General features: G+C 44.2%; 43 protein-coding genes, 14 pseudogenes and 1 riboswitch (2 of these 58 running past the window's edge). Of the genes and pseudogenes, 39 read left to right on the forward strand and 18 right to left on the reverse strand.

All coding sequences use genetic code 11. From position 1 onward, the window contains the following. The 3 genes and pseudogenes from AC0L66_RS08685 to AC0L66_RS08695 form a co-directional block, all read right to left on the reverse strand. Positions 1-899, reverse strand: a pseudogene (locus AC0L66_RS08685) (tripartite tricarboxylate transporter permease); it reaches 629 nt to the left of the window's first position. Positions 900-907: 8 nt separating this feature from the next. Further along, positions 908-1,405, reverse strand: coding sequence for a tripartite tricarboxylate transporter TctB family protein (locus AC0L66_RS08690; protein ID WP_265672993.1), 498 nt, complete (start codon positions 1,403-1,405; stop codon positions 908-910). A gap of 310 nt (positions 1,406-1,715) precedes the next feature. Further along, the gene (locus AC0L66_RS08695; RefSeq protein WP_265672992.1) at positions 1,716-2,690 is read right to left on the reverse strand and encodes a tripartite tricarboxylate transporter substrate binding protein; all 975 of its coding nucleotides are present in this window, start codon (positions 2,688-2,690) and stop codon (positions 1,716-1,718) included. Between the two features lie 291 nt (positions 2,691-2,981). Between AC0L66_RS08695 and AC0L66_RS08700 the strand changes: the two genes are divergently transcribed. The 6 genes and pseudogenes from AC0L66_RS08700 to AC0L66_RS08725 all read left to right on the forward strand — a co-directional run bounded on the left by AC0L66_RS08700 (position 2,982) and on the right by AC0L66_RS08725 (position 11,590). Continuing rightward, the gene (locus AC0L66_RS08700; RefSeq protein ID WP_473569151.1) at positions 2,982-3,668 is read left to right on the forward strand and encodes a GntR family transcriptional regulator; all 687 of its coding nucleotides are present in this window, start codon (positions 2,982-2,984) and stop codon (positions 3,666-3,668) included. Between the two features lie 66 nt (positions 3,669-3,734). Next, the gene (prpB, locus tag AC0L66_RS08705; protein WP_473569152.1) at positions 3,735-4,631 is read left to right on the forward strand and encodes a methylisocitrate lyase; all 897 of its coding nucleotides are present in this window, start codon (positions 3,735-3,737) and stop codon (positions 4,629-4,631) included. 103 nt (positions 4,632-4,734) lie between these two features. Then, positions 4,735-5,865, forward strand: a complete 1,131-nt coding sequence (gene prpC, locus AC0L66_RS08710; protein WP_265672989.1) for a bifunctional 2-methylcitrate synthase/citrate synthase — start codon at positions 4,735-4,737, stop codon at positions 5,863-5,865. A gap of 25 nt (positions 5,866-5,890) precedes the next feature. After that, positions 5,891-8,503, forward strand: a pseudogene (gene acnD, locus AC0L66_RS08715) (Fe/S-dependent 2-methylisocitrate dehydratase AcnD). 9 nt (positions 8,504-8,512) lie between these two features. Then, positions 8,513-9,688 (forward strand): 2-methylaconitate cis-trans isomerase PrpF, encoded by a 1,176-nt coding sequence (gene prpF / locus AC0L66_RS08720; RefSeq protein WP_473566959.1) that lies wholly within the window; start codon positions 8,513-8,515, stop codon positions 9,686-9,688. A 19-nt stretch (positions 9,689-9,707) separates the two neighbouring features. After that, positions 9,708-11,590: pseudogene (locus tag AC0L66_RS08725) on the forward strand (propionyl-CoA synthetase). A gap of 25 nt (positions 11,591-11,615) precedes the next feature. Here AC0L66_RS08725 and AC0L66_RS08730 read toward each other — a convergent pair. Then, on the reverse strand, positions 11,616-11,960 hold the full coding sequence (locus AC0L66_RS08730; RefSeq protein WP_473566961.1) for a hypothetical protein: 345 nt from the start codon (positions 11,958-11,960) through the stop codon (positions 11,616-11,618). Positions 11,961-12,133: 173 nt separating this feature from the next. Here AC0L66_RS08730 and AC0L66_RS08735 point away from each other — a divergent pair, with 173 nt between their 5' ends. Both AC0L66_RS08735 and AC0L66_RS08740 read left to right on the forward strand, forming a co-directional pair. Beyond that, positions 12,134-12,631 (forward strand): GNAT family N-acetyltransferase, encoded by a 498-nt coding sequence (locus AC0L66_RS08735; RefSeq protein ID WP_265672984.1) that lies wholly within the window; start codon positions 12,134-12,136, stop codon positions 12,629-12,631. Positions 12,632-12,644: 13 nt separating this feature from the next. Then, on the forward strand, positions 12,645-14,147 hold the full coding sequence (locus AC0L66_RS08740; RefSeq protein ID WP_473566962.1) for a bifunctional NUDIX hydrolase/phosphatase PAP2 family protein: 1,503 nt from the start codon (positions 12,645-12,647) through the stop codon (positions 14,145-14,147). Positions 14,148-14,524: 377 nt separating this feature from the next. Here AC0L66_RS08740 and AC0L66_RS08745 read toward each other — a convergent pair. Continuing rightward, a pseudogene (locus tag AC0L66_RS08745) lies at positions 14,525-15,895 on the reverse strand (alanine/glycine:cation symporter family protein). Between the two features lie 127 nt (positions 15,896-16,022). Continuing rightward, a riboswitch (glycine riboswitch) is annotated at positions 16,023-16,136 on the reverse strand. A gap of 387 nt (positions 16,137-16,523) precedes the next feature. On the opposite strand from AC0L66_RS08745, the gene AC0L66_RS08750 reads away from it, so the two are divergent. The 4 genes and pseudogenes from AC0L66_RS08750 (at position 16,524) to AC0L66_RS08765 (ending at position 19,080) form a co-directional block, all read left to right on the forward strand. Then, the gene (locus AC0L66_RS08750; RefSeq protein ID WP_265672981.1) at positions 16,524-16,682 is read left to right on the forward strand and encodes a hypothetical protein; all 159 of its coding nucleotides are present in this window, start codon (positions 16,524-16,526) and stop codon (positions 16,680-16,682) included. Positions 16,683-16,780: 98 nt separating this feature from the next. After that, positions 16,781-17,524: a chromosome partitioning protein ParA gene (locus AC0L66_RS08755; RefSeq protein ID WP_473566964.1), complete on the forward strand. Its 744-nt coding sequence runs from the start codon at positions 16,781-16,783 to the stop codon at positions 17,522-17,524. A gap of 326 nt (positions 17,525-17,850) precedes the next feature. Continuing rightward, positions 17,851-18,612 (forward strand): DNA ligase, encoded by a 762-nt coding sequence (locus AC0L66_RS08760; RefSeq protein ID WP_473566966.1) that lies wholly within the window; start codon positions 17,851-17,853, stop codon positions 18,610-18,612. 110 nt (positions 18,613-18,722) lie between these two features. After that, positions 18,723-19,080 (forward strand): annotated as a pseudogene (locus tag AC0L66_RS08765) (VOC family protein). An 87-nt stretch (positions 19,081-19,167) separates the two neighbouring features. On the opposite strand, the pseudogene ppsA reads toward AC0L66_RS08765, so the two are convergent. Next, positions 19,168-21,544: pseudogene (gene ppsA / locus AC0L66_RS08770) on the reverse strand (phosphoenolpyruvate synthase). A 175-nt stretch (positions 21,545-21,719) separates the two neighbouring features. Here ppsA and ppsR point away from each other — a divergent pair. Both ppsR and AC0L66_RS08780 read left to right on the forward strand, forming a co-directional pair. After that, positions 21,720-22,553, forward strand: a complete 834-nt coding sequence (gene ppsR, locus AC0L66_RS08775) for a posphoenolpyruvate synthetase regulatory kinase/phosphorylase PpsR (protein WP_265672977.1) — start codon at positions 21,720-21,722, stop codon at positions 22,551-22,553. 139 nt (positions 22,554-22,692) lie between these two features. After that, positions 22,693-23,337, forward strand: coding sequence for a TPR domain-containing protein (locus AC0L66_RS08780; protein WP_473566968.1), 645 nt, complete (start codon positions 22,693-22,695; stop codon positions 23,335-23,337). A gap of 317 nt (positions 23,338-23,654) precedes the next feature. On the opposite strand, the gene AC0L66_RS08785 is transcribed toward AC0L66_RS08780, so the two are convergent. Both AC0L66_RS08785 and AC0L66_RS08790 read right to left on the reverse strand, forming a co-directional pair. Further along, on the reverse strand, positions 23,655-24,710 hold the full coding sequence (locus AC0L66_RS08785) for a 3-oxoacyl-ACP synthase III family protein (protein ID WP_473566969.1): 1,056 nt from the start codon (positions 24,708-24,710) through the stop codon (positions 23,655-23,657). Then, positions 24,707-25,396 carry a hypothetical protein gene (locus AC0L66_RS08790; RefSeq protein ID WP_473566971.1) on the reverse strand — a complete coding sequence of 230 codons (690 nt, stop codon included), beginning with the start codon at positions 25,394-25,396 and terminating at the stop codon, positions 24,707-24,709. Before AC0L66_RS08790 ends, AC0L66_RS08785 begins: the two co-directional genes overlap by 4 nt. Before the next feature lie 173 nt (positions 25,397-25,569). Here AC0L66_RS08790 and AC0L66_RS08795 point away from each other — a divergent pair, with 173 nt between their 5' ends. After that, positions 25,570-26,343, forward strand: coding sequence for a ferredoxin--NADP reductase (locus AC0L66_RS08795; RefSeq protein WP_473569208.1), 774 nt, complete (start codon positions 25,570-25,572; stop codon positions 26,341-26,343). Positions 26,344-26,405: 62 nt separating this feature from the next. Here AC0L66_RS08795 and AC0L66_RS08800 read toward each other — a convergent pair whose 3' ends face one another. Together AC0L66_RS08800 and nrfA are read right to left on the reverse strand one after the other, a co-directional pair. Then, positions 26,406-26,837, reverse strand: coding sequence for a hypothetical protein (locus tag AC0L66_RS08800; protein ID WP_473566973.1), 432 nt, complete (start codon positions 26,835-26,837; stop codon positions 26,406-26,408). A 213-nt stretch (positions 26,838-27,050) separates the two neighbouring features. Beyond that, positions 27,051-28,466, reverse strand: a complete 1,416-nt coding sequence (gene nrfA / locus AC0L66_RS08805; RefSeq protein WP_265672971.1) for an ammonia-forming nitrite reductase cytochrome c552 subunit — start codon at positions 28,464-28,466, stop codon at positions 27,051-27,053. 494 nt (positions 28,467-28,960) lie between these two features. Between nrfA and nrfB the strand changes: the two genes are divergently transcribed. The 8 genes and pseudogenes from nrfB to AC0L66_RS08845 all read left to right on the forward strand — a co-directional run bounded on the left by nrfB (position 28,961) and on the right by AC0L66_RS08845 (position 35,585). Further along, the gene (gene nrfB, locus AC0L66_RS08810; RefSeq protein ID WP_473566975.1) at positions 28,961-29,557 is read left to right on the forward strand and encodes a cytochrome c nitrite reductase pentaheme subunit; all 597 of its coding nucleotides are present in this window, start codon (positions 28,961-28,963) and stop codon (positions 29,555-29,557) included. Between the two features lies 1 nt (position 29,558). Beyond that, a pseudogene (nrfC, locus tag AC0L66_RS08815) lies at positions 29,559-30,249 on the forward strand (cytochrome c nitrite reductase Fe-S protein). Between the two features lies 1 nt (position 30,250). Next, positions 30,251-31,207, forward strand: a complete 957-nt coding sequence (gene nrfD / locus AC0L66_RS08820; RefSeq protein WP_473566977.1) for a cytochrome c nitrite reductase subunit NrfD — start codon at positions 30,251-30,253, stop codon at positions 31,205-31,207. A 149-nt stretch (positions 31,208-31,356) separates the two neighbouring features. Then, positions 31,357-33,383: pseudogene (locus AC0L66_RS08825) on the forward strand (heme lyase CcmF/NrfE family subunit). A gap of 43 nt (positions 33,384-33,426) precedes the next feature. Beyond that, positions 33,427-33,831, forward strand: a complete 405-nt coding sequence (locus tag AC0L66_RS08830; protein WP_265673245.1) for a cytochrome c-type biogenesis protein — start codon at positions 33,427-33,429, stop codon at positions 33,829-33,831. Between the two features lie 157 nt (positions 33,832-33,988). After that, positions 33,989-34,462 (forward strand): ASCH domain-containing protein, encoded by a 474-nt coding sequence (locus AC0L66_RS08835; RefSeq protein ID WP_473566978.1) that lies wholly within the window; start codon positions 33,989-33,991, stop codon positions 34,460-34,462. Between the two features lie 65 nt (positions 34,463-34,527). After that, the gene (locus AC0L66_RS08840) at positions 34,528-35,037 is read left to right on the forward strand and encodes a GNAT family N-acetyltransferase (RefSeq protein WP_473566980.1); all 510 of its coding nucleotides are present in this window, start codon (positions 34,528-34,530) and stop codon (positions 35,035-35,037) included. Between the two features lie 131 nt (positions 35,038-35,168). Then, a complete protein-coding gene (locus AC0L66_RS08845) occupies positions 35,169-35,585 on the forward strand; it encodes a GNAT family N-acetyltransferase (protein WP_265673243.1) in 417 nt (138 codons plus the stop codon). A gap of 137 nt (positions 35,586-35,722) precedes the next feature. Here AC0L66_RS08845 and AC0L66_RS08850 read toward each other — a convergent pair whose 3' ends face one another. Then, on the reverse strand, positions 35,723-35,974 hold the full coding sequence (locus tag AC0L66_RS08850) for a GlsB/YeaQ/YmgE family stress response membrane protein (RefSeq protein WP_265672964.1): 252 nt from the start codon (positions 35,972-35,974) through the stop codon (positions 35,723-35,725). A gap of 293 nt (positions 35,975-36,267) precedes the next feature. Here AC0L66_RS08850 and AC0L66_RS08855 point away from each other — a divergent pair. The 6 genes and pseudogenes from AC0L66_RS08855 (at position 36,268) to AC0L66_RS08880 (ending at position 41,158) form a co-directional block, all read left to right on the forward strand. Continuing rightward, positions 36,268-37,934: pseudogene (locus AC0L66_RS08855) on the forward strand (mechanosensitive ion channel family protein). Between the two features lie 909 nt (positions 37,935-38,843). Further along, entirely contained in the window at positions 38,844-39,059 is a 216-nt protein-coding gene (locus tag AC0L66_RS08860) for a VF530 family protein (protein ID WP_265672961.1), read from the forward strand. Positions 39,060-39,175: 116 nt separating this feature from the next. Further along, positions 39,176-39,588 (forward strand): annotated as a pseudogene (gene arfB / locus AC0L66_RS08865) (alternative ribosome rescue aminoacyl-tRNA hydrolase ArfB). A gap of 83 nt (positions 39,589-39,671) precedes the next feature. After that, positions 39,672-40,127 carry a GNAT family N-acetyltransferase gene (locus AC0L66_RS08870; RefSeq protein WP_265672959.1) on the forward strand — a complete coding sequence of 152 codons (456 nt, stop codon included), beginning with the start codon at positions 39,672-39,674 and terminating at the stop codon, positions 40,125-40,127. A gap of 52 nt (positions 40,128-40,179) precedes the next feature. Beyond that, positions 40,180-40,371 (forward strand): CPXCG motif-containing cysteine-rich protein, encoded by a 192-nt coding sequence (locus tag AC0L66_RS08875; protein ID WP_265672958.1) that lies wholly within the window; start codon positions 40,180-40,182, stop codon positions 40,369-40,371. 170 nt (positions 40,372-40,541) lie between these two features. Beyond that, positions 40,542-41,158 (forward strand): annotated as a pseudogene (locus AC0L66_RS08880) (LysE/ArgO family amino acid transporter). A gap of 112 nt (positions 41,159-41,270) precedes the next feature. Here the strand turns inward: AC0L66_RS08880 and AC0L66_RS08885 are convergent. Together AC0L66_RS08885 and AC0L66_RS08890 are read right to left on the reverse strand one after the other, a co-directional pair. Continuing rightward, on the reverse strand, positions 41,271-42,137 hold the full coding sequence (locus AC0L66_RS08885) for a fructosamine kinase family protein (protein WP_473566982.1): 867 nt from the start codon (positions 42,135-42,137) through the stop codon (positions 41,271-41,273). Between the two features lie 297 nt (positions 42,138-42,434). Then, positions 42,435-43,705, reverse strand: a pseudogene (locus AC0L66_RS08890) (O-acetylhomoserine aminocarboxypropyltransferase/cysteine synthase family protein). Between the two features lie 258 nt (positions 43,706-43,963). Between AC0L66_RS08890 and AC0L66_RS08895 the strand changes: the two are divergent. Then, positions 43,964-44,973: pseudogene (locus AC0L66_RS08895) on the forward strand (homocysteine S-methyltransferase family protein). A 113-nt stretch (positions 44,974-45,086) separates the two neighbouring features. On the opposite strand, the gene AC0L66_RS08900 reads toward AC0L66_RS08895, so the two are convergent. After that, on the reverse strand, positions 45,087-46,691 hold the full coding sequence (locus tag AC0L66_RS08900; protein WP_265672953.1) for an ABC-F family ATPase: 1,605 nt from the start codon (positions 46,689-46,691) through the stop codon (positions 45,087-45,089). 307 nt (positions 46,692-46,998) lie between these two features. Here AC0L66_RS08900 and AC0L66_RS08905 point away from each other — a divergent pair, with 307 nt between their 5' ends. Then, entirely contained in the window at positions 46,999-47,544 is a 546-nt protein-coding gene (locus AC0L66_RS08905) for a YceB family lipoprotein (protein ID WP_473566984.1), read from the forward strand. 174 nt (positions 47,545-47,718) lie between these two features. Further along, the gene (locus tag AC0L66_RS08910) at positions 47,719-48,063 is read left to right on the forward strand and encodes a DUF3802 family protein (RefSeq protein WP_265672950.1); all 345 of its coding nucleotides are present in this window, start codon (positions 47,719-47,721) and stop codon (positions 48,061-48,063) included. Positions 48,064-48,148: 85 nt separating this feature from the next. Here the strand turns inward: AC0L66_RS08910 and AC0L66_RS08915 are convergent, their stop codons facing one another. After that, on the reverse strand, positions 48,149-48,619 hold the full coding sequence (locus AC0L66_RS08915; protein ID WP_265672949.1) for an NlpC/P60 family protein: 471 nt from the start codon (positions 48,617-48,619) through the stop codon (positions 48,149-48,151). A 148-nt stretch (positions 48,620-48,767) separates the two neighbouring features. Here AC0L66_RS08915 and AC0L66_RS08920 point away from each other — a divergent pair, with 148 nt between their 5' ends. Further along, on the forward strand, positions 48,768-50,813 hold the full coding sequence (locus tag AC0L66_RS08920; protein WP_473566986.1) for a methyl-accepting chemotaxis protein: 2,046 nt from the start codon (positions 48,768-48,770) through the stop codon (positions 50,811-50,813). Positions 50,814-50,847: 34 nt separating this feature from the next. Here AC0L66_RS08920 and AC0L66_RS08925 read toward each other — a convergent pair whose 3' ends face one another. Beyond that, on the reverse strand, positions 50,848-51,660 hold the full coding sequence (locus AC0L66_RS08925) for a sterol desaturase family protein (protein ID WP_473566987.1): 813 nt from the start codon (positions 51,658-51,660) through the stop codon (positions 50,848-50,850). Positions 51,661-51,730: 70 nt separating this feature from the next. Between AC0L66_RS08925 and AC0L66_RS08930 the strand changes: the two genes are divergently transcribed. Together AC0L66_RS08930 and nagK are read left to right on the forward strand one after the other, a co-directional pair. Beyond that, positions 51,731-52,483 carry a tRNA-uridine aminocarboxypropyltransferase gene (locus tag AC0L66_RS08930; RefSeq protein ID WP_265672946.1) on the forward strand — a complete coding sequence of 251 codons (753 nt, stop codon included), beginning with the start codon at positions 51,731-51,733 and terminating at the stop codon, positions 52,481-52,483. A gap of 151 nt (positions 52,484-52,634) precedes the next feature. Further along, positions 52,635-53,545: pseudogene (gene nagK, locus AC0L66_RS08935) on the forward strand (N-acetylglucosamine kinase). Positions 53,546-53,671: 126 nt separating this feature from the next. Here the strand turns inward: nagK and AC0L66_RS08940 are convergent. Then, positions 53,672-54,496, reverse strand: a complete 825-nt coding sequence (locus tag AC0L66_RS08940) for a transglycosylase SLT domain-containing protein (protein WP_473566988.1) — start codon at positions 54,494-54,496, stop codon at positions 53,672-53,674. Positions 54,497-54,630: 134 nt separating this feature from the next. Further along, entirely contained in the window at positions 54,631-55,494 is an 864-nt protein-coding gene (locus AC0L66_RS08945; RefSeq protein WP_473566990.1) for a LysR family transcriptional regulator, read from the reverse strand. A gap of 328 nt (positions 55,495-55,822) precedes the next feature. Between AC0L66_RS08945 and AC0L66_RS08950 the strand changes: the two genes are divergently transcribed. The 4 genes from AC0L66_RS08950 to AC0L66_RS08965 form a co-directional block, all read left to right on the forward strand. Continuing rightward, on the forward strand, positions 55,823-56,032 hold the full coding sequence (locus AC0L66_RS08950; RefSeq protein WP_265672942.1) for a Flp family type IVb pilin: 210 nt from the start codon (positions 55,823-55,825) through the stop codon (positions 56,030-56,032). Positions 56,033-56,052: 20 nt separating this feature from the next. Continuing rightward, positions 56,053-56,505: an A24 family peptidase gene (locus tag AC0L66_RS08955; protein ID WP_473566991.1), complete on the forward strand. Its 453-nt coding sequence runs from the start codon at positions 56,053-56,055 to the stop codon at positions 56,503-56,505. 4 nt (positions 56,506-56,509) lie between these two features. Further along, complete coding sequence (locus tag AC0L66_RS08960) at positions 56,510-57,118, forward strand: CpaB family protein (protein WP_473566992.1); 609 nt, start codon at positions 56,510-56,512, stop codon at positions 57,116-57,118. A 233-nt stretch (positions 57,119-57,351) separates the two neighbouring features. Continuing rightward, on the forward strand, positions 57,352-57,671 hold the beginning of the coding sequence (locus AC0L66_RS08965; RefSeq protein ID WP_265672939.1) for a type II and III secretion system protein family protein. It continues 1,042 nt past the right edge of the window; only the first 320 of its 1,362 coding nucleotides appear in the window; the start codon lies at positions 57,352-57,354; the stop codon falls past the right edge of the window.

The following is a 57,671-nucleotide window of genomic DNA, read 5'->3' on the forward strand; positions in this document are numbered from 1 at the left end:
TGCCAAATTCATCGCGCTTTTCTTTCGGAGCTAAGTTTCGTTCCATACCATATGACAAGAAGGCGGCAATAGTAGCACCAGCGCCCGGCAATACTCCGGTGAAGAAACCAAGAATCGAAGATCGAATGGAGACAGGAGCCACCTCTTTAAACTCTTCTTTGGTGACTTTCATGCTACCGATGTCACTCATGAGATTTTGTTCTTCACTTCTGGTGTCTTGTTCGGGCTTTAAAATACCCATTAACGTTTCACCTAGTGCAAAGGTTGCCATAGCCAGCAAAAGAAAGCTAAAACCATCCATGAGATCAGTTAAGCCAAAGGTAAAGCGCTCAACACCCACCCCTTTATCAATGCCAACGGTAGAAATCATTAGCCCTAAGATAGTCATCATCCAAGCCTTGATGACTTGTCCTTTACCAGCAAATGCAGCGACAGCAGAAAGACCTAGCAGCATGAGAGCAAAATAGTCCGAAGATTGGAAACTAAGAGAGACTTGGGCTAATGCAGGCGCTGCGATCAAAAGCATAATGGCAGAAAGTGTTCCGTGCGTATAAAGAGGAATAAGCTGCGAGCGCTAGCGCTTTGCCTGCTTGACCTTTTTGCGCCATTGGATAGCCGTCAAACGCCGTAACCACGGTGGATGAACACCCCGGAGCATTAATTAAAATGGAGGAGGTTGAACCGCCAAAAACCGCCCCGTAATAAACACCAGCCATAAGAATGAGCCCAGAAGATGGATCGAGTCCGTAGGTGATTGGGATCATTAGGGCAATCGCAGAGATAGGACCTAATCCCGGTAACATACCGATAAAAGTCCCCACAAAACACCCAACGATCACCATCATGATGTTCATTGGCATGATGGCCGTAGATAAGCCTTGTAAAATTCCGTCTAACATAATGGATCCTACCAAAGAGTAAATATAATGCCAGGCTCAAGGTAAATATCTAGGCCTTGAGTCAACATGAGATAGAAAGCGATCACAAATGGAAATGAAGCGCCGAACAGGACTTTTTTGCGTCGTTCACCCAGTAAATAGAAGCCGAACATCAGAAAAAAGCCGGTAGCAAGGACAAAGCCCAAATAAGTCAGTCCTAACCCGTATAGCGCCATTAGGACAATGAACCCTCCAAGCAGGAGCCAATTCATATTAGTGTCAGATTCACTTTTTTCGTCGGGTTGTCCGGTGACAAGCAGTAGCAGAGATAAACCGATACCAATAAAGGTGAGTATGGTAGGTAAGGTGCGAGCGGTGAAAGGTTCGTATTCATCTCCGGGAAACATAGGAATAAGCGATGCTTGGTATCCATACCCAAGGCATAACACGAGAAAAATCATCGCACCTATACGATCACGACAGAGTAAATTCTGCTTAGTAAACGTCTTTGAGGTGAAATTTGACATAACTGGCTCCAGTGAATAATCAAATAAACTGCAAAAATGAAGCAAAGAAAAAAGCCATCCATAAGGGGTCGATGGGCATTCGACCGAAGAGGGTAGTTAACAAAGACTTCGCTAAGGACTCATAACGAGAGACTCTGTCAGCGATACCCAATAAACAAAGGAGTACAGCTAGTCACGCTAACGAATTGAAGGATTCGTTGTTGTGTCTTATGGACGGCAAAAATAAAGGTTAGAAGAGGTCTACTCAACTAAATTAATACCCGGTAGACCGGAGAGCGATTTACCAGGACATAGGATCTAAGAGTCATGACTATTTATTAAGGAAACCAAGTTCTGTCATCAGTGTACCCATTTGTTTTTCTTGATCTTCTAGGAATTTATAGAAGTCTTGGTCAGGTTTGTAGTTGTCGATCCAACCATTACGGTCACGAACCACTGCCCATTCATCGGTGGTGTACATTTTCGACAACGCATCTGTCCACTCTTTTACTTTTTCTTCGCTAGCTCCAGGGGCTGCAAAGAATCCACGCCAGTTAGCAAAGACGGTTTCGTTACCGTATTCGGTGAGTGTTGGGATATCAGGTGCGGCTTCTAAACGCTTTGGTGCTGTCACGGCAATCACTTTCACTTGGCCTGATTTAGACATTTCCAATACTTCGCCTAAGCCAGTAGAAAGTAGCTGAGTTTCACCAGATAACAGTGCTGCCATCGCTTTACCGCCAGCATCGTAGGCGATGTAACGTACTTTCTTAGGGTCAAAACCTTCGCCTTTAAATGCTGCTGCTACGACGAGGTGGTCCATACTGCCACGCGCTGAACCGCCAGCAATTTTCACTTTTCTAGGATTTTCTTTGAAGTCTGCGACCACGTCTTCCCACGTGTTATATGGCGAGTCTGCAGGGGCGACAATCGCGCCGTAATCGGCAATAGTTGCCGCGACAGGCGTTAAATCGCGGAAAGATTGTGGAAAGACACCAGTTAACGAGCGAACCACGATAGGGGTGGAATTCACCATCAGCGTATCTTCTTGGCGTTCAGCGGTTTCGATTAAGTGAGCAATGGCTTTGCCGCCACCGCCGCCGGATAGGTTTTGAAAAGAAACATTGTCGACAATATCCGCTTTTACCAATACGTCACCAGTTCCACGAGCCGTCATATCCCAACCGCCACCTGCACCACCAGGGATGATGAAATGTATTTTTTCAAGATCAGCTGCATAGCTACTAAATGACAGTGTTGCGGCCACGATTGACGCTGCGAGTGTTGGTTTTAATGCCTTAAACATGTTCACGTTCCTTATGTTGACTTTTGTCTGCCAGTATTTGCTCACCTGACGGGACCTCTTTGGGTTAGTTAAAGGTTATGCATTTGTTACAAACTCATCAATAAAGCGTCGATATTGAGAATAAAGAGCATAGGGTGAATATTGTTCATAAAGTTCGCGGAGTAGGTGAATGTTAGACATTAGTCTACATTGTCGACAGTGTGATTGATTTTTGCTCGGTATGTTGCTTAAATAGCCAGAAGTTCAGCGAGATTGTTAACAGTTTGGCTTTTGTAATAGGTGATAGCGTAGATGAATGTAGATCTAGTAATGAGCGATGAAGTCTCTTCCAAAGAAGCAACCAAGTCAGAGAATTTAACAGAGTGTCTTATAGAAGATATCGTTCTGGGTAGAATTGCATCCGGGAGCAAAATATCTGAACCCGAATTGGCAAAGCGTTTTGAAGTGAGTCGTGGTCCCTTGCGTGAGGCCATCATGCGACTAGAAGGACTTGGACTTATTGAACGTATTCCGCATGTCGGTGCTAGGGTCATCTCATTGTCTCAAGATAAGTTAATAGAGCTTTACTCCGTGCGTGAAGCTTTAGAAGGGATGGCTGCAAGGTTGGCTGCACAGCATATTAGTGATGAAGAAGTGATTGAGTTGGAAGGGTTATTGGCAAGGCACTCAGAGCATATCGATGAAGTCGACGGAGCATCGTACTTTCATCAACATGGTGATTTTGATTTTCATTATCGGATAATTAAAGCGAGTCAAAATAGCCAGTTAGTGAACTTATTATGCAATGAGCTATATCACCTACTCAGGATGTACCGCTACCAATCACCAAGAACTCAGTCTCGTCCAGAAGCCGCCTTGAAAGAGCACTTATTTATTTTGGATGCCATTAAAAATAGGGACCAAGAATTAGCAGAGCTTCTTATGAGACGCCACATATCAAGAAGCAAAGCCTTAATAGAGAAAAATCTAAATAGTTAATCAACATTAATCGCGGTGCTCATGATTGTAGACAATTAGAGCAGGACCCTCGACAAGGAGAGGAAAATGTCAGTATCCCCAGGTCAATTATTTCGTGACGCTGTCACAAGTGCTAATCCATTGCAAGTGGTCGGCACGGTAAACCCTTATTGCGCCATGATGGCAAAAAATGTCGGGCACCAAGCCATCTATCTCTCTGGCGGCGGAATTGCCAATGCGTCGTATGGTTTGCCAGATCTTGGTATTACCACCCTTAACGATGTCTTAGTCGATGTAGAACGTATAACCAACGCCTGTGATTTACCGTTGCTTGTTGATATTGATACTGGATTTGGCGGTGCTTTTAATATCGCGCGTACGATTAAAGCACTAGAAAAAGCGGGCGCGGCTGCCGTTCATATTGAGGATCAAGTCGCACAAAAACGCTGTGGACATCGTCCTAACAAAGCGGTGGTAAGCCAACAAGAAATGGTTGATCGCATTAAAGCAGCGGTGGACGCCAAAGTGAACGATAGCTTTGTCATCATGGCGAGAACCGATGCACTAGCAGTCGAAGGGATGGATAAAGCGATAGAGCGTGCCATTGCTTATGTCGAAGCGGGCGCTGACATGATTTTCCCCGAAGCGATGACGTCATTAGCGCACTACCAGCAATTTAAGTCGGCGTTAAACAAGGCAACGGGGAAAGAGGTACCTATCCTTGCCAATATTACTGAATTTGGTCAAACCCCTCTGTTTGGTTGTGATGAGCTTGCCAGTGTTGGTGTTGATATGGTGCTTTATCCTCTTTCAGCATTCAGAGCGATGAACAAAGCGGCGGAAAACGTATACCAGCACTTACTAGATGTTGGTAATCAAGAGGCGTTGACGGGGGAGATGCAAACGCGAGCCCAGTTGTACGAACACCTGAATTATCACAGTTACGAAGACAAGCTAGATCAGTTGTTTGCTGATCAGAAATGATACGTGAAATAACGAACGGTAAGAAAAACAATTAACTAATCCAATAACATGATGCCGTGATAATAGATCCTATAAAGGACAAGAGCGGGAAAAGGAGTTCAATATGCCTAATTCAACACTAGGTGGAGCAGGTCTTAGAGGCCAGAGCGCGGGTACCACATCTTTATGTACAGTCGGTCAGTCGGGAACGGGGTTAACGTATCGAGGCTATGATATTACCGATCTTGCTAACAATGCACAATTTGAAGAAGTGGCGCACCTGTTACTTCGAGGTCACTTGCCGAATCAAAAAGAGCTGGATGAATATAAAACAATATTAGTCGGATTGCGCGGGTTGCCAGAACCTCTGAAGCATGCGCTAGAGTTGATTCCCGCCGACGCTCATCCAATGGATGTAATGAGAACGGGTTGCTCTATGCTAGGCAACTTGGAGCAGGAATTAGACTTTTCACAGCAAGAATCTGCGACAGAAAGAATGTTAGCGTTATTTCCTGCGATTATTTGTTATTGGTATCGTTATAGCCATGACGGGGTGCGAATTGACACCCAAGACTATACGGAAGATTGTATTGGTGGGTACTTTCTTAAAATGCTCACTGACAAAGCACCCTCAGAGCTGCATAAGAAAGTCATGCATTGCTCTTTGATCCTATATGCTGAGCATGAATTTAATGCGTCCACGTTTGCCGCCAGAGTCTGTGCGTCAACGCTTTCAGATATTCATTCATGCGTCACAGCTGCAATTGGCACCTTACGTGGTCCACTGCACGGTGGGGCAAATGAAGCGGCAATGGATATGATCCAAGATTGGCGTAGCGCTGAAGAAGCGGAAGCCAACATCATGCAAATGTTGGTTAATAAAGACAAAATTATGGGCTTTGGTCACGCCATTTATCGAGAGAGTGACCCAAGAAATGCATTGATCAAACGTTGGTCAGAATCGTTATCTGAAGCGGTTGGGGATACATACCTTTATGACGTTTCAGTTCGGGTTGAATCGGTAATGAAACGTGAGAAAGGTTTGTTCTGTAACGCTGACTTCTTCCATGCTTCTGCTTATCACTTCATGGATATTCCCACTAAATTGTTTACACCAATTTTCGTTATGAGTCGATTAACTGGTTGGGCTGCGCACGTCTACGAGCAGCGAGCTAATAATCGCATTATTAGACCAAGTGCGGATTATGAAGGACCTGATGCAAGAGAATGGGTCGCTATTGACGAGCGTGATTAATCGAGTAAGGCAAAGGATGTGGAATATGTCTAATCAAACAAGTGACTCTAACCCAACCGTTAACTATCAATATCGCAAGTCGTTCCCCAATTCGCAGCTGGATTATTATGACGCGCGTTCGGCGGTCAATGATATTGAAGCGGGCGCGTACGAGCAGCTCCCGTATACGTCACGGGTATTAGCCGAAAATCTGGTGCGTCGTTGTGACCCATCTGAGTTAGAAGTTTGTCTGTCCCAGCTTATTTATCGACGTCGAGATAAAGACTTTCCCTGGTATCCGGCGCGTGTCGTTTGTCACGACATTCTTGGACAAACTGCGCTGGTTGATTTAGCGGGCCTACGTGATGCCATTGCTAAGCAAGGTGGCGATCCTGCTAGTGTCAATCCAGTGGTAGAAACCCAGCTTATTGTCGACCACTCGTTAGCGGTGGAGCATGCGGGCTTTGAAGCGGACGCTTTTGAAAAAAACCGTGCTATCGAAGAGCGTAGAAACGAAGACCGTTTCCATTTTATAGAGTGGTGTAAAACCGCATTTGAGAACGTCAGTGTCGTGCCTGCTGGTAACGGTATTATGCACCAAATCAATCTAGAGAAGCTTTCCCCTGTTGTACAAGTTAAGCAGGGTGTTGTATTCCCCGATACGTGTGTGGGTACCGATAGCCATACTCCGCATGTCGATTCACTTGGCGTCATCGCTATTGGTGTTGGCGGACTTGAGGCTGAGACGGTTATGCTTGGCCGCCCTTCAATGATGCGATTACCCGATATTGTCGGCGTGCGTTTAATTGGTGAGCGTCAACCGGGGATCACCGCGACGGACATTGTTTTGGCACTGACGGAGTTTCTTCGTGCGCAACGAGTAGTGTCGAGCTATTTGGAATTTTTGGAGAAGGAACTAAAAATTTAACCATTGGCGATCGAGCAACCATATCGAATATGACGCCAGAATATGGGGCATCGGCCGGGATGTTCTATATTGATGAACAAACTATCAATTACCTTAAGCTCACCGGACGCGATGATGAACAAGTTAAGCTTGTTGAACAGTATGCGAAACACACAGGTTTATGGGCGAAAACACTAGAAAATGTTAATTATGAACGGGTGTTGGAGTTTGATTTGTCTGCTGTGGAACGTACATTGGCAGGACCGTCTAATCCGCATCGACGTTTACCCACTGCGCAGCTTACCCTGCAGGGTATTGCGGGTGAGTGGCAACAACACGCTGACGAAATACCAGATGGCGCTGTCATCATTGCAGCCATTACTTCTTGCACGAATACGAGTAACCCAAGAAACGTGGTAGCAGCTGGTCTTATTGCAAAAAAAGCCAACCAGTTAGGGTTACTTCGTAAACCTTGGGTGAAATCTTCATTTGCTCCGGGATCCAAAGTCGCTAAATTGTACTTAGAAGACGCCGGGTTACTGCCTGAGTTAGAGAAACTAGGGTTTGGTATCGTGGCCTATGCTTGCACAACGTGTAATGGCATGAGTGGCGCACTGGATCCCAAAATTCAAAAAGAGATAGTCGACAACGATCTATACACGACAGCAGTATTGTCTGGAAATCGAAATTTTGATGGGCGCATTCATCCTTATGCGAAACAAGCGTTCTTAGCATCACCACCTTTAGTTGTCGCTTACGCGTTGGCGGGGACGATTCGATTTGATATTGAGCGTGATGCGCTTGGGCTTGATGCATCAGGTCAGCCTATCTATCTGGCTGATATTTGGCCAAGCGACGAAGAAATTGATGCGGTGGTGAACCAGCACGTCAAGCCTGAGCAATTTAATCAAGTTTATATCCAGATGTTTAAACCGGATGAAGCTGAAAAATCCAGCAGTCCTCTTTACGATTGGCGGGCGCAAAGTACCTATATTCGTAGACCGCCCTATTGGGAAGGGGCGTTAGCTCGGAAATGCACACTACAAGCGATGAGGCCGCTAGCAATTTTAGGTGACAACATTACCACTGACCATCTGTCACCTTCCAATGCCATCTTAGCAAGTAGTGCCGCGGGTGAGTATTTAACCACTATGGGTGTACCTGAAGAAGACTATAACTCATACGCGACGCACCGAGGTGATCATTTAACCGCGCAACGAGCTACTTTTGCTAACCCTAAGCTATTTAATGAAATGGTGGAAGAGCAGGGAGCTGTCGTTCAAGGTTCATTGGCGCGTATAGAGCCAGAAGGCAAGGTGACTCGCATGTGGGAGGCGATTGAAACCTACATGGCTCGCAAACAACCATTGATTATTGTTGCAGGTGCCGATTATGGGCAAGGCTCGTCTCGAGATTGGGCTGCGAAAGGTGTGCGCTTAGCGGGAGTTGAAGCGATTGTAGCGGAAGGCTTTGAACGGATTCACCGTACCAACTTAGTGGGGATGGGTGTATTACCACTGCAATTTAAAACTGGAACAGACCGAAAGACCTTAGCGCTTGATGGAACGGAGTCTTACGATGTCGCAGGAGAAATTAAGGCGGGTTGCGATCTAGCATTGGTGATCACTCGAGCTAACGGCGAAAAGCTTGATGTGGCCGTGACATGCTAGACTGGATACTGCAGATGAAGTGAAGGTGTACTCCGCTGGCGGCGTTTTACAACGTTTCGCTCAAGATTTTCTAGCTCAGTAGGGGGGATTTATGACGAAGCAAATCAGAGTTCCGGCAACCTACATGCGAGGTGGCACGAGTAAAGGGGTATTTTTTAATTGGCAAGACCTGCCGATAAAAGCCAAACAGCCAGGAGAGGCACGCGATAAGCTGCTTATGCGCGTTATTGGTAGCCCAGATCCTTATGCTAAGCAGATTGATGGATTAGGGGGCGCAACCTCAAGCACCAGTAAAGCGGTGATTGTGTCTAAGAGTGCTTGCTCAGAGCATGATGTCGATTATCTGTTTGGTCAAGTGTCCATTGATAAGGCGTTTGTAGATTGGAGTGGTAATTGCGGTAATTTATCGGCAGCGGTAGGTCCATTCGCGATTCATAGCGGACTTATCGATAAAGAGCGGATTCCTGAAAATGGTGTTGTGCCAGTGAGAATATGGCAAGCCAATATTAGCAAGACGATTATTGCCAATGTCCCTATTGTCGATGGTGAAGTACAAGAGTTGGGTGACTTTGAATTAGATGGCGTGACATTTCCTGCTGCGGAGATCAAGGTCGCGTTTGTCGATCCTAGTGACAGTTCGGGTTCGATGTTTCCAACGGGTAACCTTGTCGATGATCTTAGTGTTCCTGACGTCGGGGTATTCAACGCAACATTGATAAATGCGGGTATTCCGACAATCTTCATTGATGCGCATGAACTTGGTTTAAATGGCGATGAGCTTCAAGATGATATTAATAGTGACCCACACTGGCTCGAAAAATTTGAGGCCATCCGCGCGGTTGGCGCGTTGAAAATGGGTCTGATTGATTCGATAGAACAAGCAAAGACACGACAACACACACCGAAACTGGCGTTTGTTTCACCGCCTAAAAGCTACCTCTCATCCAGCCAAAAGCCAATTAATGCTCATGACGTAGATCTGTTAGTGCGAGCGATGTCTATGGGGAAACTGCATCACGCGATGATGGGTACGGCCGCCGTTGCTATCGCTTGTGCCGCGAGTGTGGAGGGCACGGTAGTCAATTTGGCAGCAGGCGGTGGCGCTCGGCAGGCGGTGACATTTGGCCATCCGTCTGGGATATTGAAAGTCGGCGCGACTGCGTCACAAGCATCAACAGGTTGGACTGTCGATAAAGCTATCATGAGTCGAAGTGCGAGAATCCTTATGGAAGGCTGGGTTCGCGTGCCATCGGATACAATGAATTAGACATATTGGAGGACGCATTATGTCTGCATATCAAAAAGAATATCAGTGGGCCGAACAACAACCAGAATTATTTTGGCAGCATCAGTCAAAAGCGATTGATTGGTTTGAAGCACCGAAAACAATATTAGGAAAAGATGAAAATGGTATTGAACGTTGGTTCCCTGATGGTGTAATGAATACCGCTTGGTTGGCATTGGATTATCATTGCGAACAAGGCCGCGGAGATCATACCGCCCTTATTTATGACTCACTAGGTTACTGGGGTTAAGCAGAAAATTAGCTACTTTGTATTAAGAGACAAGGTGGCGAAAATTGCCGGAATGTTGGCTAAGCAAGGCGTGACGAAAGGCGACCGTGTTGTTATCTACATGCCGATGATCCCTGAAGCAGCGATGGCAATGTTGGCGTGCGCACGGCTTGGCGCGATTCATTCGGTAGTGTTTGGTGGATTTGCTCCTAGCGAGCTTGCAGTGCGGATTGAAGATGCGGAACCAAAAGTCATCATGACCGCTTCTTGCGGCGTTGAGATTAACAAAGTTCTGCCTTATAAACCGTTGGTTGATAGAGCGATCATGGACAGCCGATGGAAGCCTGAAAAAGTCTTCGTGCTTCAGCGCGAACAATGTCAAGCTGAGTTGGGTCAAGATCGCGATTTAGATTGGCAAGAGTCATACGACCAAGCCCTACCTCATGCGTGTGTGCCAGTGTTGGCGACGGATCCCCTATATATTCTTTATACGTCTGGAACAACGGGAAAGCCAAAGGGTGTCGTACGTGATAATGGTGGGCATGCCGTCGCGATGAAATATTCAATGAGTACGGTTTATGATATGCCTACCGATGGTGTGTTTTGGGCGGCTTCGGATGTGGGTTGGGTCGTTGGGCACTCGTATATTGTTTATGCTCCGCTTATTCATGGCTGCACGTCAATATTGTTTGAGGGTAAATACGGTCAGAACACCCGATCCCGGTGCGTTTTGGCGAGTTTGTGAAGAGTATGATGTGACGGTCTTATTCTCAGCGCCAACGGCGTTCCGAGCGATTAAGAAAGAAGACCCTGATGGTTTAGCGCTCAGAAACTATGACCTAAGTCGACTGAAAAGTATCTTCATGGCTGGTGAACGACTTGATCCACCAACCCTTGATTGGGTAGAGCAACAGACGAATAAACCCGTGATTGATCACTGGTGGCAAACCGAAACTGGCTGGGCGATTGCGTCCAACCCGGTGGGTATTGAAGCCATGCCAATTAAAGCCGGTTCCTCCACCAAACCAAGTCCGGGTTTTAAGGTGGAGATATTGAATGAGTTAGGTGAACCTGTTGCAGCCAATCAACAGGGTTTTGTTTCGCTGAAACGGCCGCTCCCCCCAAGCTGTTTGACTACGGTATGGCGAAATCACGATCGCTTTGAATCAGGCTATCTGAGCCAATTTGCAGGTTATTATGTGTCAGGTGATGGTGGGTATTTAGATGAAGAGGGGTATTTATTTATCATGGGTCGCGTCGATGATGTTATTAATGTCGCTGGACACCGACTCTCAACTGGTGAAATGGAGGAGATAGTTGGCGGTCATCCAGCCATTGCGGAGTGCGCCGTAGTGGGGGTGCATGATGACTTAAAAGGGCAACTGCCACTTGGCCTTGTGGTATTGAAAGATGGTGTGAAAGTGGACAGTAGTGAGTTAGAGCATGAATTAGTTGGCAAAGTACGACAAGAGATAGGCGCGGTTGCGTGCTTTAAACATGCATTGGTCGTCGAGCGCTTACCAAAAACGCGTTCTGGTAAAATATTGCGCCGTGTTATTCGACAAATTGCGGACGGTGAGAGCTATACCGTGCCATCGACAATAGATGACCCGAGCAGCTTATCTGAAATTGAAAAAGCGCTGCACGCTGACTAACTTGTTGTTAAACGCAGCGTCGACATTAGTTGTCATAAGGAACCGAACTCATGTGCCACATTTTAAGGATATGGTTTGGTTCCTCGCAGAGACCAAATAACACTTGATACCTTGGAGTAAAGGGTTCGCCGATATACGTGGTCCGGCTGAACTTTCCTGTTTTCAGATCGACTTGCGTGACGACTCTGCCTTTAAAATTTTGAAAAATAACGAACTGCTCACTTTCAAAGACACGCTGCTCTTGATAAAACCAAAAGTGGTCACTGGTTGCGGTTAAGGAACACTTCATTGGTAATGCCGCGAATGAATAGGGCGCCCATACTAATAGTGAAAACAGTGAAAACAGTGAAAACAGCGGTAATGGTCTCATCTTGGTTTTCCTTGGCTTTTTGGTAAGTATAGTCAGTGATTGTTGTGATGTTGTGCCAAGACTATTGGTGATCCTATTTCCTTATGTTTTTTTATTTGCACATCCCTGACAAAACCCTCACACTAGGCGCACATTTGTAAGCAGCGCTCTTTTTTACAACATTTAATCCCGTTATGACCGACTTAACCTTTACTATCCGTTCAGCGAAAACAGACGATTTGGACACGTTGAATGATCTCATGTATGAATTGCATCAGTATCATCATCACGCTGTGCCAGAAGACTTTAAGTCGGCGGAAGAAGTGCAACAAGAAAAGAGCGTTGCTCGTTATCTTGATTCACCGGATTGTTTGGTCCTTGTACTTACCGTTGATGGTTCAGAGTCTTCAGCTAACTCAATCGTTGGTTTTATCACGGCGCAGTTTTGTGAATTGGTATCGCCGATCAGTCGACCTTGTTTAGTCGGGAGTATCGATGAGCTGTTTGTCCTACCCAGTCATCGACAGCACGGTTATGCACAAGCATTGCTCGCACAAGCAGAACATCGCTTAACAGAGTTGGGCGCATCGCAAATAATGGTTGAAGTGTGGGATTTCAATCAATCGGCCCTCAACTTATATAATAAAGAGGGATTTTTCTCTCATATTCATTGTCTTAGAAAAAAAATATAATTTAGGTACTTTTGTGACTCAAATTTTGAGCCATATTGCTTTTACGCTTTTGCTTGCGTTATTAACAATACATCAGAGCTTTGCTTCTTCGAACACCACCGCTGTGACGTCGTCTAAGATGCCAGTGACTGCATTTAATGAACTATCGGATAGCCTCCGACAACCTTTTGTGCATAACGATCCGCCGTTAGCTCCAACAGTGAGAGGGGCGTTATGTCTGGTTCGCAGCGATGATAGAATTTTACTCGTCGATGAAATTGTCACAAATAAATTATCACTCCCCGGTGGAACGATCGAGAATAACGAGAACCCACGGTTAACCGCTCAACGAGAAACATGGGAAGAAGCTGGACTTGTCGTTGTCGTTGGCCGAGAACTTGGAAGAACGGACAGAGCCGTATTTTATGAGTGCTTAGTTGAGTCCGATATCATTGCTTACAGTGAAACCAACTATGGGCGCGGTGTAGAGTTACCGATTTACTTCGCTCCGCATTTTGGTGTGGAAGTTCGCAGCGCCAATTTACTCAGCCCTAAAAGTGTGTCGCCAGTGGAGTACCGCTACCCACAACAATGGCCTTTGGTTGAGGACATGTTTTTGTCATTAAGCAATCAGCCAATTCGTTATATTGATAATTTAATTAGCTCGGCGCCTCGAGTCCATCAAGTGGAACTATCTTGGCTATCAAGCACACAAGAAGCATTAGTGACTGCCCCCAAACAACTCCAAGAAGTGGTGTTATTGGGTGGAAATATCCTCTATGTACTAATTCAGCCCTTATTGCTTCTCGCTTTTTTACCGCTGTTTATCTGGTTGTGGGGGCGGCATTTTACCGCTCAGCTTATGTTTGCCGTGACCGCAACATCATTGTTTATTCTCGTGGCAAAGCAAGGCTTTAGCTTTCCTGTGCCCCACGCTTATCTGCCAACGCTCAATTATAATGAACGCAGTGGATTTAGCTTCCCCGATTTATTGATGGCGAACTGGATCTGTATTTCCAGTATCGTAGTGAGCCAGATAAAACCGAGGCACCTTGGTAAGTTTGCGATTGCAGCTTTTTGGGTCACTATCATTATTGCGTTCTACCAGTTTATCAGTGGTGGAGCCTTTTTATCGGACATGTTTGCAGGTGCTATTATTGGCGCGTTAGTGGGCTGGCATTTTATTCGACACTATTTCAGCCTTACCGTGAGTGAAGATTATACGTTTACAAGCACGAAGGTATGGATAGTCTTAACGAGTATTGCTGCCCTGTTTGCGTATATATGGCAATTCCCTTCATTTTTGAGTTGGTTAGCACTTTGCATTGGGATGTTGCTCTTTGCTGTCGCAAGTAGCTATTGCCCACCACGCTCACGAATGTGTTTGCGAGAATTGTTGTATTCGCTATCGGTAATTTTAGTTATGTTGATAGGCTATTTTCATTTAGAAGATGTGGTAGCGCATAGTGGAATAGGGTCACTACTACTGCAAACCTTAGTCGTTCCTATCATCATAATTGTCGCAAAGCCGTCGTGATGATTTTGTTTCGTAATCAGCATTGTCGTTAACCGTTGTTTCCAGTGGTATTGTTGTTTCCAATGGTATTATTGTATTTAGATGGAGACTTGTCTTCGAAGGCTTAATATTTATACTTCCTCTGTTGGCGTATAAAGGCAAATTTTGGTTTAAAACTTGTACTAATCTACAGCTCTAATGAAGAGGAGCATTCAAATGATTATTGCAGTAATAGCAGCGTGCACTGCGCTGATGGCCAATTTAGCCAGTCAATTAAATGGGGCAGCTGACGCGACGATCGATAGTGTTGCGGATATCATGTTTATATAGAGCAAAGGTCTGCATAAAGCAGACCTTTTTGTTTAATATGACTGGATAATCAAGGCGCAATGGTGGTGTTAGTGATTAACAGCCAGTGTGGTATTTGAAGACTTACCAGCGAAGTACAGCTTAGTCTCTTCGATGACAACATTTCTTAGCAGTACAAGGCCAATCAAATTGGGAATTGCCATTAACCCGTTGACGATGTCGGCGATAATCCAAATCATATCTAGATGTAAAAATGCGCCAGATGCCACTAATCCAACGAAGATGATTTTGTAAGGCAATACTGCTTTTGTTCCCATAAGATAAACGACGCAGCGCTCGCCGTAGTAGTTCCAACCTAAAATTGTCGTAAAGGCAAAGAATATAAGGCCAGTAGAGACCAGAAGCGGGCCCAGAGTGTCGTTATTAAGTCCAATAGCGAATGCATGAGTCGTCATTGCCGCGCCCGCAAGATCACCTTGCCAAGCATAGAGTTAAGATCAGTGCCAATCCCGTCATGGTACAAATAATGATGGTATCGATGAACGTTCCCGTCATAGAAATAAGTCCTTGGCGTACACAGCTATCGGTTTGTGCTGCCGCAGCTGCCATAGGGGCACTACCCAGTCCGCTTTCGTTGGAAAATACGCCACGAGCGATACCAGACTGAATGGCAAGCATGATGCTGGCTCCAACAAAACCACCTGTCGCGGCCGTTCCGGTAAATGCCGACACAATCACAAGTTCAATGGCGCCATACAGCTGGTCTGCGTTGATAATGATGACGCTCATGCACGCAATAACATAAAAGACCGCCATGGCTGGCACGACTTTACCCGCGACTTTAGCTATCGACTTGATACCTCCTAATGTAACAAAGGCAACAAGAATCGTTAGGACGGTTGCTGAAATTTCTCGCGATACCCCGTAGGAAATTTCGCTGGCATCAAGAATGGCATTAACTTGTGGAAAGGTACCAATACCAAAGCAAGCTACGCCTAATGCGAAGACGGCAAACATGGTGGCTAGGACGCGGGAGCCAACCCCGTCCCGAAGGTAGTACATTGGCCCACCCAACATTTGACCTTTGTCGTCAGTCGTACGATATTTAACCGCTAATAAACATTCAGCGTATTTCGTTGCCATACCAAATACGGCCGCGAGCCACATCCAAAATAGCGCGCCTGGGCCCCCCAGTTTAATGGCAGTCGCGACACCAACAATATTCCCGGTACCAATGGTTGCAGAAAGGGCTGTGCACAATGCCGCAAAGCTAGAAATATCGCCATTGCTGGAGTTTTCTTTGGAAAAGATTAAGCGAAGTGCGGTGGGTAAATACCGAAACTGCAGTAAACCGAGCTTGAGCGTAAAATAAACAGTACGGTGCCGACTAACAGAATGAGTAATGGTGGTCCCCAAACAAAATTATCGATGGTTTGAAGCGTAGATTGTAGGTTGTTCATGATTTCCCCTTAATAAAACTAAATTTAAGGAGAAGAGAGAAAGGGCAGTCACACTTAGAGGCCGCTTGATGACGGGTACTCTAAATACATGACTACTCATGAAAACGATGAGTTGTTCAATATTGTTTTTCTCTCCTCTGTCCTTTTGCCTGAGAGTTTCACTCAACGTTTGCGTTGAGCTTGCTCCTTCGGCGGCCGCTTTCTACAACAAAGTAGTACGGCTCTCTCCAGAGGTTCCTCCAACAACAGTCCTCACTTTACGCTTCGAATAATTCGAAGTCTGATTTCTCAGAATAAAGCACCTGAAAGATTTACTTCTTCGGTGGGTTTAGTTAACTAAATGTAAAAATCTAGTTAATAACCGCTCTCCTGCTGTCTTCATCGGAACAATTATCTATTTTGTAGATAATCTGCGAAAGCAATCGTAGCGCAGTTAATTAGATAAGTCATGAATAAATTTACAATTTATTTGCACTTATTCGAGTGCAAGCGTTCGCCATTTGTTATATTTGAACAAGTTTCTGACTTAGTGCATCTTACATTAAGTTAGAGTGGTGTAGAGTCAGGTTAACCCCTTGGAAATACGCTATTTTGTTCATTTCTTAGCCTTGTTGCTAAAGGAGGTGTTATGACTCGTTTAATTGCCATTGCATTTTTGGTAACGTTAGCCTTTATGCTTTTTCGTTACCGAACGAATGAAAAGGTTCAGCAAGGTGTGGTCATCACCCTGTTGTCCGGTTTTGCTATTTACGTCGCAACATTAGTGTTTACTGAACTCATTCGCTAATTTATTAACTCGATAGCTAATTTGTTAACTTGATAGCTAATTGGCTCGTCGACGACGTAATTGCCCAGATGATTGTACAAGCGCCATAAGAGGTCTGTGTGGAAAACAAAACGGAAGAGCAAGAACAACATAATGAAGATGTTGTTGTCATTGAACAAAAGGACAAGCGTGCTCGCTTGTACATTGGTATTGCTGCTGCTCTAGGTCTTGCAGCAGGTGGGTTGATTGGCGCGACGATTACTCAAAATGACTGGCAGCAACGCTACCAGGCATTAGACACTCAGTATCAAAGTACACTGAAAGTCACTCAAAAACAGGACTCAGAGCTTACCGAACAATTGGCAAAAGCGGATTCCGACGCGCAACTTAGGCTGCGCCAAGCGGTTGAACTTAAAGTCGCCGCGTATCAAGAAGAGCTTGATAAACTGAATGAAAAAATCACTCAGTTGGAAAAGGCGAACGCGAGTCTTAAAGGCAAGATAGTTACTCAGAAAAAGGCCATCGTCACACAAGAAGAAAAGAACAGTCAATTAGTTCGTAAGACCGATATTCAAAGCTCGATGTTTGAGCAATCTCAAGAGCTGTTTAAACGAGAAAGTGAGTTAAAAACAGAAGTCGCGAAGCTTGAACAAGAGAAAGCGAAACTCGTTCCTGAGAGCAAGTCTCTGAAAAAAGACTGTGATCTATTTTTAGCTGGCACCTCATGGGACGCTAAATCAGACTCTTGTGATCGCCATGACCGTGTGACATCTAGGCTAAGCCAGATAGATCAAATGCTCAAAGTACACAACATGGATCTGAACCACATCGCTACGTTGAAACAAGAGCTCGGTATCCAATAACATCAATTTAGTCGCACGCTTCCCTCACTAACGTTAGCGCTCGTGAAAGTAGTGAGGGTATTTTAGGTTGGTGAGTTTGAACCCTCCCTAAAAATTGTGTAATTGATAACTTTCCGTTTAAAAAATCATTCACTATGAGTCGTAATTGTTAGTCTGATGGGCTGATAGTGAGCGGTATTACCGCTAAATTGAGAAAACAGTCTATCGTCATAGGATGTTTTCTTTTGCCAAAGTCCGCTCGATTTCCAATTACCACACTTGCTCTCCTTGTTTGTTCCTCTGCCCCTTTTGCCGAGTAGGTTCAGTTCGTTAAAGGAAAACCTGCAGTGGTTAACGCTATCAACTATCACCAAGAGCTCGACATCTCTTCTTATTATGTCAGCGAAAAGCTGGATGGTGTCCGTGCTATTTGGACTGGGAGTAAATTGGTAACGCGCTCTGGGCGGGTACTTAATGCGCCAGATTGGTTTACGAGTGAATTGCCTGATATATCGGTTGAAGGGGAGTTATGGGCCGGAAGAGGTCAATTTTCTCAAGTACAACGGACCGTGCTTGATACGGTTCCTGATGATGAGCAGTGGCTAGATATCCACTATATGTTATTCGATGCCCCTGGTCATATGGGGAAATTTGAACAACGCTATCAATTTCTTACGGCGTTTTGCGAAAGCATCTCAGGAACCCACCTTCGATGTGTTGAACAGATGTCATTTGACACCCATAAAGATCTGCAACATTACTTAGGATCACTGACCAGTGCAGGCAGTGAAGGGCTAATGTTAAAACAAAAAGGTGAGTTGTATCACCCAGGACGTAATGCTTCACTGGTTAAAGTAAAAAATGTTCAAGACGCAGAAGCAATCGTCGTTGGTTACAAGCCCGGTAAGGGGAAATATGAGGGGAAAATGGGTGCGATTTTAGTGGAGCTAAGTGACGGTGCTCGATTTTATATTGGGTCGGGGTTTACCGATGCAGAACGCAGTGACCCGCCAAAACTTGGGGATATGGTAACGTTCGAGCACAATGGTTGGACGGAAAATGGTATTCCGCGTTTTGCTCGCTACCATCGGATCAGGCTACCGGAATAGTGATGTGAGTAGCGGTTAATTATGGGTCAAGATCCTATACTTTAGCCTTCTTTAATTGTTACCGACTCGTCGAGTGCGAGAGTAAAGGTTGCCCAGCGGAGAGAGTGAACATGAGTATGCATGAAAAATTAGACTATGTTGAGTTTGCCGCACGGAACTTGACGGCAACTAAATCCTTTTTCAACGCGGTATTTGGATGGGAGTTTCAAGACTATGGCGATGAATATTCTGCGTTTTCTGGGCAAGGTATGAACGGTGGCTTTTATCAGGCTGATTTGAACTCAGTTTCAGCGCAGGGTTGGTGCCTTATTGGTATTTTATAGCAATAATATCGAAGAAACCTATCAGAAAGTGGTGCTATCCAAGGGGCGTATTATCCGTGAGATTTTTGAATTTCCGGGTGGGTGCCGATTTCACTTCATAGAACCAAGTGGCAATGAGTTTGCGGTTTGGTCGGAGTCTAGATAAGAAAAAGGCGTTAGCGAGTCGCTAACGCCTTAACATATTTGAGTTGCTCTATATCACTTGTTTACGAGATCGAGTAATGACTCGCAGTTACTGATGGCCTGCCACTTTGCCGAGTTTTAACCAAGTGTCGATAACCGTATCCGGATTTAATGAAACCGAGCTGATACCTTGTTGCATTAACCATTCCGCAAGGTCGTCATGATCCGATGGCCCCTGACCACAAATTCCGACATATTTGCCTGCTTTTGTGGCAGCATCAATCGACATTTTCAGCATAGCCTTAACCGCAGGGTTGCGTTCATCAAATAAATGAGCGACGTCACCGGAATCACGGTCTAGTCCTAAGGTTAGCTGTGTCATATCATTTGAGCCGATGGAGAACCCATCGAAATACTTCAAAAACTCATCCGCAAGTACGGCATTTGATGGCAATTCACACATCATAATGACCTTTAGCCCTTCTTCTCCACGACGTAGTTCAAATTTAGCAAGTAGGTCAATCACCGATGCTGCTTCACTTGGTGTGCGAACAAAAGGAATCATGATTTCAACGTTTTTCAGTCCCATTTCGTTGCGAACACGCTTGATAGCCTGAGTTTCAAGCTCAAAACAGTCCTCGAAAACCGGAGAGATATAACGAGATGCACCACGGAAACCCAGCATTGGGTTCTCTTCATGCGGTTCGAAATCACGGCCACCTACGAGGTTGCTGTACTCATTAGATTTAAAATCAGACATACGAACGATGACACGTTTCGGCCAGAATGCTGCAGCAATGGTGGCGATACCTTCGGTCAGTTTACTCACGTAAAAGTCGATTGGGTCTCGGTAACCACGAATACGCTGTGTGATTTCGGCTTTAAGTTCATCGTTTTGAGCGTCAAAGTTAAGTAGAGCTTTCGGGTGAATACCAATCATCTTATTGATGATAAATTCGAGTCGAGCAAGTCCTACGCCTTCATTTGGCAATTGCGCGAAGTCGAATGCTCGGTCCGGGTTACCAACGTTCATCATGACTTTGGTCGGTAGCATTGGCAATTCATCAACCTCAGAACGACGGACTTCAAAATCAAGTTCACCTTCATCAAGCGTAGTAGCGTTTCACCTTCCGAACAAGACACGGTAACCAATGCGCCATCTGACAAGGATGTCGTTGCGTTGCCACATCCTACAATCGCAGGAATGCCGAGTTCACGAGCAATGATTGCAGCATGACAAGTACGACCACCTCGGTTGGTCACAATTGCAGATGCTTTCTTCATGACAGGTTCCCAATCTGGGTCTGTCATATCGGTGACGAGTACGTCGCCTTCTTGTACTAGCGACATTTGATCAAGTGAATCGACTAAGCGAACTGGTCCGCTACCAATACGCTGACCGATTGAACGGCCTTCAACCAAGACATCCGCTTTGCTATTGAGCTGGAAACGTTCGATAACATTGGTCTCGCTTTGAGAACAAACGGTTTCTGGTCGTGCTTGCACGATATAGAGCTTGCCGTCGATGCCATCTTTTGCCCACTCAATGTCCATTGGACGCTGATAGTGCTTTTCGATGATCATCGCTTGTTTCGCTAGCTCTTTGATCTCATCATCCGTCAGGGAGAATTGGTTTGTTCTTGCTCCGTGGTATCAACGATATCGACTTGTTTGCCAATTTCCTGATTCGTGGAGTAAATCATTTTGATCAGTTTAGAGCCAAACGTCTTTTTGACGATCGGTGCTTGGTAGGCTTCTAGTAATGGCTTGTGGACATAAAACTCGTCGGGATTCACCGCACCCTGAACGACCATTTCTCCTAGACCCCAAGCGGAGGTGATAAACACGACTTGATCAAAACCAGATTCGGTATCAAGCGTAAACATCACACCTGATGACGCTTGGTCTGAACGAACCATACGTTGAATACCTGCCGATAGCGAGATGCCACGATGGTCAAAGCCTTGGTGAACACGATAGGAGATAGCTCGATCATTAAAGAGCGAGGCATAGACGTGTTTCGTCGCTTCGAGCACGGCATCAATACCATGCACATTCAAAAATGTTTCTTGTTGTCCGGCAAATGAGGCGTCAGGTAGGTCTTCCGCTGTAGCAGAAGAGCGCACCGCGACAGAAAGTGCTGGATTGTCATTAATTAATTCACGGTAGTTAGAACGAATGTCTTGTTCTAGGTCCGCAGGGAAGGGGGCATCGAGTACCCATTGACGAATGATTGCGCCTGTCTTTCGCAGTGCGTCAACGTCGTCAACGTCTAGTTCATCTAACAGTCCGTGGATACGCTCATCAAGGCCTTCGAAATCAAGGAATTGATTAAACGCATGAGATGTGGTGGCAAAGCCATTTGGGACAGAAACCTAAGCATTGGAAAGGTTAGAAACCATTTCACCTAATGACGCGTTTTTGCCGCCGACTTTGTCGACATCTTCCATGGAAAGTCCATCGAACCAGAGGGTATTATTTTGCATGTCTATCTCCAGAAACATTGCAGCGTAGGGTAATAAGCAATCGTTTACGTATTCAGTCGAAAAATAGATAAGGTTATTTTTCAAAACTGTGGGGGAACGTTCTTGAATGCTAGGGTTTGTTATCGATATTATGTAACGCATCCTACTTAAAATAATCTGAAAACTTAACTATAAAATGAAAAATTTAGGTCAAAGTCGTGACGTATTCTACGTTTCTGACGGAACAGCGATTACTTGTGAAACATTGGGACATGTGGTTTTGGGGCAATTCTCGGTGACGGCTAGAGAAAAGACGTTTCCATTTGTAGAAAGTGACCATAAGGTAGATGAACTCATTAGAGAAATTAATCAATCTTATGAACGTAACGGTGTTAAACCCTTGGTGTTTTTTTCGATCGTCGTGCCACATATCCGCACAAAACTGTTGGCGTCTTGTGCACATTGTTACGATGTCCTGGAAAGCGTTGTCGCACAGGTAAAGGGCGATTTAAACATGGAGCCTAAACCTCAATTACAACGCTCACATAGTGTGGCGAAGGACTCAGATAAGTACTTTGATCGGATTGCCGCTATTGAGTACACCTTAGCGCATGATGATGGCGTGTCTCTTAAGAATATTGATCAAGCGGATATAATCTTGCTAGGGGTTTCACGAAGTGGCAAGACTCCGACGAGTCTTTATATGGCAATGCAGTTTGGTCTTAGAGTGGTGAACTACCCCTTTATTGATGACGATATTAAACGTTTACGCCTACTGCCTGAATTTGAAATCCATCGCCATAAATTATTTGGATTAACGATTGATCCTGAGAGACTTACCGAAATACGAGAAAATAGACTGGCGGGCAGTGATTACGCGAGTACTGAGCAGTGTTTACAGGAGTTAGCGAGTGTAGAATCCTTGTTTCGTAGAGAAGCAATCCCTTATATTAATACGTCGTCATTGTCTGTAGAAGAGATCTCGACTCGGGTGTTGGAAAGGGCTGGGCTCAAGCGCCGTTTGTTTTAGCCTCCTTAACTTCGTTAACTTATGCCAGTGCCAGTGACTTTCATTAGGGAGCCGCCGAATCTCGACCGAGTATCACAGTAATTATAGCGTGGCGAGGTATACTCATGATTACCTAGTATTAATCAGTAGTATTTGAAGTATGTCGTTCGCGCTATTTGTTGCCTTTTGTTTTTTGATGATGGTGGTGGTTTGTTATTTTGGGCTAGTGAAGCGTGGAACTGAAGCCCCCAGTCAACGATGGAAAACATTAGGTATATCGACCACGCTATCCGCCCTGGTGTGTGGGCTTTCTCTATTGGTCTGGAGTCAGTTGAAGTCAGATATTCCTGAACTTGTGAAACCGACGCCATTTAAAAATGGGGAAACGATGATGCTTGAACTACAGCAAGCATTAAAGAATGACCCTAATAACAGTAAAGATTGGTTTGCCTTGGGGCAAATGTACATGCAAACTAATGAGTTTGATGCCGCCATTACCTGTTTTGATTACTCCATACGGCTGTCGAAGAATCCTTACGCTGGACAATACGCTGCTATTGCTACGGCAAAATACTATTCTGAATCGCAAACTATGACGCCAGATGTGTTGAGTTTTTTAGATAAAGCACTGCAAATGGATGAGCTAAACGATACAGCGTTATTATTGATTGCCTCGGATCATTTTTTGAACTCGCGCTATGCCGACGCAATTGTACAGTGGACGAAAATATTAGACTCCAACCGACCGGGCATTCAGCGCGCTGCTCTCATCGAAAAAATTAATCAAGCGAAAAGTATGCTTTAAAATTACCGACCAAAAATTGTTGACACTGTAGGTGGTCAGTTGGCGTCGATGAGTTCCTTTAAGGTAAAAAAAGTGGTTTTTTTACAATGGGTACAACACCATTTTTGTTTGGGCGCTTTAAATAATTTTTCAATCCTAGTCCGACGAACTCTAGTAAAACTGGATGGGTTATTACACCCAGCACAAATACTTTTATTACTCATACATCCCCCTCCTTTTTATTTTTACAGGATGCTATTCTATTTATCCGCGATGAGTCAAGGTTTCAATGGAGAGAGTCGTGTAGCCTACTGTATACGATGAAGTACAGCTGGGGATTAATGACGGTAAATGAATCCTCCGTACATATATTTAGTGGCTTCCGCGCCTAAAATAGCCACTTTGTTTCCGGGTTGTAGCATGCCGCTGTTGACCAGTTTGGCAAAACTTGCCCAAATGGCTGCAGAACCGAGATTTCCCCAATTCTTCGCATCATTAATGACTTTACAGCAGTCAATTCCCAGAGCTTCGCTAAGTTGACTATCAATGTGGCCAGTGGCCTGGTGCGGAATGATATAATCAAAGTCTTGAACGTTATAACCGCGTTGAGCCAGAGCTTGTATGCTAGCGTTAAACAACGCTTCGCCACTTTGCCTAACATTCGTCGCATTGTGGTGAAAGCGAGCAATTGTTTTTTGGGTATGGACGGATAGAGAACCACCATCTAAAGAAAGTCCGGGCGCCATATCGACACCAATTTGCCCCATAAAACAATCGCTAATGATGCCATGACCAGAGCCATCATCAGGGCCTAGAATGACACCGCCAGCACCGTCTCCCATTTGCATGTAATTGACCAGTTGAGACTGGTCCAAAAATGCTTCTTTAAAGTCAAAGTAAACTGAACCTGTTTCACTGCCGACCAAGGCGACGGGTTTACCTAATAAAGCGATGCGCGGGATCGCAATTTGCAGCGCGCTGGCGAAGTCGGTGCAGGCTTGCCTTAATTCCATAAATGGGCCATAAAACTTTAGCTTCTCCGTAACCCATGCAATGCTTGGAGGGAGTTGCGTATCGGGTGTGGTGGTATGACCGATTAGGTAGTCAATATCACTTAAAGACACTTGTGATTGAATCATCAATCGCTGCATGACTTCCACTACTAAATCTGAATTGGTTGGTGTTGGTGGGCTAACATAGTGATGAATGCTTCGGCTAAAGTGCCGTTGCTCAATGCCAAGAAAAGGCGCGATGCGAGCGGCAACTTTGGCATACCGTCTTCCGGACAACTTCTCTAACGCTGTAATTAACTGCTCGTTGTTGAGTTGTTGATCTGGAAAGGCGTTGCTCGCCGCCAGCAGCTTTACTTGACCGGGTAGAAAAACAGTGTTCATTGATCGCCTTCCTTTGAATCAAAAATAGTATCTAGTTCAACGCCTATTGTTTCGAAAGCGGAACGCTCGCTTGCAAGTAGCGTATATAAACTGTCGGCAATACTGCTTTTTAGTGATTGCCATTGAGAGTGCTCGAAACCTAAAGCAAGAGCATGGCGTTTAGACAAGGTTACGTGCTTTGCTTCGTCTTGTTTAATGGCTCTACATAGCAAAACAAATGGATGCTCGCTATTAAGGCTGCCTTTCTCAATGGCTAACATGAGTCGGCAAACGAGCGCGTCCAAACAAGCTATTTGCGCAAAGTGAACATCAAAATTTTGTCTTAGCCCTAGGGCAGCAAAAAAGCGTTGGCTACGACGTTTAATTTGGGTGATATCAGCAGGCTCTGGTAGCGTTAGACGTACCAGCTCTAATGCTTTTTCATGATACTGCTCATCGGCAACGATAGATTCAAAGTCTTCAACCGCTTCTTGTAGAGGATTATTGTCGCGTTGTCGTTGAACTTCATTATGAAATACCCACTGAGAGGACTGCTCGCCGCATATCAGCAAAGGTAACAGACGAGCAAGGGCGATCTGTTGCTCAGTTGTGAAGTCGATGGGCTGCTGGCGATACAAAACTAGCCAGTTTTTTACTGGACTTTGGCTCTGAGCCGACTGAGGAAGAGAGGGAAAACAGGGTTTCATAAGTCTTAGTCACAGTTCCTTCGATAACACGTACTATATATAGACCGTGAAATGAGAAAAATCTTTCAACGATTTGTATTAATTACTCATTTATTTTCAAATTGTAGTTTAAGTATTTGAGAATAACGACCTAAGCTATGAGTCATAACGGTCGATTTTGGTGGGGGGAACGAATGCAAGGTATACCAAATGGTCTAATAGAGGGGCGGGTTCTAGCAAAAAAAGAGTGGGCGGAAAACCTATTTAGTTTAGAGGTATCGGCTGCTATTTTGCCTTATGAAGCGGGTCAGTTTACCAAATTAGCGTTGCTGGATGAGCAGGGGAACTGGCTAAGACGTGCCTATTCAATGGTCAACCACCCGTCACATGCTTATGGATACCAACATTTAGAGTTTCTTATCGTAGCGGATGATTTAGGGCAACTATCACCAAGGTTACAGGCATTAAATGTTGGAGATACACTCTTTGTTGGCAAGCAGGCATCGGGTTTTATGACATTGGACGAAATTCCAAAAGATGCACGTGAGTTATGGATGCTAGCAACAGGTACGGCGGTAGGGCCATTTTTATCCATTTTAGAAGATGATTCGATCGCGACGCGATTCGAGTCAGTGACATTAGTGCATGCAGTGCGCACGGCGAATGAATTGGTTTATCCTGAGATGACGTCAGCACTACACGAACGACTGGGTAGCACATTTAATTACTTGTCGATTGTTTCAAGGCAAGACCATGAGCCAAGCTTACGAGGTCGAATTCCAGCACTGTTACAAAGTCACGACATTCAAAATAAGGTAGGGATAAATTTGGACGCCTTAAGAAGTTTTGTGTATTTATGTGGTAACCCACAAATGGTTAAAGATACCAGTGCAACACTTGTGGAATTAGGCTTATCAAAACATTTACGCCGCAAACCAGGTCAATTTGCGAGTGAAAATTATTGGTAGTCCGCTTATTTCTATCCGGTCGCTATTGTTAATCTGATAATCAAGGCATACATGTATCTAGACTAATACGTGTAACCGACGCCAAAAAATGCCGATTCCAAACCTGTGTTGTAGCCTACATCAGCGGTGAACCCGGTAACCCCTGTTTTGAATAGTAAGCCGATATTGCCGTTAAAGCGCAAATCTGATTCGTATTCTTTAAACGGAAGGTCGTTGACTTTTTCGAGGCTGCGATTGGCCACGCCAGCCCCGACATAGCCTGCAATGTTATCACTTAGCGATTTCACCACGCCAATATTCAACGCAAAATCATCATTGTTTGGTCCTGTACCACCGGATAGATTTGAATAGAAGCCAAAGCTGAGGTTTCTATCGTGATAGAGGCCGACACCAAATCCACCATCACTGGTGGTACCAACGGTGACACTGTTATAATCACCCGCTAAAGCGGGGGCGCTGAGAAGGAATAAAGCGGTGAGTAAGCGTAGTTTCATAATGACCCTATTGAGTAATGTTACCCTGTGAGGTGAAGGCTAGCGTCAACTTAAATATAGCGTTTATAAGTTAAGGCGCTATTAATAAAAGGTTATAGTAGATGTGAAAAAAAGCCCTAACTTTTGGTTAGGGCTTTGGCAAAAAATCGAATAGGTCACATCATCGTGTATAGATTGCAATGACGAGAAGCCTAAGGCTTAATCACCTTTTGTTTAGTATTTCGACTCTCTTGCTTTTTGCTCCGCCTCCCATTGCGGTACAACCGTGTCTAGGAAGTGTTGCTTGTCAGCATTCATCTTATCCATATCCATACCCAGAGCGGCTTGCGCTTTTTCTTTGGTTGAAATATCGGGTATTTCTACTGGGTCGGTAATACCTTTCTTCGCGAGTAAACGAATCAGCTTCGTTCTGGCATCGGCGGCTTTGTCTACGGAGGTACCAAGCACTTCAAGTGCAACTTCTGGTGCGTGCATGTGCACACCGTGCGACGCAATCGCATAATCCCAGCGCCATTGAGCGTGACGAATATCCATAAGGATAGGCTTCATCTCTTCTTCTGTTGCGCCAGCATCCCATGCTGCGCCTGCTTCAAAGTGAGCAGCGACAATTTGTTTTTCAGCGGTCAGTTTCATGTTTAGCACTTGAGCTTTACGTGAAGAAACAATACCTTGTAACTGGTCTTTAGACTGTGTGTGACAGTTTGCACAGGTGTCTTCAAAGCGATCGAATGGATTGCCTACTTTGTGGTCGGTATACACAGTGCCATCTTCTTTGGTTACTTTCGGCATGTGGCAATCGACACAAACAACGCCATTCTTACCATGAATACCATCACGCCACGTTTCATAACCTGGGTGCTGAGCTTTTAGCATTGGTGCTTTTGACACGGCATGTTGCCAATCTTTAAACTCAATACCATCATAGTAGTCTTCCATTTCACCTACGGTTGTACCGAGATCCCAAGGGAATTTAACACTCTTATTTGGGCCAGTGAAATAGTATTCAACATGACATTGCGCACAAACTGAGGCTTGTTTGTCGAGGCGCGATTGCTCTTCAAACTTTTTACCAATAGCGTCAAATGCACGCTCTACGTATGGACGAGTCAGAGCAAGCTCAGGCTCGCCATTTTTGAATTTTTCACTACGAGTGTCGTGACAATCGGCGCAACCAATAGGGTTGGATATTTCACCACCTAAGCGTGCCCATTTTCCTTCGAAGTAGCCGTCTTCGCCTCGCTCTTCAATCACACGGGCGACGTCTGGGCTTTTACAACTCCAACATGCCATCGGCATTGGGCCAGATTTAGGGTCCGTTGGACCGCCTGTGCGCAGGGTTTGTCTGACGTCGTCCAACGCAAAGAAGTGACCGCGTGCCTTGTTATAGTCTTTCGCAAAGCCGTATCCAGCCCATAGAATAACCATATTAGGGTCTTGCTCAAGAGCATCCTCTATTTCGGCGCTTTCACTGGTTTCCTTCCACGTTTTATATTGATCAGGGTGATTGTCTTCATAGGTTTGGTTTCTAGGATCAGCCAACCCATCTTCTGTTGTCGCAAAAGCGGGCGCACTAGCAGCTGCTAGTATTGCCAGCGATGCAACGGAACTAATAATCCAATGCTTTTTCACAGTGTAATCTCCGTATTCTAATTTTTGAAATGCGTTGTGGGGCTTTTCCGTTAATAAGAATTGGAGATGTCCGTTGTGGGAGATAACGAATTATAAACCACAATGGACGGTGTAATAATACGCCACAAATTGACATAATTTATTACATGTCGTGGGCTTTCCTGTCCTAGATCAATTTAGGGGAGTGATCTCGGTCATATCAAATAAAATCTAACCCTAAAGGGTTAGTTGTGATAAATTTGTTGATATTAATTATCATTATAAAACAGCATCTTATGTATAATTACACACATAAATAATGGTGACTTTGCTCACTAATTAGCCCTAAAGAAGTAGGAAAAAAAAGCGTGCGTCATAAGATCAAATGGTGAAGCGTTGTGGCTCTCCTAAATAAGAATTGATTGCATTTTCTCATCTTGAGTTGAGGAAAAGTATTAATTATTGACCGAACTCCCAGTCATTCTCTGGTAGAGAAGGTTTAAGGAAAGGATACGATGGGCAATGTTAAATTGACCATAACGATAATGCTTCAGGCCCTTCTAGCATTTTCTATTTATGGTTTTTCACTCAATGCCTTTGCCGATGACGCAGCGCTCCCAACGAAAGGGGCAGCAGAAGAACGGTATAAGGTAGAGTTAATTCGTGATAAAGACTACAAATGTATTCAATGTCACAAAGACTCAAAACAGACACTTGCTGGCTCCCATGGAGAGGACGCTATCTCTATCATAGGAAAAGAAGTGAACTGTACTCAATGTCACAGTGATATTGGACCTGATCACCGTGATGGCGCTTCTACCGTTGTTCAGTATCACGACGCTCAGTCACAACCAGGCACTGATAAAGTGTGGCTCTCGCCAGAGGCGATACTAAAGGCAAACCAATTATGCACGGATTGCCACCAACCTCAGTACTTAAGTGAAGACAGTTGGACACATGATGTTCATGCTAAAAACTTAACCTGCAGCAACTGCCACTCCGTTCATGCTGAAAAAGCCAAAGTCTTGTCTTTTGATCATAAAGCCAAAATCAAAATGTGTGTCGATTGCCATAAAGACTTCAACGAATTGCGTGAAGAGGAGGGCAGGTAATATGAGTTGTTCTAGACGAAATTTTCTCGCCGGATCAGGTGCGGTCATATTTACAACAGGCGTCGCGACTACATCAGTATTGACCAGTACGAATTCGGACGCGTCAGTAGATAACACGGAAGCTGCAAAGCGTTACGGCATGCTGCATGACGAAAATGCCTGTATTGGCTGTACTGCGTGTACAGAAGCCTGTCGCGAAGTCAATAAGGTTCCTGAAGGGGTGTCTCGATTAGAGATTAACCGTTCAGAACCAATGGGTGAGTACCCAGATGTTGAATACCGTTTTACCCGAACTTCTTGTCAGCATTGTGAAAACCCACCTTGTGTTTACGTTTGTCCCTCTCGGCGCGGCTTATAAAGATGAAGAAACCGGCATTGTAGATGTACACAAAGAGAAATGTGTCGGTTGTGGATATTGCTTAGCGGCTTGTCCGTACCAAGTCCGTTTCTTTCACCCAGAAGATCACTCTGCAGATAAGTGTAACTTCTGCCGCGATACCAACCTTGCGGCTGGAAAGCAGCCTGCTTGTGTAGAGAGTTGTCCAACAAAAGCGTTGGTGTTTGGTGACTTGAATGACCCGCAGAGTACGATTAGCAAAGCAATCACGGTCAACGCGGTCTATCGAGATAAAGTGCATTTAGGCACCAAGCCTAAGCTTTATAAAGTACCGTTCCATAAGGGGGAGGTGTAGCATGAGTATTTGGGAAACTGCCTTTCATTTTGACTCTTTGGTATGGGACTGGATCATTGCTATTTATCTGTTTCTAGCAGGTATGTCGGCGGGTGCAGTTATGATTGCGCTGTATTTGAAGCGTAACGTGATTGAAGGTAATCCAGCTGATAACGGCATAATGAAAGCGATGGCATGGTTAGCGCCATTTGGCATTATTGTCGGGTTGCTGATTCTGGTATTCCATCTAACGAAACCGTTAGAGTTTTGGAAGATTATGATCTACTTCAATCCGACGTCAGTGATGTCGATGGGTGTGATTTTATTCCAAGTCTATATGGCGGTCTTGTTCGTGTGGATTGGACTCATATTCCGCAAGCCAATAATGGACGTTTTAGGTGGGAAATTTGATTTTGTTGAAACTATCCTAATTAAATTAGAAAAATTTGAAAATGGTATTGAGTTATTTTTGGGTGTGTTGGCGATTGCCCTTGCGGCTTATACGGGCTTCTTATTGTCCGCGTTGAAAACTTACCCAATGCTCAATAACCCCGTTTTACCGATTCTGTTCTTGTTTTCTAGTTTATCTTCTGGCGCAGCCGCGAGTTTGTTGTTTGGTATCTTAGTGTTTAAAGAAGATGCGCACAGCGCTAGTGTACAGTGGGTGCATAGTTTTGAACGTCCAGTGGTATTGTTTGAACTGTTTGTGATCGTCACTTTCTTTACTGGTCTAATCTTTAGTGGTGGGCAGAACGAAGCGGCGGCTTGGAATGCGATTGGCGGTGGCTTTTGGTCGAGTTGGTTCTGGTATGGTGTGATTGGTTTAGGGATGTTATTGCCATTGGCGATGAATTTCTTTAGCTCTGATAGAGTGAAACATAATCATGGCTTTATTTTGGTTGTGACATCGCTCAGTTTACTCGGTGTATTGATGCTAAGAACATTCGTATTGTACGCAGGACAAATGACGGTTGTTTAGTCTTATTCGTGCTCGCTAGTCGATGAATGTCGTCGTTCTTGTTGGAATGACGACATCTTTTCTAAGCGGATATATTTTAGAGCATATAGGTTTAATTCCATGTGTTTTAAAATGTGTAGGCTTACGCTGTTATTATTGATTGAGGTTTTATGATTGGTCATATTGGATTATTCGCACTGATTTGTGCCGCTATGATCAGTACCTTTGGGGCGGTGGGCGGCTGCATCTGCACTGCTAGAGTGTCTCAATCAAGCTGGATGGCGGGTCTGGTGCGAATCGTTCGCTTAAGCAGTTTTTTGCCTTATTTTTCTCAGTGTTGTCGATGATGATATTGGCGTATGGATTTGCTATTGACGATTTTTCGTTGAGTTATGTCTCGCAGAACTCAAACAGCCAGCTTCCGCTGCCATTTAAGCTTGCCGCAACCTGGGGTGGGCATCAGGGCTCAATGTTGTTCTGGGTGGTGACGTTGTCACTATGGTCTGTATGTTTGTCCAAAGCGCATGCCAAGACGGGATATCGCTTTCATGCCACTTGGATCATGCTTTCCTTTATTGCCATTTTTGCCTGGTTCACCCTATTCGCGTCCAATCCCTTTGAATTCAACCCGACGCTATTGATGGAAGGGCGAGATTTGAATCCAATGCTGCAAGATATTGGCCTAATCATTCATCCACCTTTGTTATACATCGGCTATGTCGGTTGTGCTTCCGTGCTTGCACTCGCTGTGGGTGCGCTTTTGGAAAATAAAAGTACGTCTACGTGGTTAAATGATGCGAAAACCTACACGCTAAATGCGTGGATCTTTTTATCGGTGGGTATTGCTGTGGGTTCGTGGTGGGCGTATTACGAGCTAGGTTGGGGAGGCTGGTGGTTTTGGGATCCAGTGGAAAATGCCTCATTGTTGCCTTGGCTTACGGCGACGGCTTTAATGCATACGTTACTAGCGTCTAGAGTACGGAGCCAACTATTAATTTGGAGTTACTCACTGGCTTTTGTGACATTTTGTCTGAGTATTTTAGGCACCTTTATTGTGCGTTCTGGCGTGCTAACCTCGGTTCATGCATTTGCGGTCGATCCTAGCAAGGGCTTTACCTTGCTAGGAATACTGTCGTTTGTTTTCATACTATCGTTCTTAATACTGATTAAGCGTATTGACTCTATTCAGTCGCGAACATTACGAGGCGTCTTGAATAAAAACTTCTTACTGCTGGCGTGTGCGAATCTATTTACCTTAGCCACGATCATTGTCGTGTTTGGCACATTCTACCCAATGGTATACGAGCTGGCAGGGCTGGGGAATATTTCGGTTGGTGCACCCTATTTCAATCTTCTCATTGCGCCATTGGCTATTATGGCGTTGTTTGTTGTTGGATTTTCAGCGTTGCTAAAGTGGGATTCGGCAACGCCTTATCGATTGCGCTCAACATGTGTTGGGTTGGCCGTGATTACTTTTGGGCTTGCTGGCGGTATTCTTCGTTACTACGTTTATCAAAATGAACCTGTTGGCGCAGAATGGTCAATGTGGGCTCTGTTTAGCTGCTGGGGTGCACTTTGGGTTGTGGCAACTCATGGCTACGTTCTTTACCGCAGTCGAGCAACTGCTCGTGTTAAACGACTGGCTTATGTGTCGGTCGCGCATATTGGGCTTGCAGTCGTCGCGTTTGGTGCTGCAATGAACAGTGAATATTCGTATGAAATAACGCGGAAATTAGGGCCAACGAGCCAAGTTGAGTTCGGCGACTATCAACTTCACTATGTTGATACGCAACTTTATGTGGCACCGTCTTTCAGTGCAGAGCGAGCAGTGATTGAAATACGACCATTAGATGACAAGAAAAGTCCCTTAGAGCAAGTGTGGCTTGCTTATCCGGAAAAGCGCCATTATCCGATACGTGTTATGAATATGACTGAGCCATCTATGACGGCATTTTGGGATGGCGATATATACATCTCTCTAGGCGAAAAAATTGACAGCAGGCATTACGCGGTGCGGATTCAATTTAAGGCATTTATACGTTGGATTTGGTTGGGGGCACTACTTATGGTTACGGGCGTTGCTGGAGTGCTGTTAAGCCAACGAGGTAAGGATAATATTCGGATATCGTGTGAGAGTCGTCATTCAATAATAACTGGAGGGCAGGGTGCGAAGCAGTCAGGTTCACGCTATATATAGGTCGCATTTTTGGGTGTCTGCGTTTGCGGTATTACTGCTAGCGATGCTTTGTTTGAGCATCACATCAGCATCAGCCAGTTCGCAATCGGTTGAGTTATTCGAATTTGAGTCGATTAAACAACAGAAGGATGCCATAGCATTAGCCAAAACATTACGCTGTCCTATGTGTCAGAATCAGAACTTAATTGAATCTAATTCACCAGTCGCGAAAGATATTCGACTGAGAGTCTTCGAGCTGATAAAGCAAGGTAAAACAGAACAAGAAGTGAAGGATTATATGGTTGCTCGGTATGGGCAGCATGTTCTTTATCAACCGTCCCTGACCCAGCAGAATGCATTGTTGTGGGGAGTGCCGATTATCATTGCGCTGACACTTCTCGTGCTAATGTTTCGTCGAGGCATTCATTCTAACGGGCGTGAAAATAGCCGTGAGGAGGGTTCGCAGTAGACAGGAGTTCCCAGTAGACAAGAGTTCGCTGTAATTTAACGCGCTACAGTAGACGTAAATCACCAATTCCCACTAGTCAGCTTAGTTCAACTCATTGTAATATCTATGTAAAGGATGTTTATTTTGAGTAAGGTGTGTTTATTTTGAGTAAAGGACTATGACGCCAACGCAAAGCGAATTTTTAGAACAGTACTTATCCACACTCTCTCAAGCTGAACGAGCGGCGGTCCCTGCGGTTATTGCAGAGCATTTTTGCGCCGATGAGTACCATGCAAATGAATGCGCACGTTTAATTGATCAAGACATCAAAACGGCAACTTGTAGTCTTAAAGAAGGGTATGTGGTTGATGATGAGCCGCTTCCACAGATCGGGCGACTATCCGTTGTGCTTAACTGGAATCAAGAGCCAGTGTGTATTGTTAAAGTGACTAGTGTTGCGATTTGTGCGTTTGATAAAGTGACGCCTGAGTTCGCTTTTATGGAGGGAGAGGGCGATCGCAGTTACCCATCTTGGCGTACGTCCCATATCAATTTCTTCCAGAGCTACGCCTCGCAGTTAGGTCTAACCTTTACCACTGACGATGATCTTGTTTTGGAAACGTTCGAAAAAGTCTATCCCGTCGGAGTATAGGGCCCTTTTCGATGAGACTGTCTCCCCGGCTATTACCGTGAATCTCTTACCATGAGGCTATCATCATGAAAATACGTATTGAAAGTCGTCGCCTTAGCATGCGTCAACTTAACAATAGTGATGCGAGTTTTTTTAAAGCACTTCACCGCAATAAGCGGGTGACTCACTTATGTTTTGATACGCCAACGGATGCGGAAATTCATCAGCGATTTTTGCACCGCTTACCTGCCTGGCATATTACGGCATCTCACTGGTTATGTTTAACCATAGTTGAAAAAGAAACGGGCAAGAAGGTTGGTATTACTGGCTTTATCATTGATGGTAATAAGGCTGAAGTCGGCTATTTGCTGACACCTGAATGTCATGGCTATGGCTTTGCAACAGAATCATTACAGGCGCTGTTAAATTGGGCGCAATTGCACCTTTCTTACGTCGCTTTTGAGGCGACCGTGACAGATGGGAATACCCAGTCTGAACGGGTGCTGAGTAAGTGTGGCTTTACACAGGTAAAGCGAGTACCTGATGCCTACATGATAGATGGTCAAAGGTATGATGATGTAATCTATGCCCAGTAGATGTTCGTTACCATGAGATGACGTTACTATCGTTTGCAATCATTGTGAAGCATATAAAAGGATACCCTTGGTATCACGTTGAGGTAATTGAGTTTAAAAGGAGTGACTCAGTGAGTGTGACTTATAGAGAAATGCAATCAACCGATTATGATTCGGTGATTGGGCTTTGGCATGATACGGAAAACATGCAGTTGCGCGAGGCCGATAGCCGAGAAAGTATTACGGAATACTTAGATCAGAACCCAAATTTGAGCTATGTCGCCATGGTCACAGATCGTATTGTTGGTGCCGTGTTAGTGGGGACGGATGGGCGTCGAGGTTATATTCAGCATCTTGCGGTAGCGGATAAGCACCGTGGAAAACGAATTGGTCGGGGCTTAATTGAAAAAGCGACACAAGCGTTAGGGCTGATTGGCATAAACAAAACGCATCTTTTTGTCACTACGGAAAATGAAAATGCGCAGCAGTTTTATCGTTCGTTAGGGTGGGAGGATCGTAAAGAAATCAAAATGTATTCGTTTAACGCCTCGGCGAATCTGAACATTTAGCGGCAGTCAGTGCGCTTTAGCGCTAACCTTTGCGATATTGGCTGGTCGACTCTAACTCAATGCCAAGAGCGAAAGGGAAGGGCGAGTTCAATAACTGAAACGCCCTCTTTGCTCATTCTCTAGGCTTAATTTTCAAGTTAGTTTTTAATAAAACGGTTGTAGACGAAAAGAAGGATGAAAGCACCGAGCGTAGCGGTAATAATACTGCCGATATTAATACCGTTAGCACCACCGAAGCCAAGCAATCCACCGATAAACCCACCGACAAATGCGCCAGCAATACCAAGCCCCATCGTCGCGAGCCAACCCCCACCATCATTACCCGGCATTAACCATTTTGCCAGTGCTCCCGCAATTAAACCTAAAATAATCCATGAAATGATGCCCATATTTCGCTCCTTACACTAATTAAGCGCTGTAGATGACGTTACCATCGGTAAGCATAGTTCAAATAGTAGGCCGTCAATTCCTTTAATTGCCATAAGCGAACAGAGTCCTAAATGATTTATGACTAACAATGTGAATTGAACCAGTAATCTTTTCGTTAGCGAGGTCATCCTCGAATAAAATTCATCTATTATTGATATAGCTATCTGAGTCGATGGCAAAGGTATTAATCGATAGCGAGGTACCTCGGCATACGTTCGAGGGGAGCACGCCCATCAAGGAGTCGGGAATGAAGATGTCACGGTTGGTAAAGATACAATCAATCTTATTATTATTTATCATTGGTTTGAACAGTGTTTTGTTCTCATATGCGCACGCACAAACAGAAAACGAATCGGTGCGCTCAACAAAAGAGCAACGGGAGTTTGACCGTGTTAATCGTGAGATAAAAGACCTAGCAGAGTCGTTAAAGCTATCAACAGGGGATCAAAAAGACGCGATTCAATTTAGGCTGTTTAATAAAAATAATGAATTAAGAGATATCATCGCAACCGGTATCGACAACGATGCACTACCAAAAGCGGTATTAAGTGCGCAAGTTGCATTGCAGCAAGAATATACCGAAGGTGCAAAAGCGTATCTTGAAGATAAAATCAAAAACATCACCGAAAAGTTCAACGCGGCAAAAGATGAAGAAAAGCTTTCTATTCTCAATACCTATCGAGAGTTGTTGGAGTATTTAGATTCAACTTATGAAAGCAGTTGGCAGAATCTGACATGGTTACAAAAACTTGGTGAACCTAATGTTGAATTGGAACAAGCCCTATCTCTGTTTATCACTAAACGAATGAGATTGGTTTCCGCTTCGATAGAATACTTTGATCAACAAGTTAAAACAGTGGCGACTCAAATTGCTGCAGCGCCCGAATCAGAAAAAGCAGCGCTTCAGATGACGCAGCTAATCACGACACAACGATTGTCGATTGAAACCGACAGTATGAAAAAGCTGATTGTGCTTGGTGATGATATGGATCTGGAAACCTCGGAATATAAGCGCCAAATCTTCCAAGTGACAGGAAACATCACGCAAGATATTTTAAATGTAAAAGTGATGCTCTCTCTCGCCAACGAATGGTGGAGTGCTGGCCTGACATGGTTAGCAGACAATGCACCTCAACAACTATTCCAAGTATTTATTTTTATATTGATCTTGATGGCGACTCGGATGATCGTCAAGTTGGTACGTAAGGTGGTGAGCAAAGCCGTAGTCACGAAAAACTTTAAATTGTCGCATTTGATGCAAAACTTCTTTGTTTCTATTTCAGGGAATATCGTTTGGATTATCGGTATTATGGTCGGTTTGTCTCAAATTGGCCTTAACCTTGCCCCTGTGTTAACGGGTTTTGGTATTGCTGGTGTCATCATTGGCTTTGCTCTTCAAGATACCTTGTCCAATTTTGCTGCAGGCATGATGTTACTTATTTATCGTCCATTCGATGTTGGGGACTTTGTATTTGCTGGGGGGTTGATGGTAAAGTGAGCCACATGAGCTTAGTGAGCACCACGATTCGTACTTTTGACAATCAAATTATTATAGTGCCGAATGGAAAAATTTGGGGCGATGTGATTAAAAATGTCACCCATGAGCGGATTCGTCGTGTCGATATGATATTTGGGATTGGTTATAGCGATGATTTATTAAAAGCAGAATCCGTGCTGACAGACATCGTGACGAGCCACCCTTCAGTACTGAACTCGCCAGAGCCGATGATTAAAGTGCACACATTAAATACGTCTTCCGTCGACTTTATAGTTCGCCCTTGGGTGAAGACGGATGATTATTGGGATGTGTATTGGGATGTGACAAAAGAAGTGAAGCTACGTTTTGATAGGGAAGGCATTTCTATCCCATTCCCACAGCAAGACGTCCACTTGCACATGATAGATAAGAAAGAAGCGTAGCTAAGCGTCGCTGACTACGTGGTAGCATAGATTAACATCGAGTGTTAGGCATAATGGTGGCTTAAGTAACATAGCCTTTTTAGGTCACTCAAACACAAAACACGACCAGTTTATCTGGTCGTGTTTTTTTATTGGCACTCGGGTGCTTTATAAAATGTTTGTTACTAGTTGTAAATTTGTGCAATTTTCGCTTTTTATATAAGAATTATAATATCCTGGGTCGATACATTGTTGGGGCTCGCAAACTGCTCGTATCTGTTGTTCTAAAATGGGGGTGTTTATTAATTTACGCAATTAAAACAACACTTTTCTTCAAAGGAGAAACGATATGGAAAAAATAATTAATACTTTAGGCTTGTGTATTTTAGCCAGTAAGTATATGGCAGTTTTATTGGTAGCGGCAATAACGGTGAGTACCTAAGCGCTTTTGCAGCTGAGTTCCTTTATACTGGGCTAGAGAGTACCGATTAGATGACATCAGAATATTGAGCAATCGTACATTTTATCTTTCTTTTGTTGCTTAGTATTTAAAGGGGGTGGAATTGAGCGTTACCCCCCCTTTTGTTTACATTGCTTTCTGCTAGAGTATGAACAGGCGACTTACGCCTACTAGGGTCGGCGACGCGTTGGGGAACGGCAAAGCCTTTTTAGAAACAACTATGTACGAGTTCGAGACCATGTTGTCTATGTCAGATGACGTATAAGCGAAGCGACACTCTAGTCAAAAAACCTGCCTAAACTCATTAGTTTTGATCCTATTTCGAATTCATAATAAGCTTGAACAATCTTAAGCGTATTTTGCCAGTTCCTGGCTATAAAATAGTAGGTTTGGTTGAGTTTTAACCATTATCACCACCTCTAACTTAGACTGACGCTTTTCTCTACAAAATTTAATCAGGACTCTTATTTATGAGCCACCAACAAAACAACCCATTGCACGGGCTTACATTAGAAAAAATTCTTACTCGCTTAGTTGAGCATTACGGTTGGGATGAATTGTACTATCACATTAATGTGAATTGCTTTAGTAATGATCCGTCTATCAAGTCGTCGCTCAAGTTCTTAAGAAAGACCCAGTGGGCGCGCGATAAAGTTGAAGCGCTCTATGTGTCTACGTTTAGTTAGCAAGAGCGTAAAACGACGACCATGCTTGCCAATGTTGATGCAACTCTCTTTGCGAGGCAATAAATGGTCGTCAGAAGGTTCCACATGTCAATACTTTTACAGACTAGAGCGGCACTATGCTGAAAATTTCGAATAGCGTTGAATTAGCCGAGTGGGAAATAGAGCTTACAGCCATAAGATCTATGGGAGTGGTGGGCAGAAAGTAAATAAGACAAGCTCAGCAATACACCTACGCTTTGATATAAAACGTTCCACTTTGCCTGATTTTTACAAGGAAAGGCTGTTAGCGTTATCTGACACGAGAATCACGAAAGAAGGTGTCATCATCATTAAGGCGCAGGCTTATCGAACTCAAGAGCAGAATAGAGAAGATGCCTTGATGCGGCTCAAGCAGCTTATTGTTTCAGCTGCTGTTGTCCAGAAAGCGAGGAGGGCGACGAGACCAACGCGCAACTCACAGACGCGCAGAATGGATGCGAAGAAGCGCAAAGGCAATACTAAGGCGCTTAGAGGCAGAGTATCGGATTAAGTGTTAATACGCGTCTATAAGTAGTGATATCACCTCGGCAACATGAACATGGAAATCAAAAATCAACGTATAAGGATATACGCATGGAAATAATTAGGGACGATTTACAAGGGCCTGAAATCCAAGGTCTATTACAAGAGCATCTCGATGACATGTATGCTACTTCTCCAGCGGATAGTGTTCATGCATTGGATTTAACCGGATTACAAAAACCAGACATCACTTTTTGGTCCGCTTGGATTGAAGGTGAGCTTGCAGGTTGTGTTGCTCTTAAAGTACTCGATGGCCAGCATGGTGAAATAAAGTCAATGCGCACAGCGATTTCCGCACGTGGTAAAGGTATCGCGAAGCAACTCGTTGTTCATTTATGCGAAGCCGCCAAACAAGAAGGCTTTAATCGGCTCAGCCTCGAAACAGGAACCGAAGCATTTTTTCATCCAGCACGGACGTTATATCAAGGCTTTGGTTTTGTTGAATGCCCACCCTTTGCAGATTACACGCTTGACCCCAACAGTGTTTTCATGACGAAACAGCTATAGTAGGTTTATTGAACAAGATCACCGCACAACAAATTAAATAGGGTGAAAGGATATGGATGCCATTCGATTTCATTATGTAGAGTGCCCGTACTGTGGCGAGCAATTTGAAACCTCCATTGATTGCACGAGTGGCGAACAGCAGTATATTGAAGACTGCTATGTCTGTTGTCGTCCTATTTTGTTCTCGATTACGTTTGTTGACGATGGTCTTGTTGTTTCTACGCGTCATGAAAACGACGCGTAATTGATGCTGACGACGGCATCATGCGCTTCTTTGAGGACTCCTTGTTGCGTGGAGGTTTATTGCTACGCGAAAGTATATTGCTACGCGAAAGTATATTGCTACGCGAAAGTTTATTGGTACGCGAAAGTTTATTGTTAAGCAGCGCGGATCAACGTGTTTAAAGGATTAAAATGCTCCCTATCAATCTTGATGTATTTGTCACTGGTTTTTCGTTAAGTATTTCGCTAATTCTTGCCATTGGCGCGCAAAATGCCTTTGTTCTGAAGCAAGGGCTTAAGAAGCACCACGTTTTTTTCGTATGCTTGGTGTGCGCGGTATCGGACGCTTTGCTAATTTCTGCCGGGGTAGGCGGCTTTGGTGTGCTTATTCAAGCATACCCATCGGTGGAGGTTATCGCTCGGTATGCTTAGGTGCTTTATTTTTGTTTGTTTATAGTTTTCAGAGTTTTCGCTCTGCGTTTACCGTGCAGCATAAACTTGATCCCGAAGGCGAATCTAAAGGTTCGCTCTTGAAAACGATAGGGATTTGTTTGGCGTTAACTTGGCTAAATCCACATGTTTATTTGGACACAGTAGTATTGCTCGGCTCTATATCAACCCAATACGCACCGCAGCAGTGGTCATTTGGTATTGGAGCGGTTTCGGCATCATTTGTATTCTTTTTTTCATTGGGCTACGGAGCTCGTTTGCTCATACCACTCTTTAGTAAGCCAATGTCTTGGAAAGTTCTGGAAGGGTTAGTTGGTGCGCTTATGTTCTTTATCGCGGTGACATTAGTTATCGGTTAGGCGGTTAACAAGTCACTACCCATTTCGTTATGTCACTTTGAGCTGGGTCGATATCGATTCGCCTATAGCCTACGTATATCGATTTAGACGTAGGCTACAGCGGTAGGAAAAACTACGAAGACTGAATGGTCGAAATAAGTTTTTCGGCTTCGTCTAAGTGCTGGCCCCCAAATAAATTGCAGTGATTGAGCACATGGTAAAGGTTATAAATGTGTTTACGATATTCGTACATGGGTTCAATAGCGAGGATGCTTTCATAGCCTTGGTAAAATTCTGGACGAAATCCGCCAAATAGCTCTGTCATGGCTAAATCACACTCTCTATCCCCCCAGTAGCTTGCGGGATCATAGCAAAGCGGGCCGAATGCCGAATTCGCGACGTTGCCATTCCATAAGTCGCCATGAAGTAGCGATGGTTTCGGGTTGTGTCCGGAGAGTTGGTGGTTAACCAAATCTACAAATTCACTGATTGGGGTAAAGGTAATGTGCTTTTCTTTGAGCAATTGTAGCTGCCAGCCGATGCGTTGTTCGGAGAAAAAGCGTGACCACTTTTTACGCCACTGGTTCGGCTGTAAGGTTTCACCTAGGTAATTATCTTGATCAAAACCGAACTCGGCTTGTTCACCCCATTTATGTAGCTTTGCCAGCTGCACACCGAAGCGATGACTGTTCTCCGCGACATCTAAGGGTTTAACTGGGATGTAGTTGAGGACCAAAAAAGCACACTCTTTTGTTTTGCCAATGAGCACGACTTCTGGCAGTTGAACCGTATTGGTTTCACGCAGTGCGTGGAGGTTTTCCGCTTCTATTTCAAACTTAGGCAGAAAGTCTTTGTGATTGGTTTTGATAAAATAGCGTTGTTCACCATCGCTGATCATGTAGCATTGATTGATGTCGCCACCATCCATTTTAACTCGTTCTTTTATATTGAACTTAAACATCAATGTGTCTGATAGTTGGTCTGAAATCGCTTGCCACATACGCTACTCCCATTAATCAATACTATTAGTATTCTAGAACAACCTCGCTAGGTATACAGTGATAATCGGCACAGCTTGGAAATTCAACGCTTGTCGTGCTTCAAAAGGGGGCAGTTTTGTTGATTCTTATGTAAAGAATAACCTTGAAGCGGGATGAAAGGAGGTCATTCGTTGCACGATCAGCGTTGCCACTTGGATGAATCGTGCAACGCTATTTGGGGTTTAAATGATGTAAAGAGCATCGGGTTGGCTAGCGGGGGCTCTTTCTCGTGGCTCAGTACATCATCAGCCTGGCAATTAAGCGTTAAGCGCTTGCTCTAAATCTGCAATGATGTCATCGATGTGCTCAATACCCACAGAAAGACGAATCATTTCAGGTGACACTCCGGCTTGCTTTTGCTCTTGTTCCGTTAGTTGTCTATGCGTGGTGGAGGCCGGATGGCAAGCCAGAGACTTAGCGTCGCCGATATTAACCAGTCGTTTGAAAATATTGAGGGCGTCATAGAAGCGTACGCTTAAGCATCATACCCTTCCTTTAGTCCAAACGAGAGGATTGCTGACGGTTTTCCTTTCATGTATTTCTCTGCCAATGCATGATGTGGCGAGTCAGATAGCCCTGCATATTTAACCCAAGCGACGCTGTCGTGGCCTGCTAGGTATTGGGCAACAGCCAATGCATTTTCGGTGTGCCTTTCCATTCTTAGAGATAAAGTTTCCAACCCCTGCATCAACATAAATGCATTCATTGGTGAAAGCGCTGCACCCGTGTTACGAAGTGGTACGGTGCGAGCTCGCCCAATGAATGCGGCTTCGCCAAAGGCGTCTGAATAAACAACATTATGATAAGAGGCCTCGGGTTGGCTAAATACAGGGAAGCGCTCTTTATGCTCGGTCCAAGGGAATTTGCCAGAGTCGATAATCATACCCCCAAGCGTTGTACCATGCCCGCCTACATACTTGGTGAGAGAGTGAACGACAATGTCGGCGCCAAATTCAATGGGTTTACATAGTGCTGGAGTGGCGACGGTATTATCCACAACGACGGGTACACCTTGTGCGTGTGCTAATTCGGCAACCCGTGCCAAATCAATAATATTTCCCGCCGGGTTACCGATACTTTCGCAAAAAACGGCTTTTGTTTTGTCATCGATGAGCTCCGCTAAACTTTCGGGTTTGTCATCTTTAGCAAAGCGTACTTCAATGCCTTGGCTCGGCAGCATATGCGCAAATAAGGTGTACGTGCCACCATAAAGCTGTGGCGTGGCCACGATGTTGTCGCCAATCTGCGCTAGAGTCAATATAGCGTAATTGATGGCCGCGCTGCCAGCACTCACGGCCAACCCCGCAATGCCGCCTTCCAGTGCCGCCATGCGCTTTTCTAGAACATCGTTGGTGGGGTTCATTATACGGGTGTAGATGTTGCCCGGAACCTCTAGGTTAAAAAGATCGGCACCATGTTGAGCGTTATCAAATTCGTAAGCGACAGTTTGATAGATGGGCGTCGCGACAGATTTGGTTGTAGGGTCAGTCTCGTAACCAAAATGAATAGAGAGGGTTTCGTCTTTCATTGTGCTTCCTTGTATCGTAGGTAATCCTGAAAAAGTATGAATGCGACGTATTCATCGTCATAAACAGCGCTAAGCGTATCTGCGTGGTAATAGTCGTGATGGAATCTTGTCCAGTGCTTATTATTAAATCGGCTCGGTGAATGAGTCAATCGCAACGCATAGTAAATGTGCGTGAGCGTAGAAAGCAGGTCGTGGTGCTTAGTCAAACACTCTGCTACTCTGCAGGTTGATGGCAATAGTTAGTTAGATGTAGATAGTATGAAATCATTAACCATATTGGATGGTGGCATGGGGCGTGAGCTTCAAGACATTGGCGCACCATTTTCGCAACCGTTGTGGAGTGCACAAGCGCTGATTGAATCACCAGAGCATGTCCGTCAGGCACATCAAAATTTTATCGATGCGGGTGCCGAAATTATTATTGCTAATAGCTATGCGTGTGTGCCGTTTCATCTTGGAGTAGAGCGTTATGAGCAAGAGGGGGCGCAGCTCGCACAAAAAGCGGCTCAAATTGCGGCGTCGGTAGTGCACGCTTCTCACGGCCTATTAGGATCCGCTGGCCGTATAAATTCAGGCAGTCCCGTACAATCGGATTGTCCCGTAACATCAGATAGTCCCTTAACATCAGATAGTAAGCAAGAAGGTGAACGACATACCGTGCGAGTGGCTGGTGCGATCCCGCCCCCTTAGGTAGCTATCGACCGGATTTATTTCAAGCTGACCAAGCGGCGCCCGTTATTGAAACGCTTTATCAAGCACAAGATCCTTACGTAGACCTCTGGATTGTTGAAACTATCTCAAGTTTTGCTGAATTTGAAGTGACGCACCGTATTCTAAAGGCGTCCAGTAAGCCGATCTATTATGCCTTTAGCGTAAGCGATTCTGCTACACAGTAATGCGACGCTGCGTTCAGGAGAGTCGCTGAACCAGGCGATAGAACGAGCGTGTAGCTTGGGTGTTGATGGGGTGATGTTCAATTGTTCCGTTCCAGAAGCTATGGCGCAGGCGATTAAAGAGACGAGGAAGTGATTGAGCAATGCGGCTATGACATAATTATCGGTGTTTACGCCAATAACTTTATGCCAATTAATACCGATCATGAAGCCAATGGTACATTGCAAGCGATGCGTTCATTGTCGCCAGACGAATATTTATGTTATGCCAAGCAATGGCATCAACTCGGCGCGTCTATAATCGGTGGGTGTTGTGGGATAGGCCCTGCTCATATTCGTTCGCTGTCTACATGGAAACGAGAGCAACACTTGTGATGTGAGCGATGCCGACTCCACATGCAAAAAGGAGCAAAGACACACTGTGTCATTGCTCCTTGTTCAGTTCAAATGTTCGATTTTACGTTTACTTATCAGTCGTCGCTTAGCGACTAACTGATTGCGAGCATTTTCTTTTGGTGCGCAAGGTACTCGTTGTAGGTGCCTTGGAACTGTACTAATTGCTTGTCTTTAACATCGATGATTGATGTTGCAAGAGAAGAGACAAACTCACGGTCATGACTGACAAAAATCAATGTACCTTCGTATTTCTTCAGGGCATTGTTTAATGCTTCAATGGCTTCCATATCCATGTGGTTGGTCGGCTCATCCATGACTAATACGTTGATGTCTTGCATCATTAACTTACCAAACAATAGGCGGTTCTTTTCACCACCTGAACAGTTCTTAGCCTTTTTATTAGCATCATCTGCAGTAAACAATAAACGACCCAAAATGCCACGGACCATTAAGTCATCGTGTTTAACGGTGCGCCATTGAGAGATCCAATCAAAAATACTCAGGTCATTGTCGAAATCAGCAGTGCTGTCTTGTGGGCAATAACCGATTGATGCGTTCTCAGACCACTTTACTACGCCATGGTTTTGTTCTAATTCGTTCACAAGGCAACGTAATAGCGTCGTTTTGCCTACACCATTTTCGCCGATAACGGCTAAACGAGTGCCAGCTTCTAAGAGTAAGTTGCCTTTTTCAAACAGTACTTCACCGTCAAAACCATGCCCAAGATCTTGAAGCTCTAATGCTTGGCGGTGCAACTTTTTACCTTCGCCGAAATCAATCGATGGGCTAATGCGGCTTGTTGATTTAACTTCATCAAGCTTGATTTTATCCATCTTTTTAGCGCGAGAGCTGGCTTGTTTTGCTTTAGAGGCATTGGCACCAAAACGGTTAACGAAATCTTGTAGCTCACTAATTTCAGCTGCTTTTTTCGCATTACTTGCCAGTAATTGATCGCGAATCAATCCTGATGCTTCAAGGAAGTATTCGTAGTTACCTGGGTAGATACGAAGCTCACCATAGTCGATATCTGCCATGTGTGTGCATACAGAGTTTAGGAAGTGACGGTCGTGCGAAATGATGATCATTGTACACTTACGTTGGTTAAGCTCTTCTGCTAGCCAATTAATGGTGTGAATGTCCAAGTTGTTGGTCGGTTCGTCGAGCAACAAGATATCTGGGTTCGCGAATAGCGCTTGGGCAAGGAGAACACGTAGCTTCCAACCAGGTGCGACTTGCTGCATCAAACCAAAATGCAACTCTTCTTCAATACCAGCTTGGATTAAGATATCGCCAGCACGGCTTTCTGCGGTGTAGCCGTCCATCTCTGCGAATTCACTTTCGAGCTCGGCGACTTTCATGCCGTCTTCTTCACTCATTTCTGGTAATGAGTAAATGCGATCGCGCTCTTGCTTGATTTCCCATAGCTTACGGTCACCCATTATCACAACATCAATCACGTTGTATTGCTCAAATGCAAACTGATCTTGACTCAAAACACCCAGTTTTAATCCTGGTGTCATTGATACGTTGCCAGAGCTTGGGGTCAAGGCACCACTAAGAATCTTCATGAACGTTGACTTGCCACATCCATTGGCACCGATCAAGCCGTAACGGTTACCGTTACCGAACTTAGCTGAAATGTTTTCAAATAACGGCTCAGCGCCGAATTGCATGGTGATGTTAGCGGTAGATATCAAAGAAGTATTCCTAGGTATGAGAGTGACGATTGGCGTAAATCACAGCGCAAATCGACAGAAATGAAAGTACAGATTGTTACGCGGCGGATTATACAGACTTATTCGACAAATAATAGACATGAGAGGTAAGTCACAGAACAGTTTGTCTTTTCCATATTCTATGAAAATGGATGACACCACGATATTGCCAGCAATACAGATGGGATTGGACGATAGTAAAAAGAAGCGATAACTCAATGGATGGAGTAGAGTGATAGTAATGAAACACCGAAATAGATGAATAAGAGTAACGGATATGGTGAAAAATATGGGTTTAAAGTGGTTATTAGTCGGTACAGCTTTAGCCATCTCAGGCTGCGCAAGTTACAGCATCACCGAACAAGATATGACGAATTATCTGCATGATAACGTTAACTTCGAGCAGTCGGTAGGCATTGAGAATGTGATGTATGCACAGGTGTCAGTTGACGATCTACAAGTAAAAATAGGTCGTACCGATGCCGAGAGAGTTTCTGTGTTTGCCAATACCAACGCGGAAGTACAGATGCTTAATGCAGATAAGATTGGTCTCGATCTAGCGTTAGAGTTTAGTGCGATACCGACTTATCAGGCAGAAAGCGGCGAAATATTCTTAAAATCTTTGCGTCTGGAACAGTTTGATGAGAGCAAGCAAAGGCTGACACCTGAAATTAAAGCGTTGATTAAACCTGCGGTGTCTATGATTGGCTACGCGTTATCGGAGTATCCGGTGTATAAACTCGACAGCTCTAAAGTACAGGAGGCGCTACTTAAATCCGCAGAGCCAAAGTTAGTTGTCAAAGATAATAAGCTGGTGATCGAGTTGTTTAATTAGATAGAGTCTAACTGACTAAAAAGACAACAACTGATAACGTACTATCGAAACAATAGATGTGAGGTGAAGCATACCTCGAAAATATAGCGTAGGTTTTCTAAATCAAAAGCTTACATACATTAATTATCTTTGGTATGTTTACCTTATATTTTTACCGTTGCTAGGAGAGCAGTCGTGGTGGTAAATACTGACGGCTATCAAGCATTGATAGAACATTTAGCCATGAATTTGGATGTGTTTACTTCGAAAGCAGGAGACACAGGGGCGGAAACCATTGAAGATGTGGCGACTGACATGGTGGCGTCGAATATCATGGTTTTGTTTGAACAAAATCCAGAACTTCATTCCAGTGTACGATTTAAATTACTGAAAGAAGTTGATTTGGTGATTCAAGATCTTGAAGAGGTGTTGGCTGGTGTTTGGAATAGAAACGCAACGAATGAGCAAGTCTCATTTCTTGAAGAGTATATCGCATTAGTTAAAAATCTATTTGATACCGCAGTCGCAAAGTACGATTAGCGATTAAACGTAGGTTTATCCCGATTTAAGAATAAAAAAGAGGCGCTTAGCCTCTTTTTTTGTACCAAAACATTGAGTCGAATCATTAATTGACGGAACGAAAGTGCCAGAATTTAGCTGCCCAGTAAGGGTTGTCTAATCGCGATAAAATGACCCCTTTGGATGTGGAGGCGTGCATGAACGTATTCCCACCTAAATAAATACCCACATGCCTTGTTTTATAACCCGTCTTGAAGAAAACCAAATCGCCGCTTTGCGCATTGTTATAATTCACTTTATTGCCGATGTTAACTTGTTGAGCGGTGGTTCTTGGCAGTTTGACGGAATAGGCATCGTTATAAACCGCTTGCACAAAAGCAGAGCAGTCCACACCGCTGAAATTCGTGCCGCCAAGACGATAAGGGACACCCTGCCATTTTTTATATTCGTTTAAAAATGGGGCATTATCCGCTGTGTTGTAGGGTTGCTGAGTATGAGCGGCACGGTCAGGTGAAGACGAACACGCTGCCAAAACGGTCACCATACTGAAAACTATCAATAACTTACGAATCTTCATGTGTCATCTTCATTCAATAAAAGTGTAATAAATCTGTCATTGAGAATAACTACTATTCCTAGTAATTCTATACTAATTCAACTAGTTGTCTAATGTTCATCCAAGATGAAAAGACACTCGTTGTGTGACCTAATGTAACGGACTTAGCATGACATCCTCGACAGCAAGGAAAGGTTCTACCTCACTGATTCGCTCACTCAGCATTATATTCTTTCTTATAGTAATGCTCTTTGTCGGACTAAGTTGGTTGAGTGCGAATGGCCTTACCCAGGTTAACCGCCAATTTGACTCACTTTCCAACCGCGCGTTACCGTTAGCAATGAACAACGCAGGCTTAACACAAGATGTGTTGGAGCAAGTTAAGTTACTCAGTTACGGGACACAAACTAGTTCGGGTGCGGAGCTGGCTGCAATACAAGATCGTATTACGGAACTTGTTGATGCGAGCACAATCAAGTCTGAACAGCTGTTTGAAATCGCCGACCTATACAACCAAGCGGTGACAATTGAGCAACAGGAATTACTGAGTAGCAAGATTGTTGAGCTTCAGTCACTGACGCAGTCAATACTTGAATTGCAGGCTCGTATCGTCGCAATGAAAGCACAGATCGACCAAGAGGTAGGAGGTTTTCGCTATGGTCTGAGTTCCATCGGACCTGAAATGAACCGTATTAGTCTCATTTTATCTGACGATAATCCAGCCGCTGCAGATGCCGCGAGTCGTTTTATTGCCAGTGCAAGTTCGATGGAAAGTACGTTCTTAGTCCTTATGATGCAAGACAGGCTCTCGGAAGCAAAGAAGCAATACCGTGAAATGCGAAACCGTATTGCAGGTATTGATTTAGCCTTTGACGATTTTGCCCAGTGGCACCCAGAAGTCAAAGAATTTGCCAGTTTGACTGCGCCGTTTGGCATGGTTCAAGAGGGGTTTCAGTCCGATGGTGTCTTACGCCAGATTTTAGCCCGACTCGAGCTGGTGGAGCAGCAGCAAACACAGCTATCACGAGCGACCGTCCTGGCAAATGAAACCACTCAACTGTTGTCGGAAGTATCCAATACCGCATCATCACTGATTGATGCCAGTAAAGCGGTGGTGAGCAGTACGATTCAATTCAACATCTATAGCCTTTTTGTCGCCACCGCTATTTTGATTGTTGTCATTGTTTTGATCTTTTTCATGCTGCGTCGTTGGGTTAACCGTTCTCTTAAAAACATTGCCAATCAGCTGAAGTTATTGACTGAGCATGATCTTACCAACACGGTATCACTGACGGGGCCGAGCGAGATTCAAAATATTGCGCTCAAACTCAATAACGTCACAGGGTCAACTCACGATTCGATTGAAATGGTGACAAGAAATTGTGAAACCTTGTATCAAACTGCAGAAATTAGTCATGGTGCGGCAGAAGAAACGCGCAATAGTATGCGTGAGCAAAACACATCGTTAGATGGCATGGTGACAACCGTGACGCAACTAGAAGCGTCAATCAATGAAATTTCTTCTGTTACCAATGCTTCGTTAAGCGACTCGCAGCAGGCCGAGAGCTTTGCAACGTTGGGGCTGGAAGCCGTGGAATCAAATCGAGAGCGTTTACACTCATTGGAAACCACGTTAACCAGTAATGCAGAGTCAATGGATGAGCTCGATACGAAAGTGAAGCAAATTCAAGAAATGGTGGATCTTATTAGTGGCATTGCAGATAACACGAATTTATTGGCGTTAAACGCGGCGATTGAAGCGGCGCGCGCTGGGGATATGGGGCGTGGATTTGCGGTTGTAGCGGATGAAGTGAGAAAGCTAGCCAGTGATACATCCAGCCAAACGACAAACATCCGGCAAATGATGACAGAGCTGAAAGAAGCCGCCCAAGAATCGCGCCAGTCTGTCATTGAGTCGCGTGATGAAATGAATCAGGCGCTGGTATCAAGTGAGCGTGTTAAAACCTCGTTTGAGGACATTGAAAATGCCATTGCTCAGATCCGCCAACGTGTTGAACAAGTCTCTGTTGCCACAGAAGAGCAAGAGCGGGCCACGGCGGAAGTAGGGCGCTCTATTACTCACGTGAGTGCGCAAGCTGAAAACGCTAACTTGCAGTTAGAGTCGATGGTTGAGAGTGCAGAGCAAGTCGCCGATATTGCTGGGCATCAGCAGGCGATGCTACATAAATACCAACTGGCTCAGAATACGCATTAAGTGATAAAGACAGAGTATTTATCAGCCAAGGTTTCTACGAGTCGGACTCTCTAAAAGGCTGGGTGAGCATCTTGTCTAGCCTTTGTTCCTTTGGGTCGGAAAATTGCGGAATCCCGATGATGATATCTTGATGGCCTTTTTCGGGCTGCGCTCGATAGGTACCAAAAAGCTGATCCCAAATAGACAGGAAGAAACCAAAGTTGGAATGCGTTTCCTTGGCGATAACCGAGTGGTGTACACGGTGAAAATCGGGCGTCACTATCCATTTACGAAGGGGTCGGTCAACGGATAACGGCAGAAAGCCATTACTGTGATTAAACATTGCGCTGGCATTGAGAATGATTTCAAACAGCAACACGGCGAGTGGAGGGACACCCAGTAACAGGATCAGTGCGATTTTGATGATCATCGACAATATAATTTCGATGGGATGAAACCGAGCGCCAGTCGTGACGTCAATATCACGATCCGAGTGATGCATACGATGTAAGCGCCATAAAATAGGCACACGGTGAAAAATGAGATGCTGGAAATAGATTGCACCATCGAGCAGCACGACACAGAGTGGGATAAGCATCCACTGGGCAAATTCAGAATGGCTGATGGTGTCAAATTGGTTGAATAAACCGATGTTGTTTTGCTGAGCCAGATAAGCCGCGTCAATGGCTAGTAAGGGCATGATCGCCGCTAACAGAATAGAATTGAACCCAACCAAGCCAAGGTTATTGGTCCAACGAAGTTGACGGGTTCGAGTCCGGTCTTTTCTTGGTGATTGGTATTCCCAAACCGCACAAGCAACAAGCACTGTGATAAAAATGAGTAGACGGATCGCGTCGCTATTTTCCATCAATTTACGGTTTCCTTTGTCTAAATGGGATAAGCAGGGTTAGAATTCCGGCATCTGTCCTAAGATTACCATGAAAATGAGATTTCACGCTTTCCACCGTCTTTATAATGATCGATTGGCTATTGCCACCAAACCGTTTAATGCGCGCGGCGCGAAGGTTAAACGTTGTCCTCAGTGTCAAATTGCGCAGCAGTATTGTATTTGCCAATACCAACCAGATGTTGAGTCCAACATTGCAGTGTTACTGCTAGTCTCTGACGCGGAGATATTAAAACCCAGTAATACCGGGCGTCTAATTCTAGATACAGTAAAAGAAGGGTATGCCTATGCTTGGAGTCGTACAGAACCCGACTCCCGCTTACTTGCATTGCTTAGCGATGAAAGATATCAACCAATTGTCGTGTTTCCCGAAGATTACGTTGATGACAAGTCGCGCTTGCTGACGCTTGAGAAAAAGCATGGAGCAATCGATACAGCTAAAAAACCATTGTTTATCTTCTTAGATGGCAGCTGGCGCGAAGCCCGCCGTATTTTTCGAAAATCGCCTTATCTAGATGAGTTTCCAGTGTGCTCAATTAAGCCTGAAGCAATATCGAACTACGTAATGAGAAAATCAAGTATTGAGGAGCACTTAGCAACGGCAGAAGTGGCGAGTTTGGTCTTTGAACAGTTTGGTGAAGCAAAGGCATCTAAGGTCCTTGACCATTGGTTTGCGGCGTTTAGAGAAAGCTACATGATGAGCAAGACCCGTTATTCAATCGATCACACCAGACCAGATCTGCATAAGTATATTGCCATGATCGGAAACGAGACATCCCTCTAAAGTCCTGGAGATTGTGCTGACTTGTTGAGCAACTAGGTTAGACAAGAAGATAACTTAGCGCTGAGTCACGGTTTGAGGGGGTAGGGATATGGATAATGCCCGAAGATATTTATTTTTCACCCGAATTTTGGGTTAGCAAGGAGAGTTTTGTATGTATTACGGCTTTGATGTCGGTGGCACAAAAATTGAGTTTGGTGCATTCAACGAAAACCTAGAACGAGTGGCAACTGAACGTGTCCCAACACCAAGTGACAATTACCAAGTTTTACTTGATACGCTTGCAGGTCTAGTCGCGAAATATGACAGCGAGTTTGGTGTTGAAGGTAAAGTCGGGCTTGGTCTGCCTGGGATGGAAGATGCAGACGACGAAACGGTATTAACGGTGAATATTGCCTGTGCGAAAGGGCAGCCACTTCGACGTGATCTTGAAGCTCTGATCGGAAGAGAAGTGAAGCTTGAAAATGACGCGAACTGCTTTGCATTATCAGAAGCGTGGGATGACGAATTAAAAGACTCTCCCTCTGTTATGGGTCTTATCTTAGGGACGGGTTTTGGCGGCGGTCTTATCTATAAAGGTAAAGTGTTTTCTGGCCGTAATAACGTTGCTTGAGTGAGCTTGGTCACATGCGTCTTCCTATTGATGCGTGGTTCCATCTGGGTGAAAACGCCCCTTTATTGGAATGTGGCTGTGGAAACAAAGGCTGCCTAGACAACTACCTTTCTGGTCGTGGTTTTGAGCTTCTATACGCGCATTATTATGGTGAGCAGAAGAAAGCGATTGATATCATTAAAGCGCGTGAAACGGGTGATGCCTCAGCAACCGAATTTGTTGATATGTTCATGGAGCTACTCGCGATCTGTTTAGCAAATATCTTCACAGGTAATGATCCGCACGTAGTGACGCTAGGCGGTGGCTTATCGAACTATGATCTCATTTACGAAGAGATGCCTAAGCGTATTCCTAAGCATCTGATGTCGGTGGCGAAGTGCCCTAAGATCGTTAAAGCGAAACATGGCGATTCTGGTGGTGTTCGTGGCGCAGCGTTCTTGAATATTAAGTAAGGACTAGATTCACGTACTCTAGAGTATGTGGACAGATTGACTTAAGCCAATGGTTTACGCCGTTGGCTTTTTTATTGATTGAGTCATTGTTTAAGTCCATAGATTGCGCTGTAGGCGGAGAGACGTCTAGCGGAACGCCTCGTAGCGACGTTGCTTGTCGATGACTTTTTTGACGTAATGTCTGGTTTCACTTATGGGAAATTCCGAAGTAAGGTAGTTAAAAATGGCCGCCTCACTCATTTGATTAACGGTATGAGTGAACGTTTCTACTGAGTTATTCCGTTTAAAATATTTGTGTAAGTTGGTAGGTCCGCAGTTATATGCGGCAATGGAGAGCCACTCTCTAGAGCGAGGTGACGCAATACCGTTGAGATAATGGCTTTGAAGCACTCTTAAATAAGCGGTCCCTATATTAATATTGATGTCTGGACGGTAAAGATCCTCACTGGTAAATGCGGTATTGCCAAAGTAACGTTGAGAAATTTCGGCAACCGCTCCGGTTCTCATTATTTGCATTAAACCGAAAGCAGGTGCGTGAGAACGAGCTCGTGGCTCAAAGTAGCTTTCAACATGTATGACTGCGAGTATCAGGCTAACGTCAATTCCCCACTTGCGTGAAGCTTTTTGTATGATGGGTAGATAAGTCGTGATTTTGGAATGTTGTCTATTGGTTTTGATTGGTTCTAAAATAGTGGGCGATGAAGACACGCTACCTCGTAGCTCCGTGACAACATGATGTGAGTCGTACTTGGTATTTCTGTTACTCTGTATCTGTGTTGAATCGGTTTTTAACGTGAGTTGTTTAGTTGAGTTTTCTTTAATGCCTGGTAGCATTTTTTCGTAATGAACACGGCGATCATTACCTAGTACATTGCCGCTACAAATAAGGAATAAACAACAGAGTACGCTTACTACACTATGTTGACAGCGTGTATTGAATTCAATGCCCAATGCCTTCCTCCTCACTTACTCTCCAATACTGTAATAGTAGCTTGTATACGAGTAGTGATCTGTCTTGGTTTTGATAAGCGGTTATTGGGGCTAACTGATTATATGAATAAAACGACTTTGGTTTGTAGTCATTGCTACTGTGTTTGACGACCTTTACGAAGTTTGTTGTGGATCCATTGATGCTGCCGAGTAAAGTCGGAATGCGTGGGCCAAAATAACGACGCGTAGATCTGTTTACCAAATAGATTCATCTCATCGGAAAACGTCATTAGCTCAAAACGCCTACTGTGATTGTCGATAAGATGATGAGGTAAAAATGCGATGCCTTTTTTGGCTAAGCAAAGATCAAGAATGGTACTCGTATCATCGAGAATCCAAATGTTATGCTTTGCAATGCTAGAAAAATCAACAAAGCTTTCGCTACCATCGATTAGCAATAACCTCATGGAGGATAAGTCGTAATCTGTCGATACGTCTTTGTGAATGACCCAACTGCAATTAACCATAAACAGTTCATCGATATTAAAGGACAATTCCGTTTTATGATAAGGGTTACCAATGGCGATGTCGACTTTATGACAATTGACATATTGGCCAAGTATGTGGCTTGGTTTAGTGAAAACAGTCAGCTCCGTGTCAGGAAAGATTTCGGAGAATTCTATTAGCACTTGTTTTACTTCTTCATTAAATATCAAAGGGTCAATGCCAATATTGATTTTCTTTGTATCGCTATTGTGAAGTGACTCTGCAATTTGTAATAATTCAAAATACTTGGAAATGATTGGTGCCGAGAGGTGGTAAATTTTCTTACCTTTATCTGTCAGTGTTAAGGTACTTTTACTGCGATCGATTAACGCGTAATCCAATTCATTTTCTAAATTCTTAATTGCGCCTGAAACGGTTGATTGTGATTTACCGAGTTTTCTCGCCCCGTTGCTAAATGAACCAAAACTAACAACAGCGTGAAACGATATTAAATTGTCAAATGGCAATTTCATGTTTCGTATACCCGTCTTGTTAATGACATACACACAAAGCGTAACAGTCTTATCTTAGATTAGAACGTTATTATGTAAAAATGTGATCCACATCACGCATTAGGGATTGGTTTGTAGATATTAATCTCCAATGGAAAATTAGTTTTTTTATCGTATACCATTGATTATATTAACTTAATTATTTTATCTAAATCATAAGGCTTAATTATAAATGTGCCTTTCCTGATGGTGATATCGGTCTAACCGATAGTGTCCACTTTTGAGACAGTGATCTGCCACCTACAGTTATCAATGCTAAGTGCAAACAGTTGATAGAGGGAATATTACCATGATGACTGAATTATACGTAAGAGCGACAAATTTTCTAAATGGGTTAAAGCAAGATACCCGTGGGGTAACGGCTATTGAGTATGGCTTAATTGCGGTTGCAATGGCTGTGTTGTTAGCAGTGGTTTTAGGTAGTACAGGGTTTGTAGGATCGCTAGAGACCGCTTTTGGTACCGTGAGCAGTAATATTGATACGGCGAACGGCAGTTAGACATTATTAGTGATAGTCAGTTGGATTACTTAATATTTGTAGTCATGCACATCACTTGCGCTGCAATTTGCGCAAGTGATGTGGCGTTAAGAACCATTAGTAACTCACTGACTTTATTAATATCTGCTTGCTCTGTCTATTTGTTAATGTTATCTGAATATACGGTGTGGCTTCATTTAGCTAATACTGCAACGGTTATAATCATTATGTTGTTAGTCTATATAAGAGGATATGCTGGAGGGGGAGATATAAAGTTGATGATTGCTTTTTCTCTGGCGATTCCAATTGGTTTACTTGGAGATGCATTTTTTAATGTTGCGATTTGTGGTGGTGTACTATCTACCATTTATTTGATGAAGTATAGATTGCTAAAAATGGTACCCAATAATGAAGAAGAACCGGGACTACCTTATGGTGTCGCTATAAGCTTTGGCTTTTTAATTACCATTTACAAATTTTATATTAATAGGTGACAATATGAGATCACGAATAATTTTTTTCGTAGCTCTCATAGCTATATTGGTTGGTGGCTATGGAATCTATGATAGCGTATTAAAAAATAAAGACAAATCATCGGTTGTTGTTAATGAAATCGCCCCTCAGCCTAAAAAAGACTCAGTTGAATACATAACAGTATGGCGAACCCTCAATAATATAGACCGTGGTGAGTCGATAGCTAATGACGCTTTAAAGCGCGAGCAAATGCTGTTAACCGACGCTCTGGATGAAGGTTTACGTTCTGATGTTGAACTTGACTTTAGTCCATCGACTTTGTTTAACAGAGACCTACCCCAAGGTGCGCTCATCCTTCCGGAGTACATTACCCGTGAAAACGATCCCGGCTATATTGACCTTCTTGTGACTGAAGGGATGACATTGTATCCGCTTGTTGTCAGTAATAAAAATTTGATTAGTGACTTTATCCGTCCTGGTGAGCGTATTGATATTCTCACCGTAAGCTCACCAAGCTCTAACCTGTCTGGTGCCATTGAAAAACCGATTCGATTTAAAGGCGTAACCGCCACATTATTCTTACAAAATATCAAAGTATTGAATATGGGGGAGAGGACAGCGAGCAAAAATTAAAGCCAGTGGCAGGCAAGAGCGAAGATGGCTTTACCACTATTATAATTGAAATCCCGCCGACTGAAGTGGCAAGACTAGCGCTAGCTCAACGGACAATGCACCTCGAAGTCTATCGCAGTCGTGAATATGAAGAACCGAGTATACGCAGACGTTCGAAATGTAATGAGTAATTACATAGGCATTGAAGAAATGCGTGGTTCAAAAAATAAGAACGGACGTGAGGGTGAATTGTAATGGACGACAATTATCAAGTGCATTGGATGCACACACTGGCAGTAATGTTGTTATTGCTCTGTACTGTTAACGTTTATGCGGGTCAGCAATATATTACCGTTAACGACGCGAAGCATATCGAATTGGATGAGCGTATTACTAAGGTGTTTATCAGTGATCCTGATGTGGTTGATTACAACGTGATTAACGAAACGACCATTGTTGTGTTTGCCAAGGCAGTAGGACAGGCTCGTTTAATGGTTTACGGTGAATCTGAGAAGCTTCTTATGTCAGATAGAATCATAGCCGATATTGACTTAAGCCAAGTACGTCGTCAGAT

It is taken from the genome of Vibrio sp. GJ43-1 (assembly GCF_055808835.1).

Excerpts from the sequence above, each read along its gene's own strand:
- AC0L66_RS08690 (WP_265672993.1), bottom strand. The coding sequence starts at position 1,405 with ATGTCAAATTTCACCTCAAAGACGTTTACTAAGCAGAATTTACTCTGT.
- AC0L66_RS08695 (WP_265672992.1), bottom strand. The coding sequence starts at position 2,690 with ATGTTTAAGGCATTAAAACCAACACTCGCAGCGTCAATCGTGGCCGCA.
- AC0L66_RS08700 (WP_473569151.1), top strand. The coding sequence starts at position 2,982 with ATGAATGTAGATCTAGTAATGAGCGATGAAGTCTCTTCCAAAGAAGCA.
- prpB (WP_473569152.1), top strand. The coding sequence starts at position 3,735 with ATGTCAGTATCCCCAGGTCAATTATTTCGTGACGCTGTCACAAGTGCT.
- prpC (WP_265672989.1), top strand. The coding sequence starts at position 4,735 with ATGCCTAATTCAACACTAGGTGGAGCAGGTCTTAGAGGCCAGAGCGCG.
- prpF (WP_473566959.1), top strand. The coding sequence starts at position 8,513 with ATGACGAAGCAAATCAGAGTTCCGGCAACCTACATGCGAGGTGGCACG.
- AC0L66_RS08730 (WP_473566961.1), bottom strand. The coding sequence starts at position 11,960 with ATGAGACCATTACCGCTGTTTTCACTGTTTTCACTGTTTTCACTATTA.
- AC0L66_RS08735 (WP_265672984.1), top strand. The coding sequence starts at position 12,134 with ATGACCGACTTAACCTTTACTATCCGTTCAGCGAAAACAGACGATTTG.
- AC0L66_RS08750 (WP_265672981.1), top strand. The coding sequence starts at position 16,524 with ATGACTCGTTTAATTGCCATTGCATTTTTGGTAACGTTAGCCTTTATG.
- ppsR (WP_265672977.1), top strand. The coding sequence starts at position 21,720 with ATGAAAAATTTAGGTCAAAGTCGTGACGTATTCTACGTTTCTGACGGA.
- AC0L66_RS08780 (WP_473566968.1), top strand. The coding sequence starts at position 22,693 with ATGTCGTTCGCGCTATTTGTTGCCTTTTGTTTTTTGATGATGGTGGTG.
- AC0L66_RS08785 (WP_473566969.1), bottom strand. The coding sequence starts at position 24,710 with ATGAACACTGTTTTTCTACCCGGTCAAGTAAAGCTGCTGGCGGCGAGC.
- AC0L66_RS08790 (WP_473566971.1), bottom strand. The coding sequence starts at position 25,396 with ATGAAACCCTGTTTTCCCTCTCTTCCTCAGTCGGCTCAGAGCCAAAGT.
- AC0L66_RS08795 (WP_473569208.1), top strand. The coding sequence starts at position 25,570 with ATGCAAGGTATACCAAATGGTCTAATAGAGGGGCGGGTTCTAGCAAAA.
- AC0L66_RS08800 (WP_473566973.1), bottom strand. The coding sequence starts at position 26,837 with ATGAAACTACGCTTACTCACCGCTTTATTCCTTCTCAGCGCCCCCGCT.
- nrfB (WP_473566975.1), top strand. The coding sequence starts at position 28,961 with ATGGGCAATGTTAAATTGACCATAACGATAATGCTTCAGGCCCTTCTA.
- nrfD (WP_473566977.1), top strand. The coding sequence starts at position 30,251 with ATGAGTATTTGGGAAACTGCCTTTCATTTTGACTCTTTGGTATGGGAC.
- AC0L66_RS08830 (WP_265673245.1), top strand. The coding sequence starts at position 33,427 with ATGCTTTGTTTGAGCATCACATCAGCATCAGCCAGTTCGCAATCGGTT.
- AC0L66_RS08835 (WP_473566978.1), top strand. The coding sequence starts at position 33,989 with ATGACGCCAACGCAAAGCGAATTTTTAGAACAGTACTTATCCACACTC.
- AC0L66_RS08840 (WP_473566980.1), top strand. The coding sequence starts at position 34,528 with ATGAAAATACGTATTGAAAGTCGTCGCCTTAGCATGCGTCAACTTAAC.
- AC0L66_RS08845 (WP_265673243.1), top strand. The coding sequence starts at position 35,169 with ATGCAATCAACCGATTATGATTCGGTGATTGGGCTTTGGCATGATACG.
- AC0L66_RS08850 (WP_265672964.1), bottom strand. The coding sequence starts at position 35,974 with ATGGGCATCATTTCATGGATTATTTTAGGTTTAATTGCGGGAGCACTG.
- AC0L66_RS08860 (WP_265672961.1), top strand. The coding sequence starts at position 38,844 with ATGAGCCACCAACAAAACAACCCATTGCACGGGCTTACATTAGAAAAA.
- AC0L66_RS08870 (WP_265672959.1), top strand. The coding sequence starts at position 39,672 with ATGGAAATAATTAGGGACGATTTACAAGGGCCTGAAATCCAAGGTCTA.
- AC0L66_RS08875 (WP_265672958.1), top strand. The coding sequence starts at position 40,180 with ATGGATGCCATTCGATTTCATTATGTAGAGTGCCCGTACTGTGGCGAG.
- AC0L66_RS08885 (WP_473566982.1), bottom strand. The coding sequence starts at position 42,137 with ATGTGGCAAGCGATTTCAGACCAACTATCAGACACATTGATGTTTAAG.
- AC0L66_RS08905 (WP_473566984.1), top strand. The coding sequence starts at position 46,999 with ATGGGTTTAAAGTGGTTATTAGTCGGTACAGCTTTAGCCATCTCAGGC.
- AC0L66_RS08915 (WP_265672949.1), bottom strand. The coding sequence starts at position 48,619 with ATGAAGATTCGTAAGTTATTGATAGTTTTCAGTATGGTGACCGTTTTG.
- AC0L66_RS08920 (WP_473566986.1), top strand. The coding sequence starts at position 48,768 with ATGACATCCTCGACAGCAAGGAAAGGTTCTACCTCACTGATTCGCTCA.
- AC0L66_RS08925 (WP_473566987.1), bottom strand. The coding sequence starts at position 51,660 with ATGGAAAATAGCGACGCGATCCGTCTACTCATTTTTATCACAGTGCTT.
- AC0L66_RS08930 (WP_265672946.1), top strand. The coding sequence starts at position 51,731 with ATGAAAATGAGATTTCACGCTTTCCACCGTCTTTATAATGATCGATTG.
- AC0L66_RS08945 (WP_473566990.1), bottom strand. The coding sequence starts at position 55,494 with ATGAAATTGCCATTTGACAATTTAATATCGTTTCACGCTGTTGTTAGT.
- AC0L66_RS08950 (WP_265672942.1), top strand. The coding sequence starts at position 55,823 with ATGATGACTGAATTATACGTAAGAGCGACAAATTTTCTAAATGGGTTA.
- AC0L66_RS08960 (WP_473566992.1), top strand. The coding sequence starts at position 56,510 with ATGAGATCACGAATAATTTTTTTCGTAGCTCTCATAGCTATATTGGTT.